This window comes from Streptomyces sp. CB02056 (assembly GCF_001905545.1).
GTDB lineage: Bacteria > Actinomycetota > Actinomycetes > Streptomycetales > Streptomycetaceae > Kitasatospora.
Window position 1 is genome coordinate 57,672 of the sequence record NZ_LIPD01000018.1, and the last position, 57,671, is coordinate 115,342.

Below are 57,671 nucleotides of genomic sequence, written 5' to 3' on the forward strand. Positions count from 1 at the left end.
CGTGCACGGCACCGGCCGCGGAGACCGCCGCCGGGCGGCAGGCGGCCGGGTGCGGCACCGGCGGGCAGCCGGGGGTGCGCTGCTCCCCCGCGTACATCTCCGGCAGGCGCCCCTCGAAGTGGGCGCTCGCGGCGAGCAGGCCCTCCAGCAGGGTGCCGGCCTCGTTCTCGTGACCGGCCTCGGCCAGTCCGGCGACCGCCAGCGCCGTCTCATGGACCCGCACCGCACCGCCGCGGTGGCCCAGCGGGTTGAAGCGGAGGGACTTGGCGCTCAGGGTGCGCAGGCCCCAGCCGCTGTCCAGCTCCGGCGCGACCAGGCGCTGGGCGAGCAGCCGGGTCTGCTCGCGGTCCAGCAGGCTCTCGTTCCGGCCACCGTCGACGGCGAGCCCGGTGTCCAGCAGGTGCACCAGGGAGGAGGCGACGGCGGGCAGCGGCTGGCCGCCCGGCGCCAGCCCGGCCGCGGGGCGGCCGCCGGAGAGGTCGTCGACCCAGAACCGCTCGCGGAAGCGCCGGCGCAGCCCGGCGGCCCAGCCGCGCCAGTCCTCGGCGTCCGGTCGACCGAAGGCCTCCAGCAGCTCGGCCCCGTGCAGGGCGGCGCGGTGGGCCTGCGCCTGGACCTCGGCGCGGGCGGCGACCGGGTGGGCGGAGCGCTCCTCTGCCGGGCGACTCAGGTCGGTGACGAAGCCGTCGACCAGACCCTCCCGCAGGGCGGCCAGGGCCCGCTCGGCGGTCGGCAGCAGCTCGGCGACCTCCGCCGGGGGCAGGCCCCAGCGCCAGGCCTCGGCCAGCACGGTGACGAACAGCAGGGTGGCCTCGGTGGCCGTGCAGGTGGGTGGCAGCTCGGGACCGCCGTGGCGCAGGGCGCCGGGCAGCAGGCCCTCGGTGCGGCCCGGGGCGGGGGCGAGCTGCTGGCGGCGGGCCAGCGCCCGGAGGGTGCCGGCCGCCAGCCGGGTGCCGAGCGGCAGGGTCAGCCGGGCGGCCCAGAGCGCGTCGGCCGGGGCGAGGCCGAAGCGCCAGGGCGCTCCGGAGGCCGGGTAGAGGTCGGTCGGGCGGTCCGGGTCGGCGAACAGCAGCCCGCCGAGGGCGTCCAGCGAGCGGGAGACCAGTGGGGCGGCCCGGGTGTCGTCGCTGCGGACCTCCGGCTCGGACCAGGGCAGTGGTGCGCCGGTGCCGCGGCCGCCCGGCGGGCGCGGGCCGCCGGCGGCGGTCTCCAGCTCGGTGTGCAGCTCGACCGACCAGCGGGCGCCCGGCTGGACCTCCAGGTCCCAGCGGAGCACGCCGGCGCCGGCCAGGACGGCGTGCGGGGAGGGCTGGGCGCTGACGACGGCGCTGTGCACCGGGCCCGTCCAGCGCAGTCCGGCGGACTGCACCTGCCCCGGCAGGTCGGGCTGGCGGTGCCCGGCCGCGATCTCGGCGACCGGGCCGAGGTCGGTGCCGAGGGCTATCTCCAGTGGCAGCCGGGCGGGCCGGGGACCGGTGTTGCGCACGACCACGGTCTCCACGCCGTCCGCGTGCCGCAGCCGCTCGACGGTGAGTGCCGGATCCGGGTCGAGGTCGCCGGGGATGCGGACGGCGCCGAGGAAGCGGGCCTGGGCGGTGCTGGTCAGGGTGCCCTGGAGCGGCAGCGGCTCCATGCCGCCCAGCCGCAGCTCCATCCGGGCGAGCACCCGGACGCCGTTGCGGTAGAAGCCGTGCAGGCCGTGGCCGCGCAGCTGGCCGTCGGGGCCGGAGGCGGCCATCGCCGGGGCGTTGACGCAGATCACCGCATGGTGGACGGCGGGCGGCTGCGGCCGCGGCGGGGCCGCGGCTCGGCCCGGGCCGAGCGGTGCGCCCGCGGGCCCGGCTGCCGGGGCCTGGTCGTGGCGGCCCACCGGCCTGGGCGGCGCGCCGACCACGCTCTCGGCCGGCATGGCCTGTGGTGGCCTCATGGCGGTCACCGGACTCTCCTCCCCTCGGCGGTCCGGTGGCCGGGTCAGGCCGGTGGGCCGCGAGCATGCTCGATCGCGTGCTGATGATGCCGGGCCGGCGGGGCCGTCCCGTCGGCGGGTGTGCCGTTTCTGGCCGTACCCGGTGACGGGTCGTGCCATGCGGTGCTCGGTACCGGGCCGGTACCGGCGCGCCGCGCCTTCGTTCCCGGGGCCCCTCGCCGTGGCCCGGCACGCCGTCAGGTCCGGCGGCCCGGTCGGCCGGTGACGCCCTTCCCCCGCGGCCCGCACCCGCCGTGACGCTCGGCCCCCTGGTGGCCACCGGTCATGGTGCCGCACGCGGCCGCCGACGGCTGCCGGTGTCCGGGCGCTCGGGTCCGCACCGCCCGGTGATCGGCCCGCCCGAACCGGGCGGAGACCCCCGGAGTGAACGCCGCGCACCGCCACCAGGTCACGCCCCGCCGCTGCGCCGCTGGTCGGGACGGTTCTGCCAGGCGGCCGTACAGCTTCTGTCGGAACGTCACCGGGGCCTCCGCGCGGGCGCGTCACCGTCCGCGATCCGGGGCCGGCACTCGTCTTGCGGGCCTCCGTCGGGCCCGCTCGGGGCGGTCGTCGGCCGGGGTCGGCCGACCGGTCGGACGGACGGGGCGGTCGAACCGGTGCTCGACCGCCGCCAGGATACGGTGCGGGGGTCGCGGCCCCCGCACCCGGTGACCCCGTGAACCGCGACGCCATCGCTGTGACCAGCAGAGACCGAGGAGTTGCATGTCCACCATCAGCCGGCTGCCCGGGATTGTCACGACCGACCACGTGTTCCAGCTGCCGCTCGACCACGCCGCCCCGCAGGGCGAGCAGATCGAGGTGTACGCCCGCGAGGTGGTCGCCGCAGGCCGCGAGCGGGCCGACCTGCCCTGGCTGGTCTACCTCCAGGGCGGGCCGGGCGGCAAGGCCGCCCGGCCGCTCGGCCGGGACTCCTGGCTGGAGCGCGCCCTGGACGACTACCGGGTGCTCCTGCTCGACCAGCGCGGCACCGGGCGGTCCACCCCCGCGACCCGGCAGACCCTCGCCCGGCGCGGTGGTCCGCAGGAGCAGGCGGACTACCTGGCCCACTTCCGCGCGGACTCGATCGTCCGGGACGCCGAGCTGATCCGCGAGCGGCTGCTCGGCGCCGACCGGCGCTGGAGCGTGCTGGGCCAGAGCTTCGGCGGCTTCTGCACCCTCACCTACCTCTCCATCGCCCCCGAGGGCCTGACCGAGGCCTTCATCACTGGTGGCCTCTCCGGCCTCGGCAGCTCGGCCGACGACGTCTACCGCGCCGCCTACCCGCGGGTGGTCGGCAAGAACGAGGGCCACTACGCCCGGTTCCCGCAGGACGTCCAGGCGGTGCGCCGGATCGCGGCCCACCTCGCCGACTCCCCCGCGACCCTGCCGGACGGCGGGCTGCTCACCGTCGAGGCGTTCCAGGCGCTCGGCATGCTGCTCGGCGGCGGCAACGGCTCCGGCACGCTGCACTACCTGTTGGAGGAGGCCTGGGTGGAGGGCGCGGCCGGGGCCGAGCTCTCCGATACCTTCCTGGCCGGCGCCCAGGCCCAGCTCTCCTTCGCGGGCGGCCCGCTCTACGCGGTGCTGCACGAGTCGATCTACGGCCAGCGGTCGGTGGACCAGGGCGGCACCGCCTGGGCGGCCGAGCGGGTCCGCAAGGAGTTCCCGCAGTTCGACGCCCGGGCCGCGCTGGAGTCCGACGCGCCGGTGCTGTTCACCGGGGAGATGATCTACCCCTGGATGTTCGACACCGACCCGGCGCTGCGCCCGCTGAAGGAGACCGCGGACCTGCTCGCCGCCCGCACCGACTGGCCCGACCTGTACGACCGGGTGCGACTGGCCACCAACACCGTGCCGGTCGTGGCGGCCGTGTACCACGACGACATGTACGTGGACACCGCCGACTCGGTGGAGACCGCCCGCGCGGTGCGCGGCCTGCGGACCTGGATCACCAACGAGTGGGAGCACGACGGCCTTCGGATGAGCGGCGGCACGGTGCTGGACCGCCTGATCAAGATGGCGCACGGCGAGGCGTAGCGACCCTCGGGCCGGCGCCGCGGCGCGGAGCGGCTCAGTGCGCACGGTGGCCTCCTCCCGCCGCCCGCCGGACGCCCCGGCAGCGGTGGTGGCCGGTCCGGGCGGCGGGCACGCAGGCCGCCGCCCGGCCGAGCCGCAGGCCCCGGGCGAACCGCTCCCCGGCCACCCTGGCGTGCCCGGGCGCCACGGCCCGTCCGGGCGCCGACAGCAGGGCGACCGCCCCGGCACCACCGCCGTCCGGCTCCGGGCCTCCCGAGCCGTCCGGGGCGCCCTGACCCGGATCCGTCGGTACCGACGCCGTGGACGAGCCCTTCCGGCGACCGCCACGCCGGTGCCGCCGCGCGCCGGCCGACCGCCCGTACCGCTCACCTGAGGGCTCGTCGGCGCCCGGGGCGGCGGGCCCGGGACCCGCGTCGTCGCGGAGGGGCGCCCCCTGGGCGGGCGGCGGCACCTCGGCGTTCGGCGCTCCGCCCGCCGGAGGCCGCGGTTCCTCGCCCGGGACCGTGGCGACCCCGGGCTCCTCGCGCCGCCGGCGCTGAGCCTCGACGGCGGCCAGCAGCCCCTGGGGCGTCATGCCGTCGTTGAGCGACTCGTAGAGCAGCTCGGCCAGCAGGTAGCCCGGGGCGAGCCGCAGGACGTGCCCGAGCACGACCCGGGCCGTCGCCGTGTCCCCGGCGACCCAGGACGTCCAGGCCAGCAGGGTGAGCGGGGCCACCGCACAGCCCTCGTACGGCGGCACGGCCCGCCGGGCGAGGAAGCGCCAGAGCCGCTCGGCCGGGGCCAGTTCGTCGGGCCTGGCGTACTCGACGCCGCGGTCCCGCACCAGGCGGTCCCGCAGGGCGAGCAGCAGCTGGGCCGTCCGGTCCGCGTCGAGTTCCCTGGCTCCGGCCCGGAACTCGGCGAAGGCCTGGTCGAGCAGGGCGAGGCGCTGCTCCCTGGCGAGGGCGTCCACGGCCTCGGCCCGGGCGAGCGCCTCGCGCTGGGCGGCGTCCGCCGGCGGACCGACCGGGTCCAGCCCGCCGATGATGGCCTTGCGGCTGCCGCGCGGCACCAGGCCGGCCACCGTCGCGGCGGCGGCCGCCGGACCGGGCTCCGGGCTGCGCCGCACCGGATTGCCCGCCGCGTCGCAGCACCCGTCGCCGCGGCAGAGGAAGGACCACCAGCGGCCGTCCGAGACGCACAGCGCCTCCTTGACGGCCACGCCCCGGCGCCCGAAGGCCGCCCGGAGGGCCTCCGCCAGCGGCCGCAGCCCGTCCACCACCGGCGGGGCGTGGGCCGTACCGCGGTCCTGGCAGAGGTAGAGGAGCACCTGGAGCGGCCGGGCGCCGTGCCGCTCGGAGAGCGCGACCAGCAGGGCGGCCGTCTCCTCCGCCGCGGCCGGCCACTGCGCGGGCGACCGCGGCAGGTCCGCCCGGATCACCCCGCCCTGGTGCAGGCCGGGGCCGTGGAGCCCCACCGCGACGATGCTGTCGTCGGGGTAGAAGCCCAGGAAGTACGGAAGCAGCTCGGCCATGTCGGCCGGGCCGCGCATGACGACCTGCCGGTGGTCGGAGGCCGGTCCGAGGGACAGAATGACGTGTTCGTTGTTCATCGCGTTCATGGCCGCAAGAGTGGACGCAATCCGCGAACGATGTCGGAACCGACTTTTTTCCTGTGGATAACTCCGCCCCCGAATTTTCCCTCACTCATTCGGAGCAGGCGACACTCCCTCCCGCGAGTGGATTTTGACCGCCGTTCAGCGGATCAGCGGATGAAATGCACCCCGCCTTCCCCCGTCTCCGCTCCCCGGCATTCGTCGCTTGTCGGCGGTACGGGGTTACATGGACGCCATGCAGCAGCCCGACATCCACACCACCGCCACCGCCGACCGCGCCGAGGTCCGGGCGCGGGCCGAGGCCGTCCTGCGCGAGCTCGCCGGCCCCGGAGCCACCCTGCGCGAGGACCAGTGGACGGCCATCGAGGCCCTCGTGGTCGACCACCGCCGCGCCCTGGTCGTCCAGCGCACCGGCTGGGGGAAGTCCGCCGTCTACTTCATCGCCACCGCCCTGCTCCGGGCCCGCGGCGCCGGGCCGACGGTGATCGTCTCACCGCTGCTCGCCCTGATGCGCAACCAGGTCGAGTCGGCCGGCCGGGCCGGCATCCAGGCCCGCACGATCAACTCGGCCAACACCGACGAGTGGACCGCGATCCAGGAGGAGGTCGCCGACGGGAAGGTCGACATCCTGCTGGTCAGCCCCGAGCGGCTGAACAACCCGGACTTCCGCGACCAGGTGCTGCCCGAGCTCGCCGCCTCCACCGGCCTGCTCGTGGTCGACGAGGCCCACTGCATCTCGGACTGGGGGCACGACTTCCGCCCCGACTACCGCCGGCTGCGCACCATGCTCGCGGACCTGCCGCCCGGCGTCCCGGTGCTGGCCACCACCGCCACCGCCAACGCCCGGGTCACCGCGGACGTCGCCGAGCAGCTCGGCACCGGCACCACCGACGAGCACGCCCTGGTGCTGCGCGGGCCGCTCGACCGGGAGAGCCTCACCCTGGGCGTGCTCTCCCTGCCCGACCCGGCGCACCGCCTCGCCTGGCTGGCCGACCACCTCGACCGGCTCCCCGGCTCGGGCATCGTCTACACCCTGACGGTGGCCGCCGCCGAGGAGGTGACGGCCTTCCTGCGCGAACGCGGCTTCCCGGTGGCCTCCTACTCCGGCCGCACCGAGGACGCCGAGCGCCGCACCGCCGAGGCCGACCTGCTGGCCAACCGGGTCAAGGCGCTGGTCGCCACCTCCGCGCTCGGCATGGGCTTCGACAAGCCCGACCTCGGCTTCGTAGTGCACCTCGGCTCGCCCAGCTCGCCGATCGCCTACTACCAGCAGGTCGGCCGGGCCGGGCGCGGAGTGGACCGGGCCGAGGTACTGCTGCTGCCCGGGCGCGAGGACGAGGCGATCTGGCGCTACTTCGCCTCGCTGGCCTTCCCCCCGGAGGATCAGGTGCGCCGCACCATCGACGCGCTGGCCGAGGCCGGCCGGCCGCTCTCCACCGCCGCCCTGGAGCCCCGGGTGGACCTGCGCCGGGCCCGGCTGGAGACCATGCTCAAGGTGCTCGACGTGGACGGCGCCGTCCGCCGGGTCAAGGGCGGCTGGACGGCCACCGGCCAGAGCTGGGAGTACGACACCGCCCGCTACGCCAAGGTCGCTGCCTCCCGGGAGGCGGAGCAGCGGGCGATGCGCGACTATGCGGCGGGCACCGGCTGCCGGATGGAGTTCCTGCGCCGCCAGCTGGACGACGAGGAGGCCGCGCCGTGCGGCCGGTGCGACAACTGCGCGGGGCCGCTGCACACCCCGGACGTCTCCGCCGAGGCGCTGGCCGCCGCCCGGGCCGCGCTCGGCCGCCCGGGCGTGAGCTTCGAGCCCCGACGGCTCTGGCCGACCGGGATGGACGCGCTCGGGGTGCCGCTCAAGGGCCGGATCCCGGCGGGCGAGCAGGCGGAGACCGGCCGTGCGCTCGGCCGGCTGTCCGACATCGGCTGGGGCAACCGGCTGCGCACCCTGCTCGCCGAGCAGGCGCCGGACGTGCCGGTGCCCGGCGAGGCGGTGGACGCCCTGGTGGCGGTGCTCGCCGACTGGGCCCGCGGTCCGGGCGGTTGGGCCGGGCCCGCGACCACGGAGGGAGCCCGGCTGGACCGGCCGGTCGGCGTGGTGACGATGGCCTCCTCGGCCAGGCCCCGGTTGGTCGGCAGCCTGGGCACGCGGATCGCCGAGATCGGGCGGCTGCCGCTGCTCGGCCGGATCGAGTACGTCGGCGGGCTGCCCCCGCACGGCGCCCGCAGCAACAGCGCCCAGCGGCTGCACTCGCTGGCCGGCGCGCTGGTCCTGCCACCGGAGGTCGAGCAGGCGGTGGCGGCAGCCGGTGGGCCGGTGCTGCTGGTGGACGACCTCGTCGACTCGGGGTGGACGGTCACCGTGGCCGCCCGGCTGCTGCGCCGGGCGGGGGCGAGTGCGGTGCTGCCGCTGGTACTGGCCGTGCAGGGGTGACCCGACGCCGGAAAACCGGCGGAGGAGCCCTCTCGTTCACTCGAATGGCCCAACAGAAAGGATCAAGCGAAGCGATTTCGATCACACCCGTCGAACGGCCCGAGAAAGGAGTGGTCACCGTGCCGATGACGGCTCACCCTGCCCTCCGGGCGTTGTGGATCAAGGCTCGGCGGCACCTCCACGGCGTTCGGGCGACTGTGGAACATATCCGGCAGACCATGGGCTATCGGATGGCGTTCATCATTTCATCGTTGCCGCTCCGCCCCCGATGCCCCGAGAATTGGGGGTACCCGAAATCCGGTCCGCTGGACCCGCCCTTCGGCGTACCCAGGCACCCGCCTGCCCACGGGCCAGGAAGGAGGATCGTGATCAACGGTATCGGCCGAGGTCAGAATCCCTTCTCCGGGAGCCCGGAACCCAGACGGGTGCTGGACCTGGAGACCTGGACCGCCTCGGGGATCCCGTTGCTGCGCGACCCGCGCGAGTTCGTCGTGGAACTGCACCAGCGCCACCTGCCCCAGCCGGGCACCGTCGTGGTCGCCGTCCTGGACGCGCTCCACCACCTCGCCGCCTCGGCCTCGTTCACCCCCTGGCCGCACGACACCGACGGATGGCAGCACCGCAACGCGCTGCTGGCGAACCTGCGCCGGATCATCCCGCACGACCTGCGACTGCCCGAGCCGACCCGGACGGCCCTACTGCTGCGCTGCCGCGACGGCGCACCCGGCTGGACGGCGCAGGACGGCGCCTGGATGTGGGCGCTGCGGGACGCGTCCGCACTGCACGGACTGCGCTGCGGGGCGTACATCGGACTCACCCCGGCGGGCTGGCAGGTCCTCGGGGACGGTCGGGGCGGGCGCAAGCCGCACTCGGGCTCCTGGGCCGAGGGGCCGGTGCACACCGTGACGGAACTGCCGCCGCGTTCGGCGCTGGAGGCCCCGCGCGGCCAGCGGACCCGCCTGCTGGCGGCCGACCAGGCCAAGCGCGGCGAGGACACGGCGCGCTCCCCGCAGTCCGATCCCCCGTGGACCGCGACGCGGGCCGCGGCAGCCGAACCGACCCGCCGCACCGGCACGCGCTGAGTCCGCGGCAGCCCTCGGCCGTCAGGCCGTCAACACCGGCCTTCGGCAACGGCCGTCGGCAACGGCCGTCAGCCACCGGGGGCCGCGGAACGGACCTCGGGCCCGGCACCGTACGGCGGCGCCGGGCCCGAAGTGGACGGCTGTGGTCAGGCCTTGCCCGGGCGGCCCGGCGTGGTTCCGGCCGCGCCCCTCGCGGCCGGGCCGGCGTCGCCGCAGACCACCAGCAGCGCGGTCGCGTGGTCGAGCGCCCTGGCGTACGCCTCGGCGACCCGGGCGGACGGTCCGCCGTTGACCACCAGGACGACCACCTCGCGACGGACCGGACGGGTCAGCGCGGCGTCCGCGTAGAACACGTCCCCGCCCTCGGCGAGCTGCGCCCAGTAGCGCTCCTCACCGAAGGACAGCTCGTGCTGCTGCCAGGGGTGCGCTTCGCCGACCGTCAGCACCAGGATGTCGCCCGGGTTGCGGCCGGACTCCAGCAGCAGGTCGACCGCGTCGTCGGCGCGCTCCACCGCCTGTGCCGGGGTGGCGGCGATCCGCTGGACCTCCACCCGCGGTTCGGCGGGGGCCGGGCGGCGCGGTGCCGGCCCGGGCTTGGGGACCAGTTGCGGCGGGCCCGGACGGGCGGCGCGCGGCGGGGCCGGGCGCGGGGGCGCCGGACGGGGTCCGGGCACCGGAGCCGGGGCGACGACGGTGGTGGGTGCGGTGGCGGGGGCTTGTGCGTCCGACTCGCGGAGGAAGGGAACGCCGGGGCCCGGGAGGCTCTCGTGAATCTCCGGCTCCTCGGGGAAGACAGGCATACCCGGATATCTATCAAATGCCGGTCGGACGCGCACGGGCACCCCACCCCTTGGGCACCGGCCTCCTGCCGCCCCCTCCCGGGGCAATTCCAGACGGACCGTCAGAAACCGAGCGTCAACTGTTCGTCGGCGGACCCCTGGCCGTCGCCCGCACCCTCCCGAACGCGCTTGAGATGGCGCCACTTCGGCAGTCCGTCCATGTACGCCCAGGAGAGCCGGTGGTGCTCGGTGGGGCCGAACTCCTCCAGCGCGGCACGGTGCACCGGGGACGGGTAGCCGGCGTTGTCGGCGAAGCCGTAGTCCGGGCACCCCTCGCCCAGTTCGGCCATCAGGCCGTCGCGGTGGACCTTGGCGAGCACCGAGGCGGCGGAGACGCAGATACAGGACTGGTCGCCCTTGATCACCGTGCGCACCCGCCAGGGTCCACCGAGGTAGTCGTGCTTGCCGTCCAGAATCACCGCGTCGGGTTCGACCGGCAGCGCCTCCAGCGCGCGGACGGCGGCCAGGCGCAGCGCCGCCGTCATACCGAGCTCGTCGCACTCCTGCGGGGTGGCCTGCCCGAGCGCGTACGCGGTGACCCAGTCGGCGAGGACGGGTGCGAGCGCGCGACGGCGCAGCTCGGTGAGCAGCTTGGAGTCGGTCAGCCCTTCCGGCGCCTTGCGCAGACCGGTGACGGCCGCGCCCACGGTGACCGGCCCGGCCCAGGCGCCGCGCCCGACCTCGTCGAGACCGACGACGATCTTGGCGCCGGCCCGGCGGAGCGAGCGTTCGACGGAGTGCGTCGGGGGGACGATGGGCATGGCGTAATCCGTTCAGCGGGGGCAGCCTCCAGCCTAAGCCCGCTCACGACCGCCGAATCCGCCTCCCGGGAGGGAGGGGTCCGGGGGAGGCGCCGGGTCCGGCAGCCCCCGGGCCCGGCAGCGACCGCCTCAGGCCCGAATCATCGGCTCCAGCACCTCGTCCACCAGCCGACCGGCGAACCCCGGCCCCATGTTCTCCAGCCCGCGGATCTTGACCTGGTAGAGCAGCATCGCCGGAATGACGTCGGCCACCAGCGGGGTGGCCGCACCGAGCCGGACGTCGCCGCGCTCGGCACCGCGACGCAGGATCTCCAGGATGGTCCGCGCGGTCGGCTCGATGACCCGGTCGGTGATGAAGGCCTTGAAGACCTCGGCCCGCTCCTGGTCGATCTCGCCCATCAGCGCGTTGAGCGCGGAGCCCGTCGGGGAGGCCATCGCCTGCGTGAACCCCTCGATGAGCCGGTGGAGTTCGTCACGCGCGGACCCGAGGTCGGGGGTGTCGTAAGGGCGTGGAAGAGTGGCGTCCAGGGCGTCGATGACAAGTTCGTCCTTGGATGCCCAGCGCCGGTAGAGCGCGGCCTTCCCGGTCCGCGCCGCGCCGGCGACCCCTTCCATGGTGAGCCGCGCGTATCCGCCGGAGGTGAGCTGGTCGAGGGCGGCCTCGAAGATCGCGTTCTCCAGTTCCTTCCCCCGGCGCCGCGCCGGCCGCGTCAGCGCCTGGCGGGCGGCCCGCACCGGACAGAAGCCCGGTTCGCCACCCGGCCCCGAGCCCGACCCGGCGCCCGACCCCCCTGGCGCCACCCCGACGCCCTCCTCCCCCGGTCGAACGGCCCCGGACCGGACAGCCCCGGACCGCACGGCCTCAGGCCGGAGGACCTCAGGCCGGAGGACCTCAGGCCGAACAGCCGCCTCTCCGGGCGCCGGCCCCGCCGAACCACCCGGCGACCGACCGGACCGGTCCGCCACCAGGCGTCGCACCAACCGCTCCATCGCCACCACCCTTAAGGAACGCTTGCGTTCACAATCACGGCCAGGATATCGTCCCGCCTAGTGAACGATCCCGTTCCTTCTCGGCCTGCGCAAGGGCGCAGTGCCATGCCCGGACCGGCGACTCCGCCGGCCCCGCACCACCGAGCACATAGCCAGCAGGGGGCACATTCGTGGCTATCTCCGACACGCTCAGCAAAAACCCACCACCGCGGACGAACCAGGGGCGGGGCAAGGGCATCACCCTGACCGTCATCGCCGCCACCCAGCTCATGGTGGTCCTCGACGCGACCATCGTGAACATCGCGCTGCCGCACATCAGGGACGCCCTGGGCTTCTCGACCACCGACCTGTCGTGGGTCATCAACGCCTACACCCTGACCTTCGGCGGGCTGCTGCTGCTCGGCGGTCGCGCGGGTGACATCCTCGGCCGCCGAAGGGTGTTCATCTTCGGCACCCTGCTGTTCGGCCTGGCCTCACTGCTCGGTGGTTTCGCGCAGGACAGCAGCCTGCTGCTGGCCGCCCGCGCGCTCCAGGGCATCGGCGGCGCGATCTGTTCCCCGACCGCCTTCGCCCTGATCGCCACCAACTTCGACGAGGGACCGGAACGCAACCGCGCGTTCGGCGTGTTCTCGGCGGTGGCGGGTTCCGGCGCAGCGATCGGCCTGCTGGCCGGCGGTCTGCTCACCGAGTACCTGAACTGGCGCTGGGTGTTCTTCGTCAACGTGCCGATCGCCATCCTGATCGCGATCGCCGCGCCGCGCCACATCGCCGAGTCCGAGCGCCACCCGGGCCGCTTCGACCTCCCCGGCGCCCTCACCTCGACGCTCGGCCTCGTCGGCCTGGTCTACGGGTTCATCCGGGCCGCCTCGGACGGCTGGTCGGACGGCATCACGCTCGGCTCCTTCGCCGCCGGCGCGATCCTGCTCGCCGCCTTCCTCGTGGTCGAGAGCCGCACCGACCAGCCGATCACCCCGATGCACCTGTTCGCCAACCGCAACCGCACCGGCGGCCTGGTGATGATGCTCTGCCTGGCGGCGGCCATGTTCGGCATCTTCTTCTACGTCGTGCTGTTCGTGCAGGGTCCGCTCGGCTACAGCCCGCTGAAGGCCGGCGTCTCCTTCCTCCCTATCAGCGTCGCGATCATCATCGCCGCGCAGATCGCCTCCAACCTCCAGGCCAAGTACGGCCCGAAGCCCTTCATGGCGGGCGGCGCACTGCTGGTCACCGTCGGCCTCACCTGGCTGACCCAGATGAGCAAGGACAGCGGCTACCTGGACGGGGTCCTCGGCCCCACGGTGGTGTTCGGCTTCGGCATGGGTCTGATCTTCGTCCCGGTGATGCTGCTCGCGGTCGCGGGCGTCCCGGGCGAGGAGACCGGCGCCGCCTCCGGCCTGCTCAACTCGATGCAGCAGATCGGCGGTTCACTCGGCCTGTCGATCCTGACCACGGTCTTCGCGCACTACGCCACGGCGGAGGCCGCTGTGCAGCTGCCGAAGTTCATGGAGAGCGCGAAGCCTGAGCAGCTGGCCTACCTCCAGCAGCACCACGAGTTCCCGCAGGGCACCGACGCCGCGAACACCGTGCTCACCCAGGGCATTTCGCACGGCTTCATCGTGGGCGCCGCGCTCGCGGCGGTCGCCCTGCTCGTCGCGGTCTTCGTGATCAAGGCCAAGGCCAGCGACCTGCCGAGCGGCTCCTCCGCAGTCGCGATGCACTGACACCGTCACCGTCACCGTGCGCCGACGCCACCACCGCGCGCCGACGCCGTAGGTGACGGACCGGCGCCGCACGACGCCAAGGGCCGGCCGGGAGCAGCACGCTCCCGGCCGGCCCTACCGCTGTCCGCGGCCCCCGCCTCCACCCTCGGGCGGTCTACCAGGCCTCGTACGCCAGCCCCGCCTGATCGCAGGCCGTACGGCCGACCGTCCTCGAGTCGACCCGCGGCCGCTCCGCCAGGATCTCCCGGGCCCGGGCGGCCGCGAGGTTGGTCGCGTACCAGGGCTTCGACTCCGCCCCCAGGCGCTGCCCGATCAGCTGCAGCGCACAGCTCCGCTGCGGCTCGGGGAGCCGGTCCAGGGCGGGTACCGCGTCCGCCGAGAGCCCGCGGACGTTGCGCAGGTCGATGGCCGCGGCGCGCGGGTCGTCCCGCAGGGCCTGCTCGTACCGGGTGACGTTCTGCTCGGCGACGATCGCGTCCGGGCCCATCAGGCCGTAGACCGCGACGGTGAGCATCCCGCTGAGGACGACGACGCGCGGCAGCCAACCGGCACGGCGGGTCAGCCCGGCGGCGATCAGCAGCAGGAAGACGGCACCCAGCCAGACCTCGACCACCAGCACCCAGAGCCGCAGCCGGGTGAGCCCGGAGGCATCCACGTAGAACCACATCCGGCCGAGCGCCGAGGCCACCACGGCCAACGCCAGCAGGCAGAGCAGCCCGAGCAGGATCCGCGCCACCCGGCGGTCGGCCACGGTGGTGCGCGGCGCCCAGCGGTTGGCGACCGCCACCACGACCAGCGTCAGCACGGTGATCACGCTCAGCTGCCAGAAGCCCTGCCGGGCGTACTCGGAGCGGCTCATCCCCGTGTTGCTCAGCACGGCGTCCGCTCCGCCGAGCACCACCACGGCCTGGATCACCGCGAAGACACCGAACATCAGGTTCAGCCCGATCAGCGGAAGCGCCCACTCCAGCCGCCGCCGCTCCCGGCCCGGCCGGATCACCGTACGGTCCCAGCGGCGCGGGCCGGCGGCCATGTGCGCGAAGCCCAGCACGGTCACCGTTCCGAGCACGAACAGCGCGCCGCGCCCCGGGAGCTGGTCGAGGTCGAGATCCGGACTGAGACCGCCCAGCAGATCCGCCATGGCGGCGTCGGCGCTGGCGAACAGCAGGCCGAAGACGGTCAGCAGGGCGGCGGCGACCCCGAGCGCCTTGAGCACCGGGACGATCCGGTCGCGGCCGGGCAGCGGCCGCCGGTCCATGCTCTCCCAGACCCAGACCACCGAGGACACCAGCTGCCACACGATGCCGGGCAGCGGGAACAGCACACCCGGCCAGCGACGGCCGCCGTGCAGGGCCAGCGAGGCCAGCGCCAGCGCGCCGACCACGGCCGGCACCGCGGGCCAGCCGGCGTCCCACCGGGCCGGGACGGCGAGCAGGGCGAGGGCGAGCAGGCTCCACACCGCCGTCCAGGGCCGGATCCGGCGCCCGGCCGTCCGGGCGGCGATCCCCGCCCCGACGGCGGTGGCGGAGCCGAGCAGCAGCAGGTTGGGCCCCAGGCCGTCGTAGAGCAGCCAGGCCGTCAGCAGGCCGGTGAGCAGGGCCGCCAAGAGGATCTTGGGGGTGGCCCCCGCCCGGCGCTCGGGGGCACTGGGGGCCAGCCACGCGGGGGGCGAGGGCACGGCCACGCCGGGCGCCCGGCCCGGGCCCGGCCTGCTCTGCGGGTGGGTGCCCGCCGGGCGGTACGGACCGTACGGGTCGAACGCGTCGTACGGGTTGGACAACTGGGTCGGACCCGGCGCGACTGGATCGGGCGACCTGGTCGGGTCGGGTGACCCAGTCGATCCCGGCGTGACCGGATCGGGCGACCCGGTCAGGTCGGGTGCCCCAGTCAGGTCAGGAGACTCGGTCAACCCCGGCGCGACCAGATCGGGCGACCCGGTCAGGTCGGGCGACTCAGTCAAGTCGGACGATCCAGTCGCCCCCGGCGCGATCAAGTCGGGCGACCCAGTCGAGTCAGGTGACCCAGTCGGATCGAGCGACTCAGTCGACCCCGGCGAGGTCGAGTCGGCCGACTCGGTCGGACCGGGCGAATCGGACGGGGCAGGCGTGGACGGGCCCGGCATGAGTCCCCCTCAGTGGTCAGCAGGCATGCGGACGCCACCCATCGGGCGGTCCGCGGACCGGCGCGCTCAGCGCCCGGCCGCTGCCGACTGTAGACCATTCTGAACAAGTTCAAAAATCAGTTTCGAACGTGTTCAGAATGCCCTCACCACCACAGGACTCCCCTGGCTACCCCTTCACCGATCCGGCCAGCAGCCCCCGGACGAAGTAGCGCTGGAGGCTGAAGAAGACGATCAACGGAACGATGATCGACAGGAACGCCCCGGCCGTGAGCAGCTCCCAGCGCCCGCCGAGGGAGCCGGACAGCTGCGCCAGCCGCACCGTCATCGGCGCCACCTCCGGTGTGCCGCCCGCGAAGGTCAGCGCCACCAGCAGGTCGTTCCAGACCCACAGGAACTGGAAGATCGCGAACGAGGCCAGCGCCGGGGTGCACAGCGGCAGCACGATCGAGCGGAAGATCTTGAAGTGCGAGGCGCCGTCCACCACCGCGGCCTCCATCAGGTCGCGCGGCAGCTGGGCGATGAAGTTGTGCAGCAGGAACACCGCCAGCGGCAGCGCGAACATGGTGTGCGCCAGCCAGACCGGTGCGTAGCTGCCCTTGAGGTCCACCGCTGGGATCAGCGTCAGCGAGCCCAGGTGCGCACCGCCGGCGAACAGCCGGAGCAGCGGGATGAGCGCCATCTGGAGCGGCACCACCTGGAGCGCGAACACCGTGAAGAAGACCGCGTCGCTCCCCCGGAACCGCACCCAGGCCAGCGCGTACGCCGCCATCGCCGCCAGTGCCAGCGGGAAGACCGTCGCCGGGACGCTGATCGCCAGCGAGTTGACCAGGAAGGGCATCAGGCCGGTGGAGGCGCCGGACCCGCCCTCGAACAGCACCGAGTGGTAGTTGCCGAGGCCGAGGTCCGGATGGAGGAAGGCGTTCCACCACCCGCTGGCTGTCACATCCTGCTTGGGGCGCAGAGAAGTCACCAGCAGGCCCAGCGTCGGGATCGTCCAGAGGACCGTCATCGCGATCACGAACACCGAGGCCAGCGGACTGCTGAAGGCCTTCCGCACCGGCGGCACCGACCGCGCCGACTTCACCGGCCGCACCGACCGTGCCGCCTTCACCGGCCGCACCGGCGGCACCGGCCGCACCGACTCCGCCGGCCGCTCCCGGCCGCCCGTCCCGGTCACCGGACCTCACGCTCCTTCCGCAGCTGCACGATGTTGTAGGCCACCAGCGGCAGCACCGCGAGGAAGAGGAGCACCGCGAGGGCACTGCCCCGGCCGGAGTTGAACTGCACGAAGGATTGCGAGTACATCTCGTTGGCCAGCACCTGGGTGCCGAAGTTGCCGCCGGTCATGGTGCGGACGATGTCGAAGGCCTTCAGGGTGATGATCATGACGGTGGTCAGTACGACCATCACCGTGGTGCGGATCATCGGCACGGTGACGTACCAGAACAGCCGCACCCCGCTCGCGCCGTCCAGCCGGGCCGCCTCCACCACCTCGTCCGGGATCGCCTTGATCGCCGCCGACAGCACCACCATCGCGAAGCCGGTCTGCACCCAGACCATCACCGCCATCAGCAGGAAGGTGTTCAGCGGCTGCGAGAGCAGCCAGTTCGGCGGATCGTCCCAGCCCACGGCGACGGCGAGTTGGCTGAGCAGGCCGATCTGCGGCTGGCCCGGCCCGCGCGACTCGTAGACGAACTTGAAGATGATCGACGCGCCGACCAGCGAGATCGCCATCGGCATGAAGATCAGCGACTTGTACACCGACTGGCCGCGCATCCGGTCGACCAGCAGCGCCAGCACCAGCCCCAGCCCGGTCGCCACGAGCGGCGCGACCACCAGCCAGAGCAGCGTGTTGACCAGCACCTTCTGCACCGAGTCGGAGGTGAGGGCCCAGCCGAAGTTCTCACCGCCGACGAACCGGGTGCCGTCGTCGTTCTGGAGGCTGAGGTAGACCGTGCGGACCAGCGGCACGACCAGGCCGACGGCCAGCAACAGCACCGCCGGGCCGAGGAACACCGCGACCGCCAGCGGTCGGGCCAGGCGGCCCCGGGCCCGACCGGCGGCCAGGAAGACCACCAGCAGGATGCCCAGGAAGCCCGCGACGGCGCCGAAGGTGTTGCCGAACTTGACCGCCGCGTCGTTCCAGGAGCCGGCCGCGAGGTTCTCGGCGACCAGCCTCCCGGCGGCCGATTCGGCGACGGGTGACGGGAATCCGGTTACGGACATGGCTGCGCTTCCCTTCGGGTGTGGTGGGAAGGGGGGCGGGCGGTGCGGGTGGGTGGCCCCGCACCGCCCTCGACAGGTGGTCCTCGGTGTGCCCGACCCCCGGGAACCGGCTCCTCGGTGTCGGCCCCGGAGGCCGGCGCCGGGCCCAGGACCGAAACCGGGGCCAGGGCCAACTCCGACTCCAACTCCGGCTTCGGCTCCGGCTCCGGCTCCGGCTCCGAGAGCAGCCCCGGAACCAGCCCCGGAACCGAGCAGGACGGACGGCCCGGCTACTGCGGCCAGGCGGCGTCGATGTCGGCGGCGGTCTTCTGGATCGACTGCCCCTCGGCGAACCAGGCGGTCAGCGACTTCCACTCCTGCCCGGCGCCCACGGCGGCCGGCATCAGGTCGGAGCCGTCGAATCGGAAGGTGGCCGACGGGTCCGTCAGCGCCTCCGCCGACAGCTTGTCGATCGGGTCGGTGTAGAGGCTCTTGTCCACGCCCTGGTTGGCCGAGACCCAGCCGCTCGCGGTCTTCACCCGGCTGCTCGCCCAGTCCGAGCTGGACAGGTAGTTCTGCACCGCCTGCACCTCGGGCCGCCCGGAGAAGGCCGCCAGGAACTCGCCGCCGCCCTCGACCGGGTTGGCGACCGACGGGTTCACCGCGGGCAGGTGGAAGGCGAAGACGTCCCCGTCCGGGCCGACCTTGGTGCCCTTGGGCCACTGCGCCTCGTAGAAGGAGGCCTGCTGGAGCATCAGGCACTTGCCGCTCAGGATCGGCGTGCCCGCGTCCTGGAAGGTGGTGGTGGCGATCGACTTCACGTCACCGAAGCCCGCGTTGACCCAGGCCGGGTTCTGCATCCAGTCGGCGACCGTCTTCATCGCGGTGGTGATCTTCTGGTCGGAGAACTTCACCTGGTGGCCGACCCACTGGTCGTACACCTCGCCGCCGTACGAGCCGAGCACCACCTCCTCCAGCCAGTCGGTGGCCGGCCAGCCGGTGGCCGTCCCGGAGGCGATGCCGCCGCACCACGGCTTGGCGCCCCCGGCCTTGGCGATCCGGTCGCTGAGCGCCATCAGGTCGGTCCAGGTCTTGGGCACGTCGTAGCCGGCCGCCGTGAAGGCCTTCGGCGAGTACCAGACCAGGGACTTCATGTTGGCGCTCATCGGGGCCGCGTAGTAGGTGCCGTTGACCGAGCCGTACGTCTTCCAGATCGGGCTCCACTTGTCCTGGTTGGCAACGGTCTGGGCGGGCGGCTTCACCACCTTGCCGCTCTTCACCATCTGCGCCAGCAGGCCCGGTTGCGGGATGATCGCGAAGTCCGGGGCGTTGCCGCCGGAGACCCGGACCGGCAGCTGGGACTCGAAGTCGTTCGAGCCCTCGTAGCTGATCCTGATCCCGGTGCACTTGCTGAACTCGGCCCAGGACTTCTCCAGGTTGTCCGACTCCGGGCTCAGGATCGAGGCGAACATCGTCACGGTGGCGCCCGAGTGTCCGGCGTACGGCTGGTACCTGGCGCAGTCGCCGGACAGCGAGGCGGCCGATCCGCCTCCGCCGCCACCCGAACCGCCGGAGCTGTTGGAGCAGGCCGCGGTCAGCGCCAGTGCCGCCACCAGGACGGGCACGGCGGCCAGACGGCGGCGGGAACTCGATTGCGGCGCGGTCGGGTTGAGGATCAATGCGGTTCTCCTCGCCAGGGCATGCTGCCGACGGTGGGCTGAACGACATTGCGCTGTACCGGAGATGGGCCTACACGGGGATCGCGGACAGGTTCACGGGAACGGAATCGCGGAACGGATTCGCGGAGCGGGATCACGAGCGGGATCACGAGCGGACGGCGGCCGGACTGATCGAAGACGTTAACGCAGCCGCCGCCCCCCCGCCAAGTTCCCCGTTCGACCTTCACAAGCCGGTGTCCCGACCGTGACCCGCGACCGGAAGCCGAAGGCCCCGACCGGACGTTCAGCCGGACATCCAACCGGACATCCGCCGCAAATCCAGCCGGGGCCTTGCGATATGACCGAACGTCAGAAGAGCCGGACCGGCAGCTCCAGCAGACTGTTGACCACCAGCGAGGGGCTCGGCCTCAGGTCCACGTCCGGCACCGCGAGCGACAGCCCCGGGAAGCGCTCGAACAGCGCGGGCAGCGCGACCCCCGCCTCCAGTCGGGCCAGCGGGGAGCCCGGGCAGACGTGCGGGCCGTGGCCGAAGGACAGGTGGCGGGACGGGTCCCGGGTGATGTCGAAGACCTCGGCGGTCACCCCGTGCTGGAGCGGGTCGCGGCCGATCGCGTTGTACGAGACCAGCACCGGTTCACCGGCCGGGATCACCACCTCGCCGACCGGTATGGGCTCGGCGGCGAACCGGAACAGGAAGTTGCTGGTCGGCGGTGTCCAGCGGAGCGACTCCTCCACCACCGCGTCCCAGGACACCTGTCCCGAACGCACCAGTTCCAGCTGGTCCGGGTGGGCCAGCAGGGCCCGCACCGCGTTGCCGATCAGGTTCACCGTCGTCTCGTGGCCGGCCGCGATGATCACCCGCAGGGTGGCCGCCGCCTCCGCGTCGCTCAGCGCCCCGCCCTCCGTGTCGGCCGCCAGCAGCACGCTCGCCAGGTCCTCGCCGGGAGCCGAACGGCGCTGCGCCACCAGGCCGTTGACGAAGGCGTTCAGCCCGGCGACGGTCGCCTGGATGCCCTCCGGGTTCGGCTTGATGCCGAAGAACCGCTCGTACAGGTCGCGCAGCAGGCCGTGGTCCGACTCCGGTACGCCCAGCAGCGAGCAGATCACCGTCATCGGCAGCGGGAAGGCGAAGGCCGTCTTGAGGTCCACCAGCGGCTCGCCCGCCGCCAGGGCGTCCAGCAGCGCGTGGGTGATCTCCTCGACGCGCGGCCGCATCAGCTCCACCCGGCGCGGGGTGAAGGCCTGCGCGACCAGCGCCCGAAGCCGGCGGTGCTCGGCCCCGTCGGTGGTCACCATGCTCGGGCCGGGCACCGCCAGGCCGATCAGCGGCCAGGTCTTCGGGACCTCGCCGCGCTGGTAGGCCGCCCAGTGCGCGGCGTCCTTCACGAGCCGGGCGTCCGTGAGCAGGTCACGTGCGGCGGCGTGCCGCGTCACCGCCCAGGCGGCGACCCCGCCGGGCAGTTCGACCGGCACCACCGGGCCGGCGGCCCGCAGCAGGGCGCCCTCGGCCGCGTTGTCGCGGGCCAGCGGGTCGAGGGCGATTCGGGCCGGGGCAGCGGTCATCGACGTCTCTCTTTCGAAGCTCTGGAGAAGCTCTCTCGAATCCTTTCGAAGCCGTTCGAAGCCGTTCGAAAACAGCCGAAGCCTTTCGGAGGTTTCGAGGGCGTTCGAGGGGTTTCGCGGCTCTTTCGAACGGCGGGTGCGGGTGGATCAGGCCGGGTGGCCGGGGGTGAACGAGACCGGCAGCGCCACCAGCCCGCGCACCCAGGCCGACGGCCGCCACACCAGCGCGTGCTCGGCCACCGCCAGCCGCAGGTCCGGCAGCCGGTCGAGCAGCACCTCGATCGCGGTGGTGGCGATCACCTCGGCCGCCTCCTGGGCCGGGAACGGGCAGCCGTGCTCGCCGTACGAGTAGCTCAGGTGCGCCCGGTTGCCCTCCGCCGGGCGGCCGTCCGGCTGCCGGACGGCCGGGTCGGCGTTGGCCCCGGCGATGCCGAGCAGGACCATGTCCCCCTCGCCGATCCGCTGGCCGCCCACCTGGGTGTCGCGGACCGCCCAGCGTCCGGCGAAGATCTGGGTCGGGGTGTCCTCCCAGAGCGCCTCGTTCAGCGCCTGGCTGATGCTGCGCCGGCCGCCGGCCAGCGAGGCCGCGAACCGCTCGTCGGTGAGCATCAGCCGCAGCGTGTTGGAGATCCAGTACGAGCTCGGCTGGTGGCCGGCGATCAGCAGCACCCGCAGGTCGCGCATCACCTCGTCGTGGGTCAGCCCGGCCGGGTGCGCCAGCATCCGCGAGGCGACGTCGGCGCCCGGGTACTCGGCCTTCTCCTCGACCAGCGCGAGCATCAGCTCCAGCAGCCGTTGGGCGCCGGCCGGCGCGTCCGGGCCGCCGTCCAGCATGGCCAGCAGCGCCGCGATCAGCTGCGGCGCCTGCTCCTCGTCCAGGCCGAGCACCCGGCACAGCACCAGCAGCGGCATCCGGTGCGCGTACTCGGCGACCAGGTCTGCCTCGCCGCGCCCGGCGAACTCGTCGATCAGGCCGTCGGCGATCTCCTCCGCGTGCTTGCGCAGCTCGTACGGGTCGATCCCGGCCAGCGCGTCGGTGACCGCGCGCGAACGCCGGACGTGCTCCTCGCCCTCGGCGTAGAGGATCGAGGGGACGGGGGCCATCATCGGCTTCAGCGGCCAGTCGGCGGGCAGCGTCGCCCAGGCGTGCCAGCGGCTGGAGTCGCGGCCGAACAGCTGCGGCCGGCCGGTCACCTGCTGGAGCTCGCGGTAGCCGATGACCAGCCAGGCGGGCACGCCGCCGGCCAGCTCGACCGGGGCGACCGGGCCGTGCGCGGCGCGCAGCTCGCGGTAGAGCTGGGACGGGTCGGTCTGGAAGCGCGGCCCGTACAGCGGCGTGGCGCCGGCGTGCGCCGGGCAGCCCGGGGGCGGGGTGGCGGCGGGCTCGGTCACGGGGTGCTCTCCTCGTAGATCGCGGTGCGGGGCCCGGCCGGGGCTGGCCGCGCGGCGGGGGCCGTCTCGTCCTCCCCGGCGGCAGCGGCCGGGACGCCTCCGTCGGCACTGGCCAGGACGGCTCCGTCGGCACCGACCAGGGCGGCCTCGTCGGCCCCGGCCAGGGCGGCCAGGTGGTGGACCAGGGCGATCAGCACCCGCTTGCCGGACTCGCGGTCGCGCGCGTCGCAGTCCACCAGCGGCACCTCGGCCGGCAGGTCCAGCGCCTCGCGGACCTGCTCCAGGGTGTGGCCCGGCTCGCCGAAGTTGTTGCGGGCCACGATGAACGGCGTGCCGTGGTGCTCCAGCCGGTCGATGGCGTACCAGGAGTCCTCCAGGCGCCGGGTGTCCACCAGGACGACCGCGCCCAGGGCGCCGCTGAACAGGCGGTCCCAGAGGAACCAGAAACGTTCCTGCCCGGGCGCGCCGAACAGGTACAGCACCTGGCGCTCGGAAAGGGTGATCCGGCCGAAGTCGAAGGCGACCGTGGTGGAGCGCTTGCCCCAGGCGCCGGCCGGGTCGATGCCCTCGCCCGCCTTGGTCATCACCTCTTCGGTGTTCAGCGGACGGATCTCGCTGACCGAGCCGACCAGGGTGGTCTTGCCCACCCCGAAGCCGCCGACCACGACGATCTTCAGCGCGTTGTCGGCCGTCGCCCGCAGCGGGGTGCGCGCACCGGCGGGCCGGACGTCAGCGGCAGCCTGAACGGCGCCGGCGGGCCGGGCCTCCACAGCGGTCCGGACGCCGCCGGCGGCCGAGACGTCAGAGCTGTTGAAGGCCATGCAGCACCTGCTTCAGCGTGTCGAGGTCGGGCAGCCGGGCCTTGTTCGGCGCGAACCGGGGGTGGCGGGCGGTGACCGCCCCGGACTCCAGCAGGTCGCCGAGCAGGATCTTCACCACCGAGACGGGCAGCGCCAGTTCCGCCGCCACCTCCACCACGGCGGTCGGGGCCTCGCACATCCGCAGGATCCGGGCGTGCTCCGACTGCATCCCGGGCGCCGGCCGCCGCTCGGCGACGATCAGGGTCACCAGGTCGAAGGCGTTCTCCGGGGAACGGCTGCGGCCCCGGGTGATGGTGTAGAGACGGTCCGGGTCGTCGTCGCGGCCCGGCAGCACCGGCCCCGGACTCATGCGCCCACCTCGCTCCGCGCGGCGGGGGCGTCGACCCCCGCGACCCCCGCGACTCCTTCGACCGTCCGCTCGCTCCGCGCGCTCATATGACCGCGCTCTCTTGCGCGGCCTCGCCTTCCGCCGCCCGGGCGGGCGCGCTGAGGTGGACCCCGATCTGCTCGATCAGGCCGTGCATGTTGTGGCCGACCACGCCGACGTCCGCGTCGTCGTCCGTGACCACCGCCAGGTGCGCGCCCTCGCCGGCCGCCACGATGCACAGGATGCCGCCGTGGAACTCGGTCATCGACTGCCGCACGCCGCCGCTGCCGTCGCCGAACTCGATCGAGGCGCCGTGCGCCAGGCTCTGCAGACCGGAGGCGATGGCGGCCAGCTGGTCGGCCTGGTCGGTGCTCAGTCCGGCGGTGTGGCAGAGCTTGAGCCCGTCGGCGGAGAGCACCAGGGCGTGCCGGGTGCCGGGGGTCGCCGCCAGCAGGTTCTCCAACAGCCAGTCGAGGTCACGGTCGGTGGCACTGCTCATCAGGTGTCCTTCTCGGTGACGGGGGAAGCGTCGGGCGTGGTGTCGGGGGCTGTGGTCGGCACCCCGGAAGGGTCGGTGGCCGGCGGCCCGGCAGAGTCGGCGGTCGGAGCCCCGGCAGGGTCCGTGACCGGCGTCCCGGCGGGGCCCTCGGTCGGAGCCCCGGCGGCGGGCTGCCCGGCCGCCACCGGACGGGCGGCGGCCCGGCGGAACGCGCCGAACCGGCCGGCCGCACCCGCCGCGTCGGTGCCGGCGGGCTTCGCCGCCCGGTCCGTCGCGGTGGCGGCGGTGGCCAGCGTCTGTCCGCGGCGGCGCTGCGGCAGGCCGCTGTCGGTCGTCCGGACGGGCGCGGCCGGCAGCGCGGGCACGGTGGCGGTCCGCGTCCCGGCCGCGGCCTGCGTCCCGACGCGGGTCCGCTGCGCGGAGGGCGCCGGAGGCAGGGAGGCCGGGGCGGGGCGCGCCGAGGTGAGCGCGGGGCGCGCGGTCTCCGCGGGCGACGCCTGTACCGGTACGGACACCTGGACGGGCGCCGGGGCCGCGGCCGGTGCCGGGTGGGTGACCAGCTGATGCGGGATCAGCATCACCACGCCGGTGCCGCCGCGCGCCGAGGGCCGGAAGGAGATCTGCAGCCCGTGCTTGCGTGCCAACACGCCGACCACCGCCAGCCCCAGGCGGGTACCCGCGGAGAGCGTGGTGAGGTCCAGCGGTTCGGCGGAGACGGCCCGTTCGGCCCGGCGCAGCCAACTGTCGCTCAGGCCCAGGCCGCTGTCCTCGACGGTGACCGCCAGCCCGGCGGGCACCTCCTCGACGTAGACGTGCACCTCGGCCGGCGGGGCGGAGAAGTTGGTGGCGTTGTCCAGCAGTTCGGCCAGCGCGTGCATCACGCCCTCGGCCGCGTACCCGGCGACCGCGGCGGTGCTGGCGTTGTGCAGCCGCACCCGCTGGTAGGCACCGATCCGGCCGAGCGCGCCGCGCAGCACCGACTCCACCGCGATCGGCTTGGCCCAACGGCGGCCCGAGCGGGCGCCGGTGAGCACCGCGATGCTGTCGGCCATCCGGCCCGCCTGGGCGGTCGAGTGGTCCAGGCTCAGCAGGTCGCCGAGGACCTCCTCGTCGTGCCGGTGCTGCATCTCGCGCAGCTCGGCGTGCATGCTCGTGGCCAGCGCCTGGACCCGCCCGGCGGCGGTCGCGCACACCGCGAGCGCGGCGGCCCGCAGCCGCTCGCCGCGGCCGATCTCCTCGCCGACGGCACGCAGCAGCGGGTACTGGGGGTGCTTGCGGTGGACGGCCAGCGCACTGTCCACCGCCGCGCCGGCCCGCAGCTTCGCCACCACCTCGGGCAGCACGCCCTCGGTGATCCGGGCCAGCTCGGCGCGCTCGGCCTCGACCCGGGTCCGCTCCGCCTCCGCCCCGGCCCGCTCGGCGTCGAGTTCGGCCCGCAGCCGGGCCAGCTCGGCGTGCGCGGTGGTGACGTCGGCCTCGGCCCGGGCCTGCCCGGCGCGGGCGGCGTCCCGCTCGGCGAGCGCGGCGGCGGTGCGGTCGGCGGCGGCCGTCTCGGCCTGCCGGGCCGTGCCCGCGGCGACCAGCGCCGCCCGGGTCTCCTCGTGCTGCGCGGCCAGGTCCTCGGCCAGCCCGCGGGACCGCTCGACCCCGGCCGCCGCGAGGCCGACGGCGATCAGCCAGAGCACCGTGACGGCGCCCACCGCGAGGGCGGTGAGCGGCTGGTGCGCGCCGAGCGCCCTGGCCACGCCGACCGGCGCGGCGACCAGCGCCAGCAGCACGGCGGCCGCGGTCAGGGCGACGGTGCGCGGCGCGGGCCGTCGGCGCGATCGGCCGTCGGGGCTGGTGGCTTCTCTCATCGGTGCGGTCCTCGGCAACGTCGGCGGGCGGCGGCGCGGGCGGCGGGTCGGCGACGGTTGCGGCCGCCGACAGCTGGTCGGGCGCATACCAGTCCGCCCGGCGACGTAGCGAAACGTCTCCGGGCGTCTGATCGGTTCACGCTTTCGGCCGATCATATCGATTCAGACATAGGCCTCAAGCGGCCAGTTGACGGCCAATCTCCTACCTTCACGCCGCCCACACCACACGACGACGCCCCGACGCCCACCCGAGCGCCACGCCTCACACCGTGGGCGCCCGTCCTGTGCCGGCGGCCGCCGACCTCAGCGGCCGCCGAACCGTCGCTCCAGTGCCTCCTCGAAGGTCCCCCGGCCCACCGCCCGATCCGGCGTCAGGTTGCCGCCCGCCCGCAGTCCGCGGCCGGTCGATCCCGGCAGGGGCAGCGGCAGCAGCAACCGGCGCCTGCCCGCCGCCCGCAGGTAGGCCTCGGCCAGCTCCCGGTACGAACGCACCTGCGGGCCGCCGACCTCCGGGGCGAAGCCGGCGGGCTCCTCCCCCGCCAGGTCCGCGACCGCCGCGGCCACCTCCCGTACGTCCACCGGCTGGCACGCCACCCCGCTCAGCACCGGGAGGACCGGCAGCTTCACGGAGGCGTCGAAGACCTTCAGCACCAGGTCGTGGAACTGCGTCGCCCGCAGCACCGTCCAGCCCAGCCCCGACTCCCGCACCACCCGCTCACAGGCGAGCTTCGTCGCGTAGTACGCGAACGGCACCCGGTCGATCCCGACGATCGACACGTACACCAGGTGCCGCACCCCGGCCTCCCGGGCCCGGGCCACCAGCGTCCGGACCCCGGCCACGTCCGCCTTCTTCTGCGTGGTCGCGCAGTCCACCACCACGTCGGCCCCGGCCATCGCCTCCGCCACCCCGGCCCCGCCGACCAGGTCCCCGACCACCCACTCGACCCCGTCGCCCCCGTCCCGCACCCGCCGGCTCAGCCCCCGCACCGCCACCCCGCGCGCCACCAGCAGCCGCACCACCTCCCGCCCCAACGTCCCCGTCGCCCCGGTCACCAGCACCGTTCCGGCCATCACCGCACCACGCCTTCCCTGAAGAACCCCGTCACCCCCTACAGACCGGACACCGCCCCCGAACGTGACATCGGCACGCCGGATGCGCTCCGGGACGTCCGGCCCCGCCTGACCGCAGTCCGGATCCGGTGGCAGTTCGCACACACGGCCTCGCACTTGGCGATCTCCGCCGCGACCTCCGACCACGGCTTCCGCTCGGCGATCAGCTGCGACACGTTCGCCGACTTGGCGCCGCGCACATGGTCCCAGTCGAGGCCCCGGGCCCATCCCCGCCAACCGCAGTCGGCGCAGCCCCGCGCCAGCTTCAACCGGTCGTTCCGCGCCTGGGCCTCCACCATCCGGGCCCAGGACGGAGGCAGCCGTTCCGTCGAACGCCCGCGCTGCCGCATCGTCCGCGCTCGATGGCAGCGGGCGCACCGAACCTCGCACTTGGCGAGCTCGGCCAGCAGCCGGTCCTTGGCGACGCACAGCTACACGAGGCGGGATATCGTCCCCGCCTTCTGCGTCGGGTCCAGGTGGTCGGGGTCCAAGGCCCGTACATCGGCGTACCCGCAGTCGACGCAGCCGCCGCTCTTCCACTCCGTCACCACGGCCTGAAGCCTGGCCCGCGACCGGCGCAGATCGTGTCCGGCACCGAGCTTCGCGCGCCGAGCGCGCTGCCGCTCCAGTGCGGCGGCCCGGACCTCCGGCCGTTCCCACTTCTTCCGCCGGGCCCGGTTCGCGGCCTCGCGGGCCTCCGGCCTCGCCGCCCTCGCCCGGACGGCCTGCTTGCACTCGCTCTGCAGACCGCTCGGCCTGCTCGCGTTCCTCGGGAAATCGGCGGCCGGGTGGTGGTCCCGGCACGCCGGGCACCAGATCGGGGTCTCCGGTGTGATCTCCGCCGCCGGTGGCCGTCGTGGTGCCCGCTTCTCTGCTCCTGTCGCCATGCGCGCAGCAAAGCAACCCCGACCGACAGAAAAGGCGGGGCGAGGACGTGAAGTCCTCGCCCCGCCTCAGGTTTTCACCTCATCGGGTGAAACCGGGGTCGGGCACGGTCAGCTGCAGCCGCTGGTGGAGCCGCAGCCCTCGCAGAGGTAGCAGCTGCCGGCGCGGCGCATCTTGGTGCCGCAGGAGAAGCAGAGCGGGGCGTCGGCGTTGAGGCCGAGCTGGATCTCCATCAGCTCCGTGGAGTTGTGGGCCTGCTTCGGGGTCGCCTTGGGTGCCTCGACGACGGGGGCCGGTGCCGGTGCCGGGGCCGGGACGGCGGCCGGCTTGGCGGCGACGGGGGCGGACTGGGCGAGCGACTCGGTGTCGAGCTCCTCGGCCTCCAGCGGCTCGTACGAGCCCGTCTCCAGGTGGCGCTGGCGCTCCTCGACGGAGTGGATGCCGAGCGCCGAGCGGGTCTCGAACGGCAGGAAGTCGAGCGCCAGGCGGCGGAAGATGTAGTCGACGATCGACTGCGCCATCCGCACGTCCGGGTCGTCGGTCAGGCCGGCCGGCTCGAAGCGCATGTTGGTGAACTTCGAGACGTAGGTCTCCAGCGGCACACCGTACTGGAGGCCGACCGAGACGGCGATGGAGAAGGCGTCCATCATGCCCGCGAGGGTCGAGCCCTGCTTGGACATCTTCAGGAAGACCTCGCCCAGGCCGTCGTCCGGGTAGGAGTTGGCGGTCATGTAGCCCTCGGCGCCACCGACCGTGAAGGAGGTGGTGATGCCCGGACGGCCCTTGGGCAGGCGCTTGCGGACCGGGCGGTACTCGACGACCTTCTCGACCACGGCGGCCGGGGTGACCGGGGCGGCCGCCTCGGTCTTCTCCTCGGAGTCCTTCTTCTTGGCCGAGAGCGGCTGGCCGACCTTCGAGTTTTCGCGGTAGATGGCGAGCGCCTTGACGCCCATCTTCCACGCCTCGAAGTAGATCTCCTCGACGTCCTCGACGGTCGCGGCGGCCGGCATGTTCACGGTCTTGGAGATGGCGCCGGAGATCCAGGGCTGGATCGCGGCCATCATCCGCACGTGCCCCATCGGCGAGATGGAGCGCTCGCCCATCGCGCAGTCGAACACCTCGTAGTGCTCCGGCTTCAGGCCCGGGGCGTCCACCACGTTGCCGTGCTCGGCGATGTGGGCGACGACCGCCTCGATCTGCTCGTCCTGGTAGCCGAGGCGCTTGAGGGCGCGCGGGACGGTGCCGTTGACGATCTGCATCGAGCCGCCGCCGACCAGCTTCTTGAACTTGACCAGGGCCAGGTCGGGCTCGACGCCGGTGGTGTCGCAGTCCATCATCAGGCCGATGGTGCCGGTCGGGGCGAGCACCGAGGCCTGGGCGTTGCGGAAGCCGTTCTGCGCGCCGAGGCGGAGCACGTCCTGCCAGGACTTGTTGGCGGCCAGCCAGACCGGGGCGTCCAGGTCGTCGTGGGAGACGGCGTCCAGCGAGGCGTCGGCGTGCTGCTTCATGACCTGCTGGTGCGGGGCCGCGTTGCGGGCGTAGCCGTCGTACGGGCCGACCACGCCGGCGAGTTCGGCGCCGCGGCGGTAGGCGGTGCCGGTCATCAGCGAGGTGATGGCGCCGGCCAGGGCGCGGCCGCCCTCGCTGTCGTAGGCGTGGCCGGTGGCCATCAGCAGGGCGCCGAGGTTGGCGTAGCCGATGCCGAGCTGGCGGTAGGCGCGGGTGGTCTCGCCGATCTTCTCGGTGGGGAAGTCCGCGAAGCAGATGGAGATGTCCATCGCGGTGATGACCAGCTCGACGACCTTGGCGAAGGTCGCCGCGTCGAAGGAGTCGTCGTCGCGGAGGAACTTCATCAGGTTCAGCGAGGCGAGGTTGCAGCTGGAGTTGTCCAGGTGCATGTACTCGGAGCAGGGGTTGGACGCGTTGATGCGGCCGGACTCCGGGCAGGTGTGCCAGTGGTTGATCGTGGTGTCGTACTGGATGCCGGGGTCGGCGCAGGCCCAGGCGGCCTCGGCCATCTTGCGGAACAGCTTCTTCGCGTCGACGGTCTCGATGACCTCGCCGGTCATCCGGGCGCGCAGGCCGAATTCGGTGCCGTTCTCGACGGCGGTCATGAATTCGTCGTTGACGCGGACCGAGTTGTTGGCGTTCTGGTACTGGACGGAGGTGATGTCGTCCCCGCCGAGGTCCATGTCGAAGCCCGCGTCGCGCAGGGCGCGGATCTTCTCCTCCTCCTTCACCTTGGTCTCGATGAAGGCCTCGACGTCCGGGTGGTCCACGTCGAGCACGACCATCTTGGCCGCGCGGCGGGTGGCGCCACCGGACTTGATGGTGCCGGCCGAGGCGTCGGCGCCGCGCATGAAGGAGACCGGGCCGGAGGCGTTGCCGCCGGAGGAGAGCAGTTCCTTGGAGGAGCGGATCCGGGAGAGGTTCAGGCCGGCGCCGGAGCCGCCCTTGAAGATCATTCCCTCTTCCTTGTACCAGTCGAGGATCGAGTCCATGGAGTCGTCGACGGACAGGATGAAGCAGGCGCTGACCTGCTGGGGCTGCTTGGTGCCGACGTTGAACCAGACCGGCGAGTTGAAGCTGAACACCTGGTGGAGGAGGGCGTGGGTCAGCTCGTGCTCGAAGATCTCGGCGTCGTCCTTGGAGGCGAAGTAGCCGTGCTTCTCGCCGGCGGCGCGGTAGGTGAGCACCACGCGGTCGATGATCTGCTTGAGGCTCCACTCGCGCTGGGGGGTGCCGACGGCGCCGCGGAAGTACTTGGACGTGACGATGTTGACGGCGTTGACCGACCAGAAGTCGGGGAACTCGACGCCGCGCTGCTCGAAGTTGATCGAGCCGTCACGCCAGTTGGTCATGACGACGTCCCGCCGCTCCCAGCGGACCTCGTCGTACGGGTGCACGCCAGGAGTGGTGTAGATGCGCTCCATCCGGAGACCGCCCTTCGGGGCCTTGGCGCCCTTGGCCGCGGCCTTCTCGGACTTCGACCCGCGTGCGGAACCGCTCGTGGTGTCTGTCACTTCTCGCTCCTCCTCCTGGGCAAACGCCCGAAGTGCCCTGAAAAGTCCGGGCACTGCTGGTTCGTTCTTCCGGTGTGCGGGCAGGCAGGAACCCTGCCTGCTTACGCACGGTTTGTAGTGTTCTGTGCCCCGTTTTCGGGCACGCGTGGGCCCCGCGGGGCCGTGGTGGTGCGGGTGGCTGGGCCCGCGAGGGGCCCGGCGCCTCCTAGGGCGCGGCGGCGGACACGGACACGCAGGTGTCGTCCGCCTCGGGGGTGCGGGGCCGTTCTGCGCGGAGCTCCGCGATGGCGGCCTCGAAGTCTTCCAGTCCGTCGTACGCCTGGTACACGGAGGCGAAGCGCAGGTAGGCGACCACGTCGAGTTCCTTGAGCGGGCCGAGTATGGCCAGCCCCACGTCGTGGGTGGTCAGCTCGGCGCTGCCGCTGGCGCGCACGCACTCCTCGACCCGCTGGCCGAGCTGGGCGAGCGCGTCCTCGGTGACCGGGCGGCCCTGGCAGGCCTTGCGGACGCCGGTGATGACCTTCTGCCGGGAGAACGGCTCGGTGACGCCGCTGCGCTTGATGACCATCAGCGCGGCCGTCTCCACCGTGGTGAAGCGGCGGCCGCAGTCCGGGCACTGCCGACGACGGCGGATGCAGCTGCCGTCCTCGGTGGTCCGGCTGTCGACAACACGGCTGTCGGAGTGCCGGCAGAAGGGGCAGTGCACCTCGGGATCCCTCCCTGGCAGAACGTTCGGACCTGTTGAGTCTATGCGATGCGCCCCCGGCCTCGGCAAGCTGATCATGCGGGGCGACCACTAGTACTGGGCACGGAGAGGACTGTAGCCACTACATCTAGGATGTCTGGGGGAGGTGAGCGCCTTGGCGTGTCGATGTCGCGAGGGGCCCGATTAGACTGCCGGGGGCGAGTTTCGCTCGAACATTTACTCGATGTACAACAAAGCCTTGATCGAGTCAGTCAACTCCCGAATAATTCACTCGAACGTGTGTTTGGCGCAACCTTTCGATAGGAGGCGCGTTGGGCTGGAAAAGGGGAGAGGACAGCCGTCGAGAGGGGCCGCCGTGAACACGATCGAAAGCAACACCATCCCGGTGCAGGAACACTCCCAGTTCAAGGTGGGGCAGCGCACCACGAATCAGCAGGGTGTGGACAGCAGCATGGACCGTAGCGAAGACCACCGCCTCTCCGGCGCGGCCCTTTCCGGGGCGACCCGCGTTCCCGACCAGCCGATCGAACACTCCACCGCCATGGACGACTCCCACACCTCCCCCGCCCGGGCGATGCCCGGTCGCCCCCCCGGCATCCGCACCGACGAGGCCGGTCTCACCGAGCGCCAGCGCCGGGTGATCGAGGTCATCCGGGATTCCGTCCAGCGCCGCGGCTACCCGCCGTCCATGCGGGAGATCGGCCAGGCCGTGGGCCTGTCCAGCACCTCCTCGGTCGCCCACCAGCTGATGGCCCTGGAGCGCAAGGGCTTCCTGCGCCGGGATCCGCACCGCCCGCGCGCCTACGAGGTCCGCGGCGTCGAGGTGGCCCGCCCGAACACCGCCGAGACGGCCGGCCGGCCCTCCACCTCCTACGTCCCGCTGGTCGGCCGGATCGCCGCCGGCGGGCCGATCCTGGCCGAGCAGACGGTCGAGGACGTCTTCCCGCTGCCCCGCCAGCTGGTCGGCGAGGGCGAGCTGTTCGCGCTCACCGTGCGCGGCGACTCAATGATCGAGGCGGCCATCTGTGACGGCGACTGGGTCACCGTGCGCCGCCAGCCGGTCGCCGAGAACGGCGACATCGTGGCCGCGATGATCGACGGCGAGGCCACCGTGAAGCGGCTCAAGCGCGAGGACGGCCGGATCTGGCTGATGCCGCACAACCCGGCGTACGAGCCGATCAACGGCGACAACGCGACCATCCTGGGCAAGGTCGTCGCGGTCCTGCGCCGCCTCTGAACGGCCCTGCGCCGCCCCTCGGCGGCCCCGTGCGCCTCTGAGCGCACCCGCGCCGCCTCGGCGCGCACAGCAACACGCACCAGCACGCACCGCACCACCACACACACCGGGAAGGGGCTCCTCCGCACAGTGCGGGGAGCCCCTCCGGCGTTCCACGGGCCGGGCGGCCGGGGCCCTCAGCCCCGCTTCACCACCGGCCGCACCGGCGCCGCCGAGGCGTCGATCGACGCCAGCGAGCGGCGCACCTGGTTGCGGTCCGTGGTGTACCAGAACTCCGGCATCGAGGAGCGGAAGAAGCTCCCGTACCGCTTGGTCTCCACCCGCGGGTCCAGCACCGCGACCACGCCCCGGTCGTCGGCCGCGCGCACCAACCGGCCCGCGCCCTGCGCCATCAGCAGCGCCGCGTGGGTCGCCGCGACGGCCATGAAGCCGTTCCCGCCGCGCTGTTCGACATCCTTCTGGCGGGCGCTCATCAGCGGGTCATCCGGCCGGGGGAACGGGATCCGGTCCATCACGACCAGCTGGCAGGCCGAGCCGGGCACGTCCACGCCCTGCCAGAGCGAGAGCGTGCCGAACAGGCAGGTCGTCGCGTCCGAGGCGAACTCCCGGATCAGCTCGCCGAGGGTGTCCTCGCCCTGGAGCAGGACGCGGTGGTCCAGCCGCTCGCGCATCGCCTCGGCGGCCGTCTGGGCGCCGCGCATCGAGGAGAACAGGCCCAGCGTCCGACCGCCGGCCGCACCGATCAGCTCGGCCAACTCGTCCAGCATGTCGGGCCGTTCGGGATCGCGCCCGGGGTCGGCCAGGTGCTTGGCGACGTACAGGATGCCCTGCTTGGGGTACTTGAACGGCGAGCCGACGTCGATCCCGCGCCAGTGCGGCACCGCGTCCTCGCCGAAGCCCGCCTCGGCGTCCGGGTTGTCCCCGGCGGTGCGGACGTCCGGCAGCCGCGTCTCGGAGGGCAGGCCGACCGAGGCGGCGACGCCGTTGAAGTCCCCGCCGAGCTTGAGCGTGGCCGAGGTGAGGACGACCGAGCGCTCCTTGTACAGCCCCTCGCGCAGCAGTCCGGAGACGCTCAGCGGGGCGACCCGCAGCGAGGCGGTGCCCAGCCCGTAGCGGTCGCTGCGCTCGATCCAGACCACGTCGTACTCGGAGTCCTCCAGCAGCCGCTCGGCCGTCTCGTGCAGCGCCTCGGCCGAGGCCATCGCCTGCTTGCGGACGGCGTCCTCGTCGCTGAGCCCCTTGTCCCTGGTCTCGCCGAGCGAGGTGATCACCTGGCGGGAGGCGTCCCGGATCGCGGTGACCGCGTACGCGAGGTACTCGGGCAGCTCCTCGACCCGGCCGGGCTGGGCGGTCTCCATCAGGCCGTGGTAGTTCTCGGCGGCGGCCTGGAGCGCGTCCACCGCCTTCTCGTTGGCCAGCCGCGCGGCCCGCTTCACCGCCCGGTTGACGGCGCCGACGGTCAGCTCGGCGGTGGCCGCGCCGGTGACCCGGTTGACCAGCTCGTGCGCCTCGTCCACGATCAGCAGCCCGTGCTCGGGCAGCACCGGCGCGCCCTCGATCGCGTCGATCGCGAGCATCGCGTGGTTGGTGACCACGACGTCCGCCAGCTTGGCCCGCTCCCGCGCCTTCTCCGCGAAGCACTCCTGGCCGTACGGGCAGCGGGTGGCGCCCAGGCACTCCTTGGAGGTGACCGAGAGCTGGGCCCAGGCCTTGTCGGAGACGCCGGGGCTGAGGTCGTCGCGGTCCCCGGTGTCGGTCTCGTCGGCCCAGTCGCGCAGCCGCAGCACGTCCTTCCCGAGCTTCCCGGTGGGCCCGCCGAGCGCGTCCACCGGGTCGAACAGGCCCTCGCCCTCGTCGCTCGGGGTGCCTTCGTTGGCCCGGTGCAGGCAGAGGTAGTTGGAGCGGCCCTTGAGCATCGCGAACAGCGGGCGGCGGCGCAGCACCGGGTGCATCGCCTCGACGGTGCGCGGCAAGTCCCGCTCCACCAGCTGGCGTTGCAGCGCCAGGGTGGCGGTGGCGACCACCACCCGGTCGCCGTGGGCGAGCGCGGGCACCAGGTAGGCCAGGGACTTCCCGGTGCCGGTGCCGGCCTGGACGAGCAGGTGCTCGGCGTGGTCGACGGCGTCGGCCACGGCCTCGGCCATCCGGACCTGGCCGGGGCGCTCCACACCGCCGACGGCCGCCACCGCGGCGTGCAGCAGTTCGGGGATCCGCGAGCGCGGGACGGCGACGGCTTCCTCGGCCTCGTCGCCGAGGACTGCCGCCCGCTGGGATTCGGAGTCGTGGGATTCGGAGTCGTTCGTCATGACCCTCCCAGCCTACGGGGCGGGGGTGACAATCCGGTCCCGTTGCCCGGGCATCCGCACGTCCACGGCGACCAGCGCGTTCGGCACCGTCCCGTACCGGGCGGCGTGCGGGCGGTGCGGGCGGTCCTGGTAGCCGTCCATCAGCAGCCGGTTGCGGTTGAGGCAGAGCCGGTCGATCCGGGGGCGGAACAGGTCGAACAGCTCGAAGCGCTCGCGCAGCTCGGGGAAGCGGTCCTGGTAGCGCAGCACCTCGGCGCGCAGCAGGGCCCAGAACTCGGTCTCGGGCAGTCCGGTCTGCGCCTCCAGCAGCGGGGCGAGGAAGCGGAAGACGCCGATGAACAGCCCGGAGTGGATGAACTGGCAGAGCCCCTGCGGGCTCTCCCGCAGCAGCACCTCGGCCACCTCGTCGGGCAGGCCGCGCAGTTCGGGCAGGTCCTGGGCGCTGAGGTTGACGTCGTCCACGAAGTCCTTGACCGCGAGCCGGACCGGCGCGTCGGTGGGGTCGAAGACCACGATGGCGTTCTCGCCGTGCGGGGAGAAGACCAGCCCGTAGCGGTAGAGGAAGTGCAGCAGCGGCGGCATCATCGCGGCGAACAGCCGGGCGGTCCAGTCGCCGGGGAGCAGGCCGGAGCGGTCGATCAGCTCGGCGGCGAGCGCCCGCCCGTCGGAGCCGGTCTGCAGCAGCGAGGCCAGGGTGCGGGCGCGCTCGCCGCCGTCCAGGAAGGGGCCGAGCGGCTGGCGCCAGATCGCGCCGAGCAGTTCCTTGTACTGGTACGGCACCTCGGGCAGCTCGCGGTAGAGCGGGTGGTCGACGGTGACGGAGGCGATCTCGCCGAGCAGGATCACCCGGCACTCGTCGCGCAGGTACGGGTCGGCGTCGCGCAGGCCGAGCAGCCAGGCGGTGACGGCGGGCGCGGCCAGCGTGCGCTCGACCGGCAGGCCGCGCCAGACCAGGGTGTTGAGGATGGACAGCGGCAGCTTGACGGTGCAGCGCTCGGGGTGGGCGGTGTTGAAGAAGGAGCGGATGGACTGCTGGGGCAGCCGTGGGTCGCCGTCCGAGGGCAGCGGGACGATCTCGCCGGAGGCGATCCAGGGCGCGAACAGCGGCAGGACCGTCTCGTCCCACTGCCAGGGGTGGACGGGCAGCAGCAGGTAGTCCTCGGCGTCCGGGCCGAGCGCGGCGCGCAGCGCGTCCACGTCGTCGAGCTCGCGGGCGTACAGCTGCTCGGGCCGCTCCAGGCCGGGCACGCCGCGGTACTCGGCGAGCCGGCGGTGCACGGCGATCCACGGCAGCGGGCGCGGGCTGCGGGCCTCCGGGGCCCAGCGGGCGGCGTCGGCGGCGGAGAAGCCGATCCGGCCCTTGTTGGGGACGATCCAGGGGTGGCCGGTCTGCCGGCCCTCCAGCGCGGCGTGGTCGAGGTCGGCGAGTTCGGCGGCGGTCAGCGCGGTGGCGAGCTGGCGGGCGTCGGCGGTGAGGGTGGCGGAGAGCTCGCGGATCAGGTGGCCGGTGGTCTCGCCGCGCAGGCCGAGGGTCTGCCGGGCGTACGGGAGGAAGCGCAGCGGGTCCAGGCCGTCCGGGCGGGAGCAGCGGACGGACTCCGGGTCGACCTGCCAGCTGTCGTAGGAGCCGCGCCGGGCGGTGAAGCGGTACTCGGCCTCGGGCAGCTCCAGCCGGTACTCGCCGGGCTCGTCGCCGGGGACGGGTCGGAGCAGCTCCTCGTAGGCGAACTCGCCCAGCATCTTGGCCAGCAGGGCGCGGCCGGCCCGCTGCCAGTGCCCGGCGGTGAGGTGCTGGGGCAGGTGGAGCGGCGGTTCAGCGGCCGACGGTTGCGGCACGGGTCAACTCCTGGGGGCGGGGGACGGCGGGGGTGGGCTGTTCTACGGGACCGGCGGGGGTGGGCTGTTCCACGGGACCGGCGGGGGTGGGCTGGTCGGCGGGACCGGCGGGGCCGGGCGGCGCGAAGCCGGTCCAGGCGGTGCGGCCGGGCAGCCGGTGGACGGTGCGCCCGGTGACGGCGTTGAGGATCACGGCGGCCCGGTGGGCGCCGAGTCCGAGGTCGGGGGTGCCGACGCCGTGGGTGTGGAGTTCGGCGTTCTGGACGTACAGCCCGCCGGTGAGTCCGGGCCGGGTGGCGACCCGGTGGTCCGGGTCGACCCGATAGCGCCCGGCCTCGTCCCAGTCGATCAGTTCGGCGAGCGGTTCGAGCGCGGCCGGGCGGGCCGCCCGGTAGCCGGTGGCGAGCACCACGGCGTCGGTGCGCAGCAGGTGTTCGGCGCCGGAGTCGGTGTGCCGGCAGTGCAGTTCGAGGCCGCCGCAGGGGCCGGGGCGGGCGGCGTCGACGGCGGTGCCGGGGGTGATCTCGACCGGGGCGGCGTCGATCGGCCGGCCGATGGTGCGCTCGTAGAGGTGGTCGTGGATCTCGGCGAGGGTCTCGGCGCTGGCGGCCTTGTGCAGCTGCCACTGGGCGGTGACCAGCGCGTCCCGGACGGCCGCGGGCAGGCCGTGGAAGTAGCGGGTGTAGTCGGGGGTGAAGTGCTCCAGGCCGAGCTTGGAGTACTCCATGGGGGCGAGCGCCCTGGTCCGGGTGAGCCAGCGCAGCCGGACGTCGTCGCCCTCGTGGCGCCGGAGCAGGTCAAGGAAGACCTCGGCACCGGACTGCCCGCTGCCGACCACGGTGATGTCGCGGGCGCCGGCCAGGTCGGCGCGGCGGTCCAGGTACTCGGCGGAGTGGAAGGCCCGCGGGTGGCCGGCCAGCGCGGCGAAGGCCTCGGGCAGCACCGGCCGGGTGCCGACGCCGAGGGCGAGGTTGCGGGCCCTGACCTCGGAGCGCCGGCCGGTCGCGGTGTCGGTCAGTTCGGCGCGGTACCAGGGCGCCTCCCAGTGCAGGGCGGTGACCTCGGTGCCGAAGCGGCAGTTGGCCAGCCGCTCGGCGGCCCAGCGGCAGTAGTGGTCGTACTCGCGGCGCGGCAGCTGGAAGCGCTCGGCGAAGTAGAACGGGAACAGCCGGTCCTGGTCGCGCAGGTAGTTGAGGAAGGACCACGGGCTGGTCGGGTCGACCAGGGAGACCAGGTCGGCGAGGAACGGCACCTGCATCCGGGCCCCGTCGACCAGCATCCCGGGGTGCCAGCGGAACTCCGGGCGCTGGTCGCAGAAGAGCGTGCGCAGGCCGGGGACGGGTTCGGCGAGTGCGGCAAGCGAGAGGTTGAACGGGCCGATGCCGACGCCGAGCAGGTCGTACGGAGGGGGTGTCGAGGTGTCCACAGGGTCGTCCTAGGCGGGGAGTTGGGCCTGCGCGGCGGGCCCGTCGGCCCGGTCGCGGACCATCAGGGCGGCGCGCTTGTCGGGCAGGTCGAGTTCGGCGGCGGCCCGGAATCCGGCCCGTTCGAAGGCCCGGACGGACCGCCGGTTGCGGACGTCCGGCTCGGCCAGCACCCGTTCGCAGCGCGGATTCCGGCGGAGAATCAATTCTGCGAGGGCGGCCAGCAGGACGGCGCCCAGGCCGCGGCCGCGGCTGGCGGCGGGGCCGAGCAGCAGGTGCACGCCGGTGTCGTACGGCCGGGCCGGGTAGTGCGCGGCGAGCGGGTCGAGGTCGGCACGGTAGACCTCCCAGTAGCTCATCGGCTCGCCGTCGAGCAGGCCGAGGCACGGGAGGCTGCGGCCGTCGCCGTCCAGTTGGGCCCGGACGTGCCGTTCGGTGACCTCCGGCGGCCCGGCGAGCTCCCAGAAGGCGTCGACCTCGGGGTCGTTCATCCACCCGGCGAGCAGCGCCAGGTCGGCGGGCAGCCGGACCGGGCCGAGCCGGAACTCGCCGGCCGGGGTGGGGACGGCGCCCCACCCGGACAGGCCGTCCGGCACCCGGCACCCGTCGTCCGTCATCAGGCACCCGCCACCGGGTTGGGGATGTCCACGTACACGGACTGGCTGGCGACCGGGCCGACCAGTTCGTCCATGCCGTTGACCCGGGTGAGCAGGTTGGCCTTGCAGGGCAGCGCGGGCGCGTCCAGCAGCAGCGCGGGCAGCGCCGAGCCGGTGGCGGCGGCCCGCGGGCCGGCCAGGAACCGGCGCAGCGCGGCCAGCAGCACCGTCTCGTCGGCGAGCCGCTGGGAGCCGAGGGCGCCGATCAGGCCGAGCACGTGGTTGATGCCGAGGTAGTAGGCGAAGTGGTGGTCGATCACGTCGTCCGGCAGGAAGGTGTCGCTGTCCGCGCCGAGTCCGGGCAGCCGGGCGGCGAGCCGCGCGGCGGCGCTCTCCCGGTAGTAGTAGCCCTGGTTGTCGCGGTAGCGGCCGCCGCAGGGCCAGCCCTCGGCGTCCAGCAGGACGAGGCTGTTCTGCTGGTGCGCCTCCAGGGCGATGCCGCCCCGGCCGTCCAGCCAGAGGATCGGCAGCACGACCGCGTCCAGGTAGCGCAGGAACCATTCGGCGGCCACCGTCGGCAGCGGGCGGGCGCAGCGGACGGCCAGGGCCCGCAGGGTGTCGCCGAGCCGGGAGGGCACGGTGTCGCCGGTGCCGAGCGGCTGTTCGGCGACCAGGCCGGCGACGCACAGCGCCCGGTCGGTGGGCGCGAAGGGCTGGGCGCGCAGCACGGTGTCCAGGCCGCCCGGGTCGCCGAGGGCGGGGTGGTCGACGCCGATCCAGGCCGGGTCGCGGACGATGTCGAAGCCGGGGTGGGCGGCCCGCCACTCGGCGGCCAGCCCGCTCTCCAGCAGCCGGTGCATCTCCAGGCCGCGGTGCAGTTCCTTGCGCAGGTTCTCCCGGCGGGAGTTGGTGATCCGCAGGCCGAGCGAGAGCTTGAGCATCCACGGGGTGCCGGGCCGGTAGACGGTGCGCACCGAGGAGGTGGGGTACCAGGGGTCGCCGGCCGGGCCGAGGTCGTGCAGCAGCCCGTCGGCGAGCAGGGCGGCGACGGCCGGGCGGTGGGCGAGTTCGCGGGCCTGCCAGGGGTGCAGCGGGACGGCGGCGGTGCCGGGCGGCAGCGGCACGGCGCCGTCGAGCAGTCCGGCGGTGAGCCGTTCGGCGCTCTCGGCGACGGCGGAGCCGGCCGCGAGCAGTTCGCGGTCGACGGCGTACCAGTGCAGCTGGAAGGAGCCGTGCAGTTCGGGCGAGTAGGCGGCGCTCTGGGCCGGGCCGAGGCCGTCGCGGCTCTTCGGCGTGGGGTGCAGCGGGTGGCCGAGCAGCAGGGACTGCTCGGCGGCGAGGAAGTGCGAGCGCTCCGGCCCGCCGGGCACGGCGGCGGTGCGGCGGTGGGCGAGGATCTCGGCGGTGCGCACGACCGAGTCGCCGACCCTGGCGGCCAGGTCGGCGACCTGCCCGGGGTCGGGCCGTTCGGCGGCCGCGGCGGCGAGCAGCGCGGCGGCGGTGACGGCGTCGACGGGGGCCTCGCGGACGTCCCCGGCCGGGCCGGTCTCCCCGACCGCGAGGGTGGCGGGTCCGAAGCGGTGCCAGCCGCCGGGCGACCAGTAGCGGACCGGGGCGGTGAGCCGGGCGGCCCCGCCGAGGACGGCGATCCGCAGCCGGCCGTCCGGGCCGGGCCGGGCTCCGGTCTCCCGGGTCCAGCAGCGCAGCAGGGCCTCCAGTCCGGCCTGTTCGGCGGCGACGGCCGGGTCGGGGTGCAGCAGGAGGTCGTGCCCGTGGGCCCGCTCCACGGTGGGCGACGGTACGGGCGGGGCGACGGTGAGGGCGGCGGTGCTCAAGGCTGCTCCTTGGGGCGCGTGGGGGTGCGGACGCGCACTGTGCTGGAGGGGTCGGCGGGCGCTCGCACCGTCGCGTCAGGTAAGGGTTACCTATCCCTGACGGGTGATCACAAGGACGGCTCACTCGTCAGGGTGAAGATCGGGGATTGTCCACCACCGGGGCCCGATGCCCTGCTGCGTCGGCAGACCGGGCGGGCCCGGATCACGGATCGGTGACCTCCGGCCCGCACCGCAACCCGGGGGGCGGGCAGCGCCGTCCTCGTCCGCGATGGAAGACTCCATGGCGGCGAACCGCCGCACCGCGAACCGGCCGGACACGCACCACCGCGGTGCGCAACCGCCGGCCGTGACACCACCGGGCGGCCCGGCACCGACCGGCACCGACCGACCGAGCACAGGGGGAAGCGCACAGATGCCCACGATCCACCGGTCAGCCCTGGCCGCCGCCCTGGCCGCGGGCACCCTGCTCGCCGTGACCGCCTGCGGGCCGGACGGCCCGGCGGGCGGCGGGACGAGCCCCGCACCGCCGCCCTCCACCGAGTCGACCCAGGCCGCGGGTTCGGGCGGCGTGATCGGCGGGATCCCGCTCCCGTCCGGGCTGCCGACCAGCCTGCTGGAGGGACTGCCCAGGAGCTGGGACGACCTGAAGAAGTGGAAGTACGAGGACTGGGACAAGTGGGCGTCCAAGCACGTCTTCAACAACCCGGTGGTGAAGGACTTCTGGGACCCGGACAAGATGGGTGACTCCAAGCCCGCCGACCCGGCCCCGCCCACCGCCAAGCCCGCCCCCGCCACGCCCAAGCCGGCCACCGACGACGGCGTGACCGACCCCGATCCCGCGGCGGTCAAGGCCGTGACGGTGCCCCGCCCGTACCTGAAGCAGCCCTCCGGCAAGGTGTTCTTCTCCGCCCAGGGCGGCCGCGGCAACTGCTCGGCGACGGTGATCGCCGACCCCCAGCACCCGGGCAAGAGCAACCTGGTCTGGACGGCCGGGCACTGCGTGCACGAGGGCAAGGGCGGGAACTTCTACAAGGACCTGGTCTTCGTGCCCGCCTACAACAACTCCGGCGCCTCCAGCGGCGGCAAGCGGGCCCCGCTGTCCGAGCTGGCCCCGCTCGGCACCTGGTGGGCCGACCAGGTCACCACCTCGCCGCAGTGGATGGTCGAGGGCGGCGGCACCGGCGACGCCGCCAACCAGTACGACTTCGCGGTGATGCGCGTGCACAACCAGAACGACACCGGCAAGTCCCTGGAGGAGACGGTCGGTTCGGCCGTCCCGGTCTGGTTCGACGCGCCGCGCGACCAGCTCAAGGTCTCGGCCGTCGGCTACCCCCTCGCCAAGCCGTTCGACGGCCAGGAGCTGTACAAGTGCGACGGCGGCAAGCCCACCCGGCTCTCCTTCGACGCCAAGCGCCCGACCATGCTGACCATCGGCTGCACCATGACCCAGGGCGCCAGCGGCGGCGGCTGGTTCGCCACCATGCCGGACGGCCGGACCGCGCTGGTCAGCAACACCTCGATCGGCACCCAGGAGCACACCTCGCTGAGCGGCCCGTACCTGGAGGCGGTCGCCCGGCAGGCGCTGGACTGGATCTCCAAGAAGTAGCCGCCGCCGACGGGGGGCGGTAGGGAACCACCAGCACAGCACGGGGGGACGAGCCAGCATGCCGAGAACCACCAGCCGGCGGCGCCGGGCCGCGACGGGCGGCGCCGCGCTGCTCGCCGCGCTCGCGCTGGGCGCGGCCGGGTGCGGCCCGGACGGCCCCGCCCGGCCCGCCACCGCGCCCCTCGCCCTGCCCAGGTCGTCGCCCACCAGCCCGGGCGACCTGAGCGGCTGGAAGGTGGACGACTGGGCCCGCTACGTCGCCGAGAGCGCCTTCGCCAACGACGCGGCGCCCGGCGCCTGGACGGCGGCCCGGATGGACGCCGCCAGGCCCCGGCCCACCCCGGAGTACTCGCTGACCGCCCCCGCGGCGGCCGGCGTCGAGCGGGACGCCCCGCCCGCCGCCGTGCCGGCCAAGCCGCAGCCGCACCCGTACGGACCGGTGGGCTCGGTGGTCGGCCGGCTCTTCGCGACCACGTCGCAGGGCGACGTGTCCTGCTCCGCCACCGTGGTCTCCGACCCGGTCAACCCGGGCCGCAGCAACCTCGTCTACACCGCCGCGCACTGCCTGCACGACGGCAAGGGCGGCGGCTGGCTGAAGAACCCGGTCTTCGTGCCCGGCTTCAACCGGGACGGCCAGGCGGTCCACGGCAAGGCGAACGCCGACCGGCTGGTCGCCCCGTACGGCCGGTGGACGGCGGTGCGCGCGCTGGTCTCGCCGACCTGGCTCCAGGAGAGCGGCGTCGGGGCCCACCACCAGTACGACTACGGCGTCCTGCGGGTGCGCGGCGAGGACGGCTCCGGGAGGTCCCTGGAGGAGACGGTCGGCGGCTCGGTGCCGATCTGGTTCAACGCCCCGCGCGACCAGATCACCGGGACCGCCGCCTACGGCTACCCGGCCGAGCGGCCGTTCGACGGCCTGGAGCTCGAGCACTGCGACTCCCCGCTGGCCCCCGGGCTGCTCTCCTTCGACCGGGACCGCCCGCCGATGTACGTGATCGGCTGCACCATGACGGCGGGCGCCGCCGGCGGCGGCTGGTTCGTCATCCGGGACGGCAAGCCCAACCTGGTCAGCGTCGGCGCGGTCGGCAACCGCAACCCGGCCGGCTACCAGGCCGGCCCCTCCCTCCAGGACCAGGCGAAGCAGGCCTTCGACTACTTTGCCAAGAACGTCCGGTAGCACCGCCGGAAACAGCGGGGCCCCGGGACGACGATCCGTCCCGGGGCCCCTGCGTGCGCTTCGGGCTCAGCCCTGCAGGGCCACCGCGAAGTACTCCAGCTCGGCGGCCAGCTCGGCCGGCACCTTGGCGTGCAGCAGGGTGCCCTCGCCGGTGTGCTCGGTGGAGAGCAGCTCGCCCTCGGCGTGCACCCGGGAGACCAGCGCGCCCTGGGTGTAGGGCACCAGGGCCCGCACCTCGACCGCCGGACGCGGCAGCTCGTCGTCGATCAGCCGCAGCAGCTCCTCGATGCCGGCGCCGCTGCGGGCCGACACCACGATGGCGTGCGGCTCGCGGCGCAGCAGGCGCTGGAGCACGTGCGGATCGGCGGCGTCCGCCTTGTTGATCACCACGACCTCCGGCACGTTCTGCGCGTCGACCGAGACGATGACCTCGCGGACGGCGGCCAGCTGCGTCTCCGGCTCGGGATGCGAGCCGTCCACCACGTGCAGGATGAGGTCCGCGTCGGCGACCTCCTCCATGGTCGAGCGGAAGGCCTCGACCAGGTGGTGCGGCAGGTGCCGGACGAAGCCGACGGTGTCGGCCAGGGTGTAGAGCCGCCCGGTCGGGGTCTCGGCCCGGCGCACCGTCGGGTCCAGGGTGGCGAACAGCGAGTTCTCCACCAGGACGCCGGCGCCGGTGAGCCGGTTGAGCAGGGAGGACTTGCCGGCGTTGGTGTACCCGGCGATGGCCACGGACGGCACCTGGTGGCGCCTGCGCTCCTGGCGCTTGGTGTCGCGGCCCTTCTTCATGTCGGCGATCTCCTTGCGGAGCTTCGCCATCTTCTCGCGGATCCGGCGCCGGTCGGTCTCGATCTTGGTCTCACCGGGACCGCGGGTGGCCATGCCGCCGCCCGAGGAGCCGGAGCCACCGCCACCCATCTGCCGGGACAGCGACTGACCCCAGCCGCGCAGCCGCGGCAGCATGTACTGCATCTGCGCGAGCGAGACCTGCGCCTTGCCCTCCCGGGACTTGGCGTGCTGGGCGAAGATGTCCAGGATCAGGGCCGTCCGGTCGACGACCTTGACCTTGACCACGTCCTCCAGGTGGATCAGCTGGCCCGGGGTGAGCTCACCGTCGCAGACCACGGTGTCGGCGCCGGTGGCGGCGACGATGTCGCGCAGCTCCTTCGCCTTGCCGGAGCCGATGTAGGTGGCCGCGTCGGGCTTGTCACGGCGCTGGATGACGCCGTCCAGCACCTGGGAGCCGGCCGTCTCGGCGAGCGCGGCGAGCTCGGCCATCGAGTTCTCCGCCTCCTCCAGCGTGCCGTCCGTCCAGACGCCGACGAGCACCACGCGCTCCAGGCGGAGCTGGCGGTACTCGACCTCGGTGACGTCCTCGAGTTCGGTGGAGAGGCCGGCGACACGGCGCAGGGCGGCTCGCTCGCTGCGGTCGTACTGGTCGCCGTCGTAGTGGTGGCCGCGGTCCTCGTCGATGGCCGCGAGGTCCTCGTCCATGAGGGCTTCCGCCCGCAGACCGTCGAGGCGGCGCGGAGCGTCGGCGTGGTCGCGGGTGTCGAACGTGGAGGTCATTCTGTCCTTTGGCTGGCTGGTACGGGTGGCCTTCGGGGACCGCGGTGGCGGTCCCGTACGGAGTCTGCCCAGCTGCCGCCCCGGCTACCGTCCGGGCGGGGTGAGCTACCCCTCAGGTCCCCGGGTGCCCCCGGGCTCCTGTGCCCGGAGAACGCCGTGGACCGGCCGTGAATTCCCCATGATGGTCGCACGCCCGGCGCGGGCCGGTCATCCCCATTTTCCCCGGGACGGCGGCCCCTACGAACCCTCCGGGGCCTGCGGCCGGCTCACGTCGTACACCCCGGAGACCTTGAGCATCGCCCGCATCAGCCCGGGCAGCGCGGCCGGCTCGGGCAGTTCGACGGTGTAGGTGTGCCGGACCCGGGACTCCTGCGGCGGCTCGACCTCGGCCGAGACGATGCCGACGCCCGCGCCGGAGATCGCCGCGGTGAGGTCGGCGAGCAGCCGGGGCCGGTTCAGCGCCTCGGCCCGCAGGGTGGCCCGGTGCCCGGCGGCGGGCGCGCCCTCCGACTGCCAGCGGACCTCCAGCTCGGCCCGCCCGTCCGCGCGCATCCGCTCCCCCGCCGGGCAGCCGGTGCGGTGCACCGCGACCGCGCCGCCGCGGATCGGGTAGCCGGCCACCTCGTCCGGCGGCACCGGGGTGCAGCAGCGGGCCAGCCGGACCGACGCCCCGGGCCGGCCGGCCACCGCGACCGGGGCCGCCCGCCGCTCGGCGGCCGGGCGCCCGGGCGGGGCGGGCTGGCCGCCGGCCGGGCCGGTGCGGACCACCGGCTGCCGGGCCGGGGGATCGGCCAGCCAGCGCTCGATGGCCAGCCGGGCGGCGGGGGTGCGGGCGTGCGCCAGCCACTCGGGGGCGGGGCCGGAGGGCGGTCCGCCGCCGGCCGGGAGGGTCTCGGTGAGCACCGCGATCTGGTCGCCGTCCTCCAGCACGGTGGACAGCGCGGTGAGCCGCCCGTTGACCCGTGCGCCGATACATCGGTGGCCGGTCTCCTCGCCGAGCAGGTAGGCCGCGTCCACGCAGGTGGCGCCGGCCCGCAGCTGAAGCGTTTCGCCGCTCTCCGTCACCACGGTGATCTCGCGGTCGCCGGCCAGGTCGGCGGTGAGCGCGGACCAGAAGGCGTCCGGGTCGGGCGTCTCCTGCTGCCACTCCAGCAGCCGGCTGAGCCAGCCCGGGCGGGCCGGGTCGGTGCGGTCCAGCTCGTCGGCGTCCTGGACGGCGCCGGCCGGGGACGGGTCTCCGAGCGCGACCACCCCGGTCTCGGCCACCTCGTGCATCCGCCGGGTGCGGACCAGCACCTCGACCACCGCGCCGCCGCTGAGCGCCACGGCGGTGTGCAGGGACTGGTAGAGGTTGAACTTGGGCGCGGCCACGAAGTCCTTGAACTCCCCGGGCAGCGGCGTCCAGCAGGTGTGCAGCTCGCCGAGCACGGCGTAGCAGTCGGCGTTCTCCTCGACCACCACCAGCAGCCGCCCGAAGTCGGCCGGCCGCGGCCCCTGCGGCCGGCCGTCCGGCCCGGGCACGGCGGCCCGCCGGAGCAGCACCCGGTGCAGCGAGACGCAGTGCCGGGGCCGGACGGTCACCTCGGCGGCCACCCCGCCCTCGGCCAGCTGGCGGGCCAGCTGCCGGGCGAAGGGCTCCAGCAGGGTGTCCGGCTCGGCCTCGTGACCGGTCATCAGGGCGCGGGTGCGGGCGTGCTCCTCGGGGTGCAGGGTGGCGAAGACGATGTCCTCCAGCTCCGCCTTGAGCACCTGGATGCCGAGCCGCTCGGCCAGCGGGATCAGCACGTCCCGGGTGACCTTGGCGATCCGCACCTGGCTGGCCGGCTTCATGTGCCGGATGGTGCGCATGTTGTGCAGCCGGTCGGCGAGCTTGATCACCATCACCCGGACGTCGTCCCCGGTGGCGACCAGCATCTTGCGGAAGGTCTCGGCCTCGGCGGCGGCCCCGAAGTCGACCTTCTCCAGCTTCGTCACCCCGTCGACCAGGTAGGCGACTTCGGGCCCGAACCCGGCGCCCACCTGGTCCAGCGTCAACTCGGTGTCCTCGACGGTGTCGTGGAGCAGCGAGGCGACCAGGGTGGTCGTCCCGGCGCCGAGTTGGGCCAGGATCATGGTGACGGCCAGCGGGTGGGTGATGTACGGCTCGCCGCTCTTGCGCTTCTGGCCGCGGTGGCTGGCCTCGGCGAGCCGGTAGGCCCGGGCGAGCAGGCCGAGGTCGGCCTGCGGATGGTGCCGGCGGTGGACCCGGACGAGCGGTTCCAGGGCGTCCGGCACGGGCGGCCGGCCGGTGGCGAGCAGGGCGGCCCGCCCGGCCCGGCCGAGGGCGGCCAGGCCGAGCTCCCCGAGGGGCCGCCTGGCCCCTCCCTGCCGTACGGTCGTCGGCTGCCCCAGGGGCTGCCCGGCTTCGATGGTCATCGGCACCTCCGGCAACGGTCGCCGGGCGCCGCCCCGTCCGAGGGGGTGATCTCGACACCCCTCCCCATGGGGTGATCGACCCGGTGGTCCATGCTACCGAGCAGAGCACGTTCCGCGACGCCCTGATTCCCGTCCGCGACCGGTATCACCCGATCGGGGGGATTCATCACCGAACGAATTGGGCAAACCGGGCTGCCGGCCCCCGGGCCTGTCGCCCCGCGGACGCGGGTTCGAGGACGAGCCCCACCGGAGACGGGCCCTAACGCGCCGACTCCCACCAGCGCCCGTCCAGCCGGCCCTCGGCCACGATCACCGCCGGACCGGCCATCTCCACCCGGCCGTCCGGGTGCTCGGTGATGACCAGCCGGCCGCCCAGCACGTCCACGGTGTACGAGACCGCCTCTCCGGTGACCGCCGGGTCGGCGCCGTCCCGGCGGATGGCCGCCACCGCCACCGCGCAGGCGCCGGTGCCGCAGGAGCGGGTCTCGCCCGAGCCGCGCTCGTGCACCCGCATCGCGACGTGCCGCGGCCCGCGGTCCACCACGAACTCGACGTTGACGCCCTCCGGGTAGGCGTCCGCCGGGCTGGTGAGCGGCGCGGTGTACAGGTCCCCGGCGTGCTCCAGGCTCTCCACGAAGGCCACCGCGTGCGGGTTGCCCATGTTGACGTTCAGGGCCGGCCAGCGCCGCTCGCCGACCGCGACCTCGATGCCGTCCGGCCCGGGCAGCCGGGCCCGGCCCATGTCGATGGTGACGTCGCCGGGCGTGCCGTCCGCGGCGGCCCCGGCGACCTTCGCGGTGAGCACCCCGGAGCGGGTGGCGACGGCCAGTGCGCCCGGCTCGGCCAGTCCGGCCTCGACCAGGAAGCGGGCGAAGACCCGCAGGCCGTTGCCGCACATCTCGGCGATGCTGCCGTCCGAGTTGCGGTAGTCCATGAACCACTCGGCCCGGTCGGCCATCGCCGCGGCGGCCGGGTCGGCGGCGGCGCGCACCACGCGCAGCAGCCCGTCCCCGCCGATGCCGGCCCGCCGGTCGCACAGCGCGGCGACGGTCTCGGGGCCGATCTCCAGCGCGCCGTCCGGGTCCGGGACGATGACGAAGTCGTTCTGGGTGCCGTGGCCCTTGAAGAAGGGGATGCCGACCTGCTGGGGGGAGGATGCGCTCACCCCTCCGATGGTACTGAGCCGCCGGGAGGCGCTCAGCGCAGGTAGGCGACCCGCCAGACCGCGAGCGCGCAGGCGGCCAGCGCGATCAGGGTGTAGACCGCGATCGCCTTCCAGCCGGCCCGCTGCCCGGAGCCCCGGCGCGGCAGCCCCGGCCACGTGTAGCCGGCGTGCCGGGCGGCCATCGCGCCCCAGCCCATCGAGGCGGCGGTGAACAGCAGCCCGAGCATCCCGACCATGGTGGCGCGCGCCCCGGCCGAGCCGAAGGCGAGCGGGAAGGCGAACATCAGCGAGCCGAGGGTGCCCAGCAGGGCGATCGGCAGCGTCTGCCACCAGCGCAGCCGGCGCAGCGGGCGGATCTCCCGTTCGTGCACCGCGCCGCCGGGCGGGGTGCGGGTGTCCAAGGCGGGCACCGCGGCCGCGTAGGAGGTCGGCGCCTCCAGGCCGGTCAGCACGGGCAGGTCGCCCATCGTCGACTCGTCGAACTCCTCGGCCGGTACGGTGACGCTCCCGCCCTGGCCGGATTCGGGGCCGGTACCCGTCGACACACGGCCTCCCCTGACAGTTCGACACGAGCGGACTCGCGGCCGGGCACGGCCGGCCCGTTCGGTCGACCCCTACGGCATCGATGATGGCATGTCCAGAGGGGCGTTCCGGGCCTGACCGGGGTCGACGGGTGATCCGTGGCCATCACGTGATCGGCCCGTGACCGCCGGTTCGTCCTGCACGGTCGCCTGCGCGCGCAGGTGCACCGCCGGATTGGCCGGAAACCCTTCCTACGCGGCCGGAACTCCCTGACGGTCGATCAGTTCCAGGGAGCGTTCCAGCAGCTCGACGGGGTCGGTGCCGGCCGGCCGGGAGAGCCAGTGGATCCGGTCGTCGCGGCGGAACCAGGACTCCTGGCGGCGGGCGAAGCGCTTGGTGGCCCGGACGGTCTCGGCCCGGGCCTCGTCCTCGGTGCACCCGCCGGCGAAGTGGTCGAGCACCTGCTGGTAGCCGAGCGCCCGGGAGGCGGTCCTGCCCTCCCGCAGTCCGACCTTCTCCAGCTCCCGCACCTCGTCCAGCAGTCCGGCCTCCCACATCCGGTCGACCCGCAGCGCGATCCGCTCGTCCAGCTCGGGGCGCGGCACGGCGACGCCGATCTGCACCGCCTCGTAGACGGCGGTGTTGCTCGGCAGGTTGGCGGTGAACGGCTGCCCGGTGATCTCGATGACCTCCAGGGCGCGGACGATCCGCCGCCCGTTGCCGGTCAGGATCGCCTCGGCGGCCGCCGGGTCCAGCTCGGCCAGCCGCCGGTGCAGCGCGTACGGGCCGGCGTGCTCCAGCTCGGTCTCCAGCCGGGCCCGCACCGCCGCGTCGGTGCCCGGGAACTCCATCTCGTCGATCGCCGCCCGGACGTACAGCCCGGAGCCGCCGACCAGGACGGGCGTGCGGCCGGCGGCGAGCAGCCGGTCGATCTCGGCCCGGGCCAGCCGCTGGTACTCGGCGACGCTGGCGGCCTCGGTGACGTCCCAGACGTCCATCAGGTGGTGCGGCACTCCCCCGCGCTCCTCCATCGTGAGCTTGGCGGTGCCGATGTCCATGCCCCGGTACAGCTGCATCGAGTCGGTGTTGATCACCTCGCCGTCGAGACTGCGGGCGATGGCGACGGCCAGGTCGGACTTGCCGGCGGCGGTCGCGCCGACGATCGAGATGACGCACGGGGTACGGGAGCTGCTCACCGCTCCAGTCTCGCAAAACGGCCGGGCGCCCGCGGACCGGGCTGCCACCCGCCCGCGACTGCGCGAGGATATGACTGTTTCCCGGACACTTTCCGGCCGTTTCCCCGGTTGGGCCGGTTTGCGAACGCTTTGCCGAGCCCGGTCGTTGTGCGGGGAACAGCGGATGAAGGAGATCGCCATGGGTCTGATGGACAACCTCAAGGGCAAGGCCGAGGAGCTCAAGGACAAGGCCAGCGAGTTCGCCGGCAAGCACAGCGACCAGATCGAGAAGGCCGTGGACAAGGCCGGCGGCGCGATCGACAAGGCGACCAAGGGCAAGTACAGCGACAAGATCGAGCACGGTGCCGGCAAGGCCAAGGGCGCGGTCGGCGACTTCGCCCACAAGCCGAAGCCCGGCGACGAGGAGCAGCCCCCGCAGGCCCCGCGGTCCTGAACCGCAGGCCTGCCCCGCCGACTTGCTAGGACCAGGACGCCACGAAGTACCCGACCCCGTACGGCGCGTCCTGGTAGCCCAGCCGCCCGGTGAGGCCGGCGCCCTGCGCGGCGCCGGCCAGCACCTGCCAGGGCGCCCGGCCGTCGGCCCTGAGCTCGGCGGCCAGGCCCGGGTCCAGTGCGGCCAGGGCGGGCAGGTCGGCCGTGCCCAGGGCGGCGGCCAGCGCGGTGTCGAAGCCCTCGGCCCGCTCGTCCAGGTAGCCGGGCGCCTTCACCGAGCGGCAGGCGCTGCCGTCGCCGAGCACCAGCAGGGCGACCCGGTCGGCGAGCCCGGCCAGGCCCTGGCCGAGGCCGAGCATCCGGTCGGCGGGGGCGTCGGCGGGCACCGCGCAGGCGTGCGTGGGCAGGCCCACCCCGGCGCGCTCCAGCAGCCAGGCGCCGACGGTCAGCGAGGGGGCCAGCTCCGGCCCCTCGACCCGGTCGCCGGGCAGCTTGGCGACCAGCGGCACCCCGTAGCGGTGGAAGGAGCCGGCCCCGCCCTCGGTCCACACCTCGGCCGCCGGCCCGGTGCCGACCACCACGACCAGCTGCGGTCCGGCCGCGACCAGCGCCGCGAGCGCCTCGTCGCAGGCCGCGCGCAGGCCGTCCAGCTCGGGCGCGGCCCCGGCGGCGACCTCGGGGACGAGCAGCGGCGGACAGGGGCACACGGCGGCGGCTACCAGCATGCGGATCACTCTAGCCAACGACGACGGCGGCCCGGCGGGAGTGGATCCTCCCGTCAGGCCGCCGTACCGGGCACGGTGTCAGTCGCCGCAGCAGGCCCCGCCCGCCGGCGCGGCCAGTGGCAGCTCCGCCGGGGCGCCGATCTTCGGCAGGCCGAGCAGCACGCCGGCCGGCTTGGCGGCGGGCGCGGCCTGGCGCTTCTCCCAGGCGTCGCCGGCCCGGGTGCGGCGCACCGCGAGCGCGGGGCCCTCGGCGAGCAGGTGGTGCGGGGCGGCGTAGGTGATCTCGACGGTCACCGTGTCGCCGGGGCGCACCGGCTCCTCCGGCTTGGTGAAGTGCACCAGCCGGTTGTCGGGGGCGCGGCCGGAGAGCCGCCGGGTCTGGTCGTCCTTCTTGCCCTCGCCCTCGGCGACCAGGATCTCCAGGGTCCGCCCGACCTGCTTCTTGTTCTCCTCCCAGGAGATCTCCTCCTGGAGGGCGATCAGCCGGTCGTAGCGGGCCTGCACGACCTCCTTCGGCACCTGGTCCGCCATCTCCGCGGCGGGGGTGCCGGGGCGCTTGGAGTACTGGAAGGTGAAGGCGTTGGTGAAGCGGGCCTCGCGGACGACGTGCATCGTCTCCTCGAAGTCCTCCTCGGTCTCGCCGGGGAAGCCCACGATGATGTCGGTGGAGATCGCCGCGTCGGGCATCGCCTCGCGGACCTTCCGGATGATCCCGAGGAAACGCTCCTGCCGGTAGGAGCGGCGCATCGCCTTGAGGACGCGGTCCGAGCCGGACTGCAGCGGCATGTGCAGCTGGTGCATCACGTTCGGGGTCTCGGCCATCGCGGCGATCACGTCGTCGGTGAAGTCGCGCGGGTGCGGCGAGGTGAAGCGGATCCGCTCCAGGCCCTCGATCTGGCCGGCGGCGCGCAGCAGCTTGGAGAAGGCCTCGCGGTCGCCCAGGTCGGAGCCGTAGGCGTTGACGTTCTGGCCGAGCAGGGTCACCTCGATGACGCCCTCGCCCACCAGCGCCTCGATCTCGGCGAGGACGTCGCCGGGGCGGCGGTCCTCCTCCTTGCCGCGCAGCGCGGGGACGATGCAGAAGGTGCAGGTGTTGTTGCAGCCGACCGAGATGGCGACCCAGGCGGCGTACGCGGATTCGCGGCGGGTCGGCAGGGTGGAGGGGAAGGTCTCCAGCGACTCCAGGATCTCGACCTGGGCCTTGCGCTCGACGGCGGCCCGCTCCAGCAGCGCCGGCAGGTGGCCGATGTTGTGGGTGCCGAAGACCACGTCGACCCAGGGGGCGCGCTTGACGATGGTCTCGCGGTCCTTCTGGGCCAGGCAGCCGCCGACGGCGATCTGCATGCCCTTGTGGCGGGTCTTGACCGGCGCGAGCTGGCCGAGGTTGCCGTACAGCTTGTTGTCGGCGTTCTCGCGCACCGCGCAGGTGTTGAACACCACCAGGTCCGGGTCGCCCTCGGGCCCGGCCTTGACGTACCCCGCGTCCTCCAGCAGGCCGGACAGCCGCTCGGAGTCGTGGACGTTCATCTGACAGCCGTGCGTGACGACCTTGTAGCTCTTCAATCCGCTCTCACCGCTCACCAGACCAGGGTACGGGCAGCGGCGAAGGGCTTTTCCCGGAGCTTCCACCACCCGTTCCCCTCCCGTTCGGCCGGAGCGCCTGGCAGTATCCCTGCATGACCCCCACCACTCCGTACCGTCCCGGCGCCGCCGTCCGTGCCGCGGCCCGCAGCCCGTTGTGGCGGACGGTGCTGGTGCTGGTGCTGCTGGTGGCCGGGTTCGGCGGCTGGTGGCTGTCGGCGGGCCGCTCGCCCGGGTACCCGCGCGGCGAGGTCCGCTTCGCCACCGGGGTGCAGCGCGGCGTCTACGACCGGTACGGGCAGCTGCTCCAGGGCCACGTCTCGCGGGCGATGCCGGGGGTGCGGCTGGCCCTGGACAACTCCGAGGGCTCGGTCGACAACATCGGCCGGGTGATCGACGGCCGGGACACCTTCGCGATCGCCACCGCCGACGCGGTCGCCGACTACCACGAGCCCGGCAAGGAGAAGCTGCGGGCGATCGCCCGGCTGTACGACGACTACCTGCAGCTGGTCGTCCCGGCCTCCTCCCCGGTGCGGCGCACCGCCGACCTCAAGGGCCTGAAGGTCGGCGTCGGGCTGCCGCAGTCCGGGGTGAACCTGGTGACCAGGCGGCTGCTGACCGCCGCCGGGCTGGACCCGGACCATGACATCGTCCCGGTGTCGAAGGGCGTCGGCGAGGCCGCCGACGACCTGCGCGCGGGCACCCTGGACGCCTTCTTCTGGTCCGGCGGCCTGCCCACCAGCGCGCTCACCGACCTCTCCGAGCACGTCCGGATCCGGATCGTGCCGCTGAGCGACCTCGCCGAGGCCCTGCACAAGGCCGAGGGCGGCGGCACCGACGCCTACCGGGCGGCCACCATGCCCAAGGGCACCTACCCGAACGCCGAACCGAAGGACGCGGTCGCCACGGTGGCCGTGCCCAACCTGCTGATCACCCGGGACGACGTGGACCCGGGCCTGGTCGAGGGCATGACCCGCGCGGTGATCGACAGCCGGGACCAGATCGGCGCCCAGGTGCACGCGGCCCAGCTGGTCGACCTGCGCACCGCCGTCTACACCGACCCGCTCCCGCTGCACACCGGCGCGGCGCGCTACTACCGCTCGGTGAAGCCGTAGGCCCCGCCCCGGCGGCTACTTCTCCGGCTTCTCCGGCCGGGGCACCGCCAGCGTCACCGCGAGCCCGGTCGGCTTGACCGGCGCGAAGCCGAGCGTGCCGCCGCCGGCCGCCAGCAGGGTGCGGGCGATGGACAGCCCGAGCCCCGACCCGTCCACGTTCTGGTGCCGCGGGCTGCGCCAGAACCGGTCCCCGGCCCGGGACAGCTCGTCCTCGGTGAGGCCGGGCCCGGCGTCGGTGACGGTCACCGCGACCTCGTCCCGGCGCACCGCGACCCGCAGCCGCACCTCGCTGCCGGGCGGGCCGAACTTGAGCGCGTTGTCGACCACGGCGTCCAGGGCCGAGCCGAAGCCGATCGGGTCGGCCATCCCGATCGCCAGCGCCGGGCCGTCCCAGCGCAGCGTGATCCCGCGCTGCTCGGCCGCCGGCCGCCAGGCGTCGACCCGGGCCAGGGTGAGCTCGGCGAGGTCGGTGCGCTCCGGTTCGGGGCGGGCGTGCTCGGCGGTGGCCAGCCCGAGCAGGTCGTCCAGCACCCGGGCCAGCCGGACGCCCTCCTCCCGTACGCCGCTGAGCTCCTCCTCGTGGCCCTCGGGCAGTTCCAGGCCGAGCAGCTCGACCCGCAGCAGCAGGGCCGACAGCGGGTTGCGCAGCTGGTGCGAGGCGTCCGCGACGAAGGCCTTCTGCTGGTCCATGGCGAGCACCACGTGGTCCGCCATCTCGTTGAACGAGCGGGCCAGCCGCTGGAGTTCGGGCGGTCCGCCGCCGGGGGCGACCCGGGCGGCCATCCGGCCGGTGGCGATGTCGTGGGTGGCCCGGTCCAGGGTGCGCACCGGGCGCAGCACCCACTCGGTGAGCCGGACGGCGAGCAGCACGGCGACGATCATCGCGGCGGCCTCGCCCGCGACGATCACCAGCCACTTGTGCAGCACCCGGGTGCGCAGCGCCTCGGTCGGGGACTCGCTCAGCACCACCGCGACCACGTCGCCGTCGCGCACCACCGGGGCGGCGACGATGATCGTCCGGTCCGGCGTCCACGGCCAGACCTGCGGCGGGTTGTGGCTGCGCCGCCCGTCCAGCGCCTCCTGGAAGGCCTGGGCGCCCCAGCCCTCGCCGGGCACCCGCCAGTCGCCCGGGGCGGCGGCGATCGCCACCCCGTCGCGCTGGAAGATGCCCAGGCGGACGCCGTACAGGTCGTGGTAGCGGCGGACCTCGGAGAGGATCGCGCGCTGCCGGCTGAGGTCGCCCGGGGCGGGTTCCGGTTCGCCCTTGCGGGCGGAGTCGGCGGCGCCGGAGGTGGGCAGGTCCTGGGCGAGGCGGGCGGCGTCGTCGAGCCGGTCGACGACGACCTTGGTCTGCTCGGCCGCCGCGACCGCCGCCGCGAGCGGCAGCCCCAGGGCGGCCAGGACGCAGAGCATGAGGGCGATCAGGATGCCGAGCAGGCGGGTGCGCACGTGCGGTCAGTGCTCCGCGGGAGCGGGGGCGGACGGGGCGGGGGCCGACGGGGCGGGGGCGGACGGCGCCGGACAGTCGGGGATCAGCCGGTAGCCGACCCCGCGCACGGCCTCGACCAGTCCGGGCAGCGCCAGCTTGTTGCGCAGCGAGCCGATGTGCACCTCCAGGGTGCGCCCGTTGCCCTCCCAGCCGCTGCGCCAGACCTCGCTGAAGATCTGCTCGCGCCGGTAGACCACGCCCGGGCTCTGGGCGAGCAGCGCGAGCAGGTCGAACTCCTTGCGGGTGAGCGGCACGTCGCGGCCGTCCACGCTGACCCGGCGGCGCTCCCGGTCGATCCTGATGCCGCGGGACTCCAGCGGGCCGCGCTGCTGCGGCACGGTGTCGGGCGCGGGCACCGGCACCGCGGCGGGGGCGGCGCCGCGGCGGGCCACGGCGTGGATGCGGGCGAGCAGCTCGCCCATGTCGTACGGCTTGGTGACGTAGTCGTCGGCGCCCAGGTTGAGGCCGTGGATCCGGGAGCGGACGTCGGCGCGGGCGGTGACCATGATCACCGGGACGCCGCTGCCGGCCCTGATCCGGCTGCACACCTCGAAGCCGTCGCGGTCGGGCAGCCCGAGATCGAGCAGCACCACGCGGTACGGCTCGTTGCCGTCCGGCACCAGGGCGTCCAGCGCCTCGTGCCCGCTGCGGGCGTGCCGGACCTGGAAGCCGTGCCGGCCCAGCACCGCGACCAGCGCGGCGGCCACGCGTTCGTCGTCCTCGACGAGCAGAAGTCGCATCCTGTTCTCCTCCTTCCCCCACCTGATCACCAGTGATCACCGGGCCGATCGGTCAGGTCCCGGTCCTGCGCAGTATGAGCCAGTGAACGGCCCGACGCCAGGTTCGACCGCGCACCGGGCCCGTGGGGGACGGGGAGCACCGGAGCGGATTCCCGCTGTGACATGCCCCGTCGGCGCCCGCGCGAACAGCGCGTGGGCGACGCGTGGCCGTTTCGTGATCCTCAAGTTCCGCTCAGATCGGCTGACGGCGAACGGTCACGGCTCCTAAGGTCGGCCCACCGGGGGCTGCGGCTCCGCCGGCCGCGGCCCCCGGATTCGCACCACCACTGCCTCCCAAGGGAGTTGAGACTTCTCGGGCAGGCGTTATTCGACGACAGAGGGAGCAGGCGCGATGACCGAGAGCCCGGTCGAGGACTCAACCACCGCAGCCGCCCCCCTGGTCGTGCTGAGCAAGGTCAACAAGCACTACGGCGCGCTGCACGTGCTGCAGGACATCGACCTCAGGATCGCCCAGGGCGAGGTGGTCGTACTGATCGGCCCGTCCGGTTCGGGCAAGTCGACGCTCTGCCGGACGATCAACCGGCTGGAGACGATCGACTCCGGCACGATCACCATCGACGGCCGGCCGCTGCCCGACGAGGGCAAGGAGCTGGCCCGGCTGCGCGCCGAGGTCGGCATGGTGTTCCAGAGCTTCAACCTGTTCGCGCACAAGACCGTGCTGGAGAACGTGGTCATCGGCCAGGTGAAGGTGCGCAAGGTGCCCCGCCCGCAGGCCGAGAAGACCGCCCGGGAGCTGCTGGAGCGGGTCGGCGTCGGCGCGCAGGCGGACAAGTTCCCGGCCCAGCTCTCCGGCGGCCAGCAGCAGCGCGTGGCGATCGCCCGGGCGCTGGCGATGAAGCCCAAGGTGATGCTCTTCGACGAGCCCACCTCGGCGCTGGACCCGGAGATGGTCAACGAGGTGCTGGAGGTCATGCGCCAACTGGCCGCGGACGGCATGACGATGGTCGTGGTCACCCACGAGATGGGCTTCGCGCGCTCCGCCGCCAACCGGGTGCTGTT

General features: G+C 73.9%; 43 protein-coding genes (2 of these 43 cut by a window edge). 10 read left to right on the plus strand and 33 right to left on the minus strand.

Annotated features, from left to right (window positions below):
- Window positions 1-1,927 carry the 5' portion of an amylo-alpha-1,6-glucosidase gene (locus AMK13_RS35280; protein ID WP_241853172.1) on the minus strand. The gene continues 200 nt to the left of window position 1, outside the view, so 1,927 of the gene's 2,127 nt are visible here — the first part of the coding sequence; it begins with the start codon at window positions 1,925-1,927; the stop codon falls past the left edge of the window.
- A gap of 762 nt (window positions 1,928-2,689) precedes the next feature.
- On the opposite strand from AMK13_RS35280, the gene AMK13_RS35285 reads away from it, so the two are divergent.
- Window positions 2,690-4,003 (plus strand): alpha/beta fold hydrolase, encoded by a 1,314-nt coding sequence (locus AMK13_RS35285; RefSeq protein WP_074005675.1) that lies wholly within the window; start codon window positions 2,690-2,692, stop codon window positions 4,001-4,003.
- Between the two features lie 34 nt (window positions 4,004-4,037).
- Here the strand turns inward: AMK13_RS35285 and AMK13_RS35290 are convergent, their stop codons facing one another.
- A complete protein-coding gene (locus AMK13_RS35290) occupies window positions 4,038-5,603 on the minus strand; it encodes a DUF4192 domain-containing protein (RefSeq protein WP_074005676.1) in 1,566 nt (521 codons plus the stop codon).
- Between the two features lie 229 nt (window positions 5,604-5,832).
- Between AMK13_RS35290 and AMK13_RS35295 the strand changes: the two genes are divergently transcribed.
- Both AMK13_RS35295 and AMK13_RS35300 read left to right on the plus strand, forming a co-directional pair.
- Complete coding sequence (locus AMK13_RS35295; RefSeq protein ID WP_107418950.1) at window positions 5,833-8,028, plus strand: RecQ family ATP-dependent DNA helicase; 2,196 nt, start codon at window positions 5,833-5,835, stop codon at window positions 8,026-8,028.
- A 362-nt stretch (window positions 8,029-8,390) separates the two neighbouring features.
- Window positions 8,391-9,110 carry a hypothetical protein gene (locus AMK13_RS35300; RefSeq protein ID WP_380719014.1) on the plus strand — a complete coding sequence of 240 codons (720 nt, stop codon included), beginning with the start codon at window positions 8,391-8,393 and terminating at the stop codon, window positions 9,108-9,110.
- Window positions 9,111-9,256: 146 nt separating this feature from the next.
- Here the strand turns inward: AMK13_RS35300 and AMK13_RS35305 are convergent, their stop codons facing one another.
- The 3 genes from AMK13_RS35305 to AMK13_RS35315 all read right to left on the minus strand — a co-directional run bounded on the left by AMK13_RS35305 (window position 9,257) and on the right by AMK13_RS35315 (window position 11,445).
- Window positions 9,257-9,910: a hypothetical protein gene (locus AMK13_RS35305; protein WP_074005679.1), complete on the minus strand. Its 654-nt coding sequence runs from the start codon at window positions 9,908-9,910 to the stop codon at window positions 9,257-9,259.
- Window positions 9,911-10,011: 101 nt separating this feature from the next.
- Complete coding sequence (locus AMK13_RS35310) at window positions 10,012-10,710, minus strand: ribonuclease HII (RefSeq protein WP_049653099.1); 699 nt, start codon at window positions 10,708-10,710, stop codon at window positions 10,012-10,014.
- Window positions 10,711-10,839: 129 nt separating this feature from the next.
- Window positions 10,840-11,445, minus strand: coding sequence for a TetR/AcrR family transcriptional regulator (locus tag AMK13_RS35315; RefSeq protein WP_074005680.1), 606 nt, complete (start codon window positions 11,443-11,445; stop codon window positions 10,840-10,842).
- 425 nt (window positions 11,446-11,870) lie between these two features.
- Here AMK13_RS35315 and AMK13_RS35320 point away from each other — a divergent pair, with 425 nt between their 5' ends.
- Window positions 11,871-13,418 carry an MFS transporter gene (locus tag AMK13_RS35320; RefSeq protein ID WP_049653101.1) on the plus strand — a complete coding sequence of 516 codons (1,548 nt, stop codon included), beginning with the start codon at window positions 11,871-11,873 and terminating at the stop codon, window positions 13,416-13,418.
- A gap of 154 nt (window positions 13,419-13,572) precedes the next feature.
- Here AMK13_RS35320 and AMK13_RS35325 read toward each other — a convergent pair whose 3' ends face one another.
- From AMK13_RS35325 to nrdR, 14 genes are all read right to left on the minus strand, one after another.
- Window positions 13,573-15,198 carry a DUF4153 domain-containing protein gene (locus tag AMK13_RS35325; RefSeq protein WP_107418947.1) on the minus strand — a complete coding sequence of 542 codons (1,626 nt, stop codon included), beginning with the start codon at window positions 15,196-15,198 and terminating at the stop codon, window positions 13,573-13,575.
- A gap of 508 nt (window positions 15,199-15,706) precedes the next feature.
- Entirely contained in the window at window positions 15,707-16,717 is a 1,011-nt protein-coding gene (locus AMK13_RS35330) for a carbohydrate ABC transporter permease (RefSeq protein WP_241853169.1), read from the minus strand.
- Entirely contained in the window at window positions 16,714-17,766 is a 1,053-nt protein-coding gene (locus AMK13_RS35335; protein ID WP_079272796.1) for a carbohydrate ABC transporter permease, read from the minus strand. The genes AMK13_RS35330 and AMK13_RS35335 overlap by 4 nt, the downstream gene beginning before the upstream one ends.
- Before the next feature lie 269 nt (window positions 17,767-18,035).
- The gene (locus AMK13_RS35340) at window positions 18,036-19,424 is read right to left on the minus strand and encodes an ABC transporter substrate-binding protein (RefSeq protein ID WP_241853170.1); all 1,389 of its coding nucleotides are present in this window, start codon (window positions 19,422-19,424) and stop codon (window positions 18,036-18,038) included.
- 348 nt (window positions 19,425-19,772) lie between these two features.
- On the minus strand, window positions 19,773-20,987 hold the full coding sequence (locus tag AMK13_RS35345; RefSeq protein ID WP_049653107.1) for a cytochrome P450 family protein: 1,215 nt from the start codon (window positions 20,985-20,987) through the stop codon (window positions 19,773-19,775).
- Window positions 20,988-21,134: 147 nt separating this feature from the next.
- Entirely contained in the window at window positions 21,135-22,379 is a 1,245-nt protein-coding gene (locus AMK13_RS35350; protein ID WP_049653108.1) for a cytochrome P450, read from the minus strand.
- Window positions 22,376-23,200, minus strand: a complete 825-nt coding sequence (locus AMK13_RS35355) for a GTP-binding protein (protein WP_079272797.1) — start codon at window positions 23,198-23,200, stop codon at window positions 22,376-22,378. The genes AMK13_RS35350 and AMK13_RS35355 overlap by 4 nt, the downstream gene beginning before the upstream one ends.
- Window positions 23,181-23,549 (minus strand): DUF742 domain-containing protein, encoded by a 369-nt coding sequence (locus AMK13_RS35360; protein ID WP_074005682.1) that lies wholly within the window; start codon window positions 23,547-23,549, stop codon window positions 23,181-23,183. The genes AMK13_RS35355 and AMK13_RS35360 overlap by 20 nt, the downstream gene beginning before the upstream one ends.
- A gap of 82 nt (window positions 23,550-23,631) precedes the next feature.
- Window positions 23,632-24,066: a roadblock/LC7 domain-containing protein gene (locus AMK13_RS35365; protein ID WP_049653112.1), complete on the minus strand. Its 435-nt coding sequence runs from the start codon at window positions 24,064-24,066 to the stop codon at window positions 23,632-23,634.
- A complete protein-coding gene (locus AMK13_RS35370) occupies window positions 24,066-25,922 on the minus strand; it encodes a sensor histidine kinase (protein WP_074005683.1) in 1,857 nt (618 codons plus the stop codon). Before AMK13_RS35370 ends, AMK13_RS35365 begins: the two co-directional genes overlap by 1 nt.
- Before the next feature lie 303 nt (window positions 25,923-26,225).
- Window positions 26,226-26,993: an SDR family oxidoreductase gene (locus AMK13_RS35375; RefSeq protein WP_074005684.1), complete on the minus strand. Its 768-nt coding sequence runs from the start codon at window positions 26,991-26,993 to the stop codon at window positions 26,226-26,228.
- 470 nt (window positions 26,994-27,463) lie between these two features.
- Window positions 27,464-27,919: a hypothetical protein gene (locus AMK13_RS43165; RefSeq protein WP_143204711.1), complete on the minus strand. Its 456-nt coding sequence runs from the start codon at window positions 27,917-27,919 to the stop codon at window positions 27,464-27,466.
- Between the two features lie 108 nt (window positions 27,920-28,027).
- A complete protein-coding gene (locus tag AMK13_RS35385; protein WP_074005686.1) occupies window positions 28,028-30,940 on the minus strand; it encodes a vitamin B12-dependent ribonucleotide reductase in 2,913 nt (970 codons plus the stop codon).
- A 205-nt stretch (window positions 30,941-31,145) separates the two neighbouring features.
- Complete coding sequence (gene nrdR, locus AMK13_RS35390; protein ID WP_049653458.1) at window positions 31,146-31,646, minus strand: transcriptional regulator NrdR; 501 nt, start codon at window positions 31,644-31,646, stop codon at window positions 31,146-31,148.
- A 355-nt stretch (window positions 31,647-32,001) separates the two neighbouring features.
- Here nrdR and lexA point away from each other — a divergent pair, with 355 nt between their 5' ends.
- Window positions 32,002-32,883: a transcriptional repressor LexA gene (gene lexA / locus AMK13_RS35395; protein ID WP_310593172.1), complete on the plus strand. Its 882-nt coding sequence runs from the start codon at window positions 32,002-32,004 to the stop codon at window positions 32,881-32,883.
- 176 nt (window positions 32,884-33,059) lie between these two features.
- Here lexA and AMK13_RS35400 read toward each other — a convergent pair whose 3' ends face one another.
- The 5 genes from AMK13_RS35400 to AMK13_RS45500 are packed head-to-tail and all read right to left on the minus strand — an operon-like array spanning window position 33,060 to window position 40,880.
- Window positions 33,060-35,189, minus strand: coding sequence for an ATP-dependent DNA helicase (locus AMK13_RS35400; protein WP_079272798.1), 2,130 nt, complete (start codon window positions 35,187-35,189; stop codon window positions 33,060-33,062).
- A gap of 12 nt (window positions 35,190-35,201) precedes the next feature.
- Window positions 35,202-37,025, minus strand: a complete 1,824-nt coding sequence (locus tag AMK13_RS35405) for an IucA/IucC family protein (RefSeq protein ID WP_074005687.1) — start codon at window positions 37,023-37,025, stop codon at window positions 35,202-35,204.
- A complete protein-coding gene (locus tag AMK13_RS35410; RefSeq protein ID WP_079272799.1) occupies window positions 37,003-38,451 on the minus strand; it encodes a lysine N(6)-hydroxylase/L-ornithine N(5)-oxygenase family protein in 1,449 nt (482 codons plus the stop codon). The genes AMK13_RS35405 and AMK13_RS35410 overlap by 23 nt, the downstream gene beginning before the upstream one ends.
- A gap of 9 nt (window positions 38,452-38,460) precedes the next feature.
- Window positions 38,461-39,174 carry a GNAT family N-acetyltransferase gene (locus tag AMK13_RS45495; protein WP_074005714.1) on the minus strand — a complete coding sequence of 238 codons (714 nt, stop codon included), beginning with the start codon at window positions 39,172-39,174 and terminating at the stop codon, window positions 38,461-38,463.
- Window positions 39,066-40,880: an IucA/IucC family protein gene (locus AMK13_RS45500; protein WP_074005688.1), complete on the minus strand. Its 1,815-nt coding sequence runs from the start codon at window positions 40,878-40,880 to the stop codon at window positions 39,066-39,068. Before AMK13_RS45500 ends, AMK13_RS45495 begins: the two co-directional genes overlap by 109 nt.
- 412 nt (window positions 40,881-41,292) lie before the next feature.
- On the opposite strand from AMK13_RS45500, the gene AMK13_RS35425 reads away from it, so the two are divergent.
- Window positions 41,293-42,486 (plus strand): trypsin-like serine peptidase, encoded by a 1,194-nt coding sequence (locus AMK13_RS35425; protein WP_049658939.1) that lies wholly within the window; start codon window positions 41,293-41,295, stop codon window positions 42,484-42,486.
- A 58-nt stretch (window positions 42,487-42,544) separates the two neighbouring features.
- On the plus strand, window positions 42,545-43,663 hold the full coding sequence (locus AMK13_RS35430) for a trypsin-like serine peptidase (RefSeq protein WP_049658941.1): 1,119 nt from the start codon (window positions 42,545-42,547) through the stop codon (window positions 43,661-43,663).
- 66 nt (window positions 43,664-43,729) lie between these two features.
- Here the strand turns inward: AMK13_RS35430 and hflX are convergent, their stop codons facing one another.
- The 5 genes from hflX to miaA form a co-directional block, all read right to left on the minus strand.
- Window positions 43,730-45,232 (minus strand): GTPase HflX, encoded by a 1,503-nt coding sequence (gene hflX, locus AMK13_RS35435; RefSeq protein WP_049658942.1) that lies wholly within the window; start codon window positions 45,230-45,232, stop codon window positions 43,730-43,732.
- 237 nt (window positions 45,233-45,469) lie between these two features.
- Window positions 45,470-47,647 carry a RelA/SpoT family protein gene (locus AMK13_RS35440; protein WP_074005689.1) on the minus strand — a complete coding sequence of 726 codons (2,178 nt, stop codon included), beginning with the start codon at window positions 47,645-47,647 and terminating at the stop codon, window positions 45,470-45,472.
- A gap of 259 nt (window positions 47,648-47,906) precedes the next feature.
- Complete coding sequence (gene dapF, locus AMK13_RS35445) at window positions 47,907-48,812, minus strand: diaminopimelate epimerase (RefSeq protein ID WP_074005690.1); 906 nt, start codon at window positions 48,810-48,812, stop codon at window positions 47,907-47,909.
- A 32-nt stretch (window positions 48,813-48,844) separates the two neighbouring features.
- Complete coding sequence (locus tag AMK13_RS35450; RefSeq protein ID WP_049658893.1) at window positions 48,845-49,357, minus strand: hypothetical protein; 513 nt, start codon at window positions 49,355-49,357, stop codon at window positions 48,845-48,847.
- 228 nt (window positions 49,358-49,585) lie between these two features.
- A complete protein-coding gene (miaA, locus tag AMK13_RS35455; protein ID WP_074005691.1) occupies window positions 49,586-50,530 on the minus strand; it encodes a tRNA (adenosine(37)-N6)-dimethylallyltransferase MiaA in 945 nt (314 codons plus the stop codon).
- Between the two features lie 163 nt (window positions 50,531-50,693).
- Here miaA and AMK13_RS35460 point away from each other — a divergent pair, with 163 nt between their 5' ends.
- The gene (locus AMK13_RS35460) at window positions 50,694-50,963 is read left to right on the plus strand and encodes an antitoxin (RefSeq protein ID WP_241853171.1); all 270 of its coding nucleotides are present in this window, start codon (window positions 50,694-50,696) and stop codon (window positions 50,961-50,963) included.
- 25 nt (window positions 50,964-50,988) lie between these two features.
- Here AMK13_RS35460 and AMK13_RS35465 read toward each other — a convergent pair whose 3' ends face one another.
- Entirely contained in the window at window positions 50,989-51,687 is a 699-nt protein-coding gene (locus AMK13_RS35465; protein WP_074005692.1) for a class III extradiol dioxygenase subunit B-like domain-containing protein, read from the minus strand.
- Between the two features lie 78 nt (window positions 51,688-51,765).
- The gene (gene miaB, locus AMK13_RS35470) at window positions 51,766-53,268 is read right to left on the minus strand and encodes a tRNA (N6-isopentenyl adenosine(37)-C2)-methylthiotransferase MiaB (protein WP_255357448.1); all 1,503 of its coding nucleotides are present in this window, start codon (window positions 53,266-53,268) and stop codon (window positions 51,766-51,768) included.
- A 95-nt stretch (window positions 53,269-53,363) separates the two neighbouring features.
- Here miaB and AMK13_RS35475 point away from each other — a divergent pair, with 95 nt between their 5' ends.
- Window positions 53,364-54,383, plus strand: coding sequence for a TAXI family TRAP transporter solute-binding subunit (locus AMK13_RS35475; RefSeq protein WP_074005693.1), 1,020 nt, complete (start codon window positions 53,364-53,366; stop codon window positions 54,381-54,383).
- A 15-nt stretch (window positions 54,384-54,398) separates the two neighbouring features.
- Here AMK13_RS35475 and AMK13_RS35480 read toward each other — a convergent pair whose 3' ends face one another.
- Together AMK13_RS35480 and AMK13_RS35485 are read right to left on the minus strand one after the other, a co-directional pair.
- Window positions 54,399-55,832 (minus strand): sensor histidine kinase, encoded by a 1,434-nt coding sequence (locus AMK13_RS35480; RefSeq protein ID WP_049655577.1) that lies wholly within the window; start codon window positions 55,830-55,832, stop codon window positions 54,399-54,401.
- Between the two features lie 6 nt (window positions 55,833-55,838).
- Window positions 55,839-56,612: a response regulator transcription factor gene (locus AMK13_RS35485; RefSeq protein ID WP_074005694.1), complete on the minus strand. Its 774-nt coding sequence runs from the start codon at window positions 56,610-56,612 to the stop codon at window positions 55,839-55,841.
- A gap of 391 nt (window positions 56,613-57,003) precedes the next feature.
- Between AMK13_RS35485 and AMK13_RS35490 the strand changes: the two genes are divergently transcribed.
- Window positions 57,004-57,671, plus strand: partial view of an amino acid ABC transporter ATP-binding protein gene (locus AMK13_RS35490; protein ID WP_049655580.1) — the 5' portion only. It continues 106 nt past the right edge of the window; the window shows 668 of its 774 coding nt (coding positions 1-668); its start codon is at window positions 57,004-57,006; its stop codon lies beyond the right edge, outside the window.

Bases quoted from the DNA above. Each gene is read 5' to 3' on its own strand.
- AMK13_RS35285 (WP_074005675.1), top strand. From the start codon at position 2,690: ATGTCCACCATCAGCCGGCTGCCCGGGATTGTCACGACCGACCACGTG.
- AMK13_RS35290 (WP_074005676.1), bottom strand. From the start codon at position 5,603: ATGAACGCGATGAACAACGAACACGTCATTCTGTCCCTCGGACCGGCC.
- AMK13_RS35295 (WP_107418950.1), top strand. From the start codon at position 5,833: ATGCAGCAGCCCGACATCCACACCACCGCCACCGCCGACCGCGCCGAG.
- AMK13_RS35305 (WP_074005679.1), bottom strand. From the start codon at position 9,910: ATGCCTGTCTTCCCCGAGGAGCCGGAGATTCACGAGAGCCTCCCGGGC.
- AMK13_RS35310 (WP_049653099.1), bottom strand. From the start codon at position 10,710: ATGCCCATCGTCCCCCCGACGCACTCCGTCGAACGCTCGCTCCGCCGG.
- AMK13_RS35335 (WP_079272796.1), bottom strand. From the start codon at position 17,766: ATGTCCGTAACCGGATTCCCGTCACCCGTCGCCGAATCGGCCGCCGGG.
- AMK13_RS35345 (WP_049653107.1), bottom strand. From the start codon at position 20,987: ATGACCGCTGCCCCGGCCCGAATCGCCCTCGACCCGCTGGCCCGCGAC.
- AMK13_RS35355 (WP_079272797.1), bottom strand. From the start codon at position 23,200: ATGGCCTTCAACAGCTCTGACGTCTCGGCCGCCGGCGGCGTCCGGACC.
- AMK13_RS35360 (WP_074005682.1), bottom strand. From the start codon at position 23,549: ATGAGTCCGGGGCCGGTGCTGCCGGGCCGCGACGACGACCCGGACCGT.
- AMK13_RS35365 (WP_049653112.1), bottom strand. From the start codon at position 24,066: ATGAGCAGTGCCACCGACCGTGACCTCGACTGGCTGTTGGAGAACCTG.
- AMK13_RS35370 (WP_074005683.1), bottom strand. From the start codon at position 25,922: ATGAGAGAAGCCACCAGCCCCGACGGCCGATCGCGCCGACGGCCCGCG.
- AMK13_RS35375 (WP_074005684.1), bottom strand. From the start codon at position 26,993: ATGGCCGGAACGGTGCTGGTGACCGGGGCGACGGGGACGTTGGGGCGG.
- AMK13_RS43165 (WP_143204711.1), bottom strand. From the start codon at position 27,919: ATGGCGACAGGAGCAGAGAAGCGGGCACCACGACGGCCACCGGCGGCG.
- AMK13_RS35400 (WP_079272798.1), bottom strand. From the start codon at position 35,189: ATGACGAACGACTCCGAATCCCACGACTCCGAATCCCAGCGGGCGGCA.
- AMK13_RS35425 (WP_049658939.1), top strand. From the start codon at position 41,293: ATGCCCACGATCCACCGGTCAGCCCTGGCCGCCGCCCTGGCCGCGGGC.
- AMK13_RS35430 (WP_049658941.1), top strand. From the start codon at position 42,545: ATGCCGAGAACCACCAGCCGGCGGCGCCGGGCCGCGACGGGCGGCGCC.
- hflX (WP_049658942.1), bottom strand. From the start codon at position 45,232: ATGACCTCCACGTTCGACACCCGCGACCACGCCGACGCTCCGCGCCGC.
- AMK13_RS35440 (WP_074005689.1), bottom strand. From the start codon at position 47,647: ATGACCATCGAAGCCGGGCAGCCCCTGGGGCAGCCGACGACCGTACGG.
- AMK13_RS35460 (WP_241853171.1), top strand. From the start codon at position 50,694: ATGAAGGAGATCGCCATGGGTCTGATGGACAACCTCAAGGGCAAGGCC.
- AMK13_RS35465 (WP_074005692.1), bottom strand. From the start codon at position 51,687: ATGCTGGTAGCCGCCGCCGTGTGCCCCTGTCCGCCGCTGCTCGTCCCC.
- AMK13_RS35475 (WP_074005693.1), top strand. From the start codon at position 53,364: ATGACCCCCACCACTCCGTACCGTCCCGGCGCCGCCGTCCGTGCCGCG.
- AMK13_RS35485 (WP_074005694.1), bottom strand. From the start codon at position 56,612: ATGCGACTTCTGCTCGTCGAGGACGACGAACGCGTGGCCGCCGCGCTG.